Source organism: Mesorhizobium sp. BH1-1-5 (assembly GCF_020165615.1).
GTDB lineage: Bacteria > Pseudomonadota > Alphaproteobacteria > Rhizobiales > Rhizobiaceae > Mesorhizobium.
Genome location: NZ_JAIUIM010000029.1, coordinates 1 through 55,269 on the forward strand (window position 1 = coordinate 1; position 55,269 = coordinate 55,269).

The window sequence follows — 55,269 nt, forward strand, 5'->3', positions numbered from 1 at the left end:
GCTGGAACGGCGGGCCCCGATTCCCTTACTTCTTGTCGTAGAGCTTCAGGATCGGGTCGACGCTGGAGGCGTCGTAGAGGCCGAACGTGTGGATGTCGTAGCCGATCGGCTCGCCCGAAGCCGCCAGGCCAAGCAGCGCGACCGGCATGAAGCCCTGCGCCGAAGGATACTGCCAGGCGGCGGCGTTGACGAAGCCGTCCTTGACCGCTTGCGCCGTCTCCTTGGAATTGCCCCAGCCGACGACCGGGATCTTGCCGGCCGGAATGCCTGCGCCGTCGAACACCCGCTTGACGCTGGCCGCCACGGAATCGCCGAGCGCGATGATCGCCGGTGGATTGTTGGCGACCATATAGTCGGTCATCTTGGCGATGATGCCGGCCGGGTCGGTGCCGCAATCGACCACGTCATATTTGATGCCGAGCGGATCGAAGACGCTGGCGATGCCCTCGGTCTCGAGCTGCTGGTAGCTGGCGCCGGGAACCTCGACCGGCAGGAACACCTTGTCGCCCTGCTTCACCATCTTGTGGTCGACGAGATACTTCGCCCAGATGGCACCGGCTTCCTTGAGGTCGGCGCCGACATAGGCCTGGCGGCCGGTCGCCCGGTCGTCCGTGTTGAAGAACACGATCGGGATGCCGGCGGCCTTCGCCGCCTTCACTTCCTCGGTCCACAGCCCGGGCTGCGCCGAAGTGGTGGCGATGCCGTCCGGCTTGGCGGCCAGCGCCGAGTTGAAGGCCTCTTTCTGCGCCGCCATGTCGCCGCCGCTGAAGGAGATCTTGCAGGTGACCTTGAGCTGTTCGCAGGCCTTGGTCGCGCCGGCGTTCCAGTCGATCCAGAACGCGTCCGACGGGCCGCCATGCGACAACAGGTAGAACGTCTTCTGGCCATCCGCGGCCTGCGCGGCCGAGCCGAAGGCGACGCCGGCGAATACGGCCGCCGCGGCCGCCAGTTTCAATCCAAATTTCAACATCTCGTTTCCTCCACGTTGCTTCGTCCAAGCCGCGGGGGCCGTCCGAAAGACGGCGCCCGCATGACCTTTAGAGACCGTTGGCGCGGAACTTCCCGTCGAGGAATTTCTTGGCGCGCGGCACGTCGTCTTCCGACAGATGCTCGATGATCATCGCGATGTTCGGATGCTTCTCGGCCAGACGCTGGAGGTAGAGATCGTAGTTCAGCGAGCCGAGGCCCGGCGCCGGCAGCTCGATCTCGCCGACACCGCGGAAGGTGTGGCTTTCCATCGCGTCGGCGTCGCCGATATCGGCATGCTTTTCCGACTTGTCGTCGCCAGAACGCTTGACGTCCTTGGCGTGGGCAATCCGGATCTTGTCGGTCAGCGTGTCGAAGACCTGGTTCAGGATCTGGTCCATCCGGTCGATATTGTGGGTCTCGAAATAGTTGGTCGGGTCCATCAGCAGGCCGAGGCCAGGATGGTCAACCTGCGCGAACATCTTCACCGTCTCCTCGACCGAGCCGACGACGTTGTTGACATAGGTCTCGAGCAGGAACACCGCGCCGTGGTCGTAAGCCGTCTGGGCGAGGTCGGCGATCACCTTGCGGCACTCCTCAAAACCTTCCTCGGTCTTGTTCTTGGGGTGATGCACCCAGTCGGACTCGGTGTTGTAGGTGCCGGTCTCCGAGATCACGTAAGGCGAGCCGAAATGGCGCGCGTTGCGGATGATCTCCTTGAGATAGCCGACGCGCTTCTCGCGCTCCGCCTTGTCGGGATGGATGATGTTCGTATAGCCCGACACGCAGCAGATCGGCAGGTTGTGCTCGCGGAAGGTGTCGCGCACCTTCTTTGCCTTGTCCTTGGTGATCTGGCCGGCCGAGAGGTCGATGTCCTTGAAGTGCAGGTCGAGCTGCACCGTGTTGAAACCGAGACCGCGGATCTTCGTCGCCGTCTCCTCGAGGCCGTACGGGAAGTAGCCCGTGAAAATGCCTGCCTGCATCATGATGTGAGTTCCTCCTTGTAAGCGATTCAGTTGATTCAGTTTGTCGGGATTTCGGAGAGCCTGACCGTTCGGCCGGCCGCCATCGAGCGGTAGCCTGCCTCGACCAGCGCCATGGTCTTGACGTTGTCGGCGACGGAGAGCGCCGGCGGCGTGCCGGTCTTCACCGCGTGCTGGAGCTGCTCCATGACGCCGATGAAGGCATGCGGGAACCACATCGTCTCCCAGCTCGGGCTCACCCATTCGCCGCCGGTCGTCTCGGCCGAAGCGTAGGTCAGCGTCGAGGCCGCGCCCGTCGGCCAGCCGATCGTGCCCTTGGCGACGCCCTTGGTGCCGTCGACGCGCCAGTTGATGTGCTGATCGTCGTGATAACCGTCCTGCCGCGGGCCGGACCAGACGTCTTCGAGCGAGACCGCAAGCACGCCCGACGGGAAACGCAGCGTCGAGACGGTGATACCATCGGAATGGTCGAAATGGGTGCGCGGGTCCTTGCGCGTCAGCGTGGTGATCTCGTCCGGATCGCCGAACAGGAAGCGCAGCACGTCGAGGTGATGCACGCTCATATTGGCGAGCGTCAGCCGGTCGTAGCCCTGAAGGAAGGTCTGCCAGTGCGGGATCGCGTGCATGTCGATCTGCGCGAAGACGATGTCGCCGAGCACGCCGCTGTCGATGATCTGCTTCAAGACGCGCATCGACTGGTCGTAACGCATGTTCTGGTTGACCGAGAGGATCTTGCCGGACTTAGCCGCCTCGTCGCGCAGCTTGACGGCTTCCTCGACCGACAGCGCCAGCGGCTTTTGCGCCAGGATCGCCTTGATGTGCTTCTGTTTCAACGCGTGCCTGATCAGCGCCGGCTGCTGGTCCGGCGGAAAGGCGAGGTCGATGATGTCGACGTTCTGATCCTCGATCAGTTGTTCCGGCGTGTCGTGAACGGTCGGAATGCCCCAGCGGGTGGCGACCTTCTGAGCATTCGCCTTGGTGCGCGAGGCGATCGCCACCACCGGAAAGCCTGCTTCCTTGTAGGCCGCCAGATGGCACTCGGCCATGATCATGCCGGCGCCGACGCAACCGATCCTGTAGTCCCTGGTGCGAACCTTGACGTCCGGCTCGAAGCCTTTTTCTGCCATCTCTTCCTCCCGAAATTCAGTGCTTACGGCCGCCGTCAAAGCGCGCCCCCGTCCTGGCCGAAATAGTGCACTTTGGCCGGCTCGCAGGATATCGCCACCATAGCATCCGGCCTGATGTCAGGCTGACCGCGCAGCAGCGCCCTGAGTCGCGCCTGCCCGGCGGCTAAAGTCACCACGGTGTAGCCGCCGAGCGGCTCGACCTCGAACACCCGCGCCGGGCGGCCTTCCGCCGTCCCGTTGTCTGTCCAGGGCCGGACCTTGATGTCCTCCGGCCTGAGCCCGATCTCGATCGCCTCGGCCGGCGCCTCGGCATCGGCGATGCGGATCGTTCCTTCGGCGGCCTCGATCCCGCCCGTACCGCGCACCGACGGCAGGATGTTCATCATCGGCGAACCGAGCATGCGCGCCACATAGGCGCTTGCCGGCCGGTCGTAGATTTCGGCCGGCGCGCCGATCTGCCGGATGCGGCCGTTCTCCAGGATCGCAATGCGGTCGGCGACCGACATCGCCTCCTCCTGGTCATGCGTGACATAGATCAGCGTCTTGCCGAGCTCGCGCTGGATGCGTTTCAGCTCGACGCGCGTCTCCTCGCGCAGCCGCGCGTCAAGCGCCGAGATTGGATCGTCCATCAGATACGCTACCGGGTCGCGCACCAGGGCGCGCGCGATCGCCACGCGCTGCCGCTCCCCGCCGGAGAGCTGCGCCGGCGGCTTGTGCAGGATATGGCCGATATGCAGCTTGGCGGCGACGTCGGCCAGCCGCTTTTCGATCTCGGCTTCCGCGACCTTCCGCTCGACCAGCGGGAAGCGCACATTGTCGCGCGCGCTCATATGCGGAAACAGCGCCAGGTTCTGGAACACCATCGCGACGTTGCGCTCGGCCGGCGAGACGCTGTTGACCGGCTTGCCGCCGATCAGGATCTCGCCCTGATCCGGCGCTTCCAGCCCGAGCACCAGGCGCAGGATTGTCGACTTGCCGGACAGCGGCGGCCCGAAGAAGCAGAAGAACTCGTTGTCGTTGACGGTGAAGGAAGCATCGTCCACAGCAAGCGTGCTGCCGTAGCGTTTGGTGACATTGCGGAAAACGATATCGGCCATGGCTCAGCCCGCCTTCACTGCAAGACCGGTGGCGGCGTCGAAGACGCGCACCGACGAGGCTGGCGGCGCGACGACCGCTATCTGCCCGACCGATAATCCGACATCGTTCTCGAACACCGCCTTCACCGCGCTTTCGCCTTCGCCGAGATGGACGATGGTGCGCGCGCCAATCCGCTCGACGAAGCTTACCGGCATCGAGAGCCCGCGCTCGGCAAGCGTCACCTGCTCCGGCCGGAAACCGTAGAGGACGTCGCCGCGCGCAGCTCTCCCGGCCGGAGCGAGCTCATCCGGCAAGGGCGGTGTGACGCCGAGCGGTCCCAGATCCACGACCAGCCCGCGATCGCTTTCGGCGGGCCTGCCCTTGAGCAGGTTCATGCCTGGAGCGCCGATGAAGCGGGCGACGAAGACATTGGCTGGGTTGTTGTAGACCTCGAGCGGCGTGCCGACTTGCTGCAGCACGCCATGATCCATTACCGCGATGCGATCGGCCATGGTCATCGCTTCGAGCTGGTCGTGCGTGACATAGACCATCGTCTGCCTGAACTGGCGCTGCAGTTGCTTCAGCTCCGTGCGCATCACCGCGCGGAAGGCCGCGTCGACATTGGAGAGCGGCTCGTCGAGCAGGAAGATCGCTGGCTCCATGATCGCCGAGCGGCCGATCGCCACGCGCTGCAGGATGTTGACCGAAAGCCGGTCAGCCTTGCGGTCGAGCAGCGGCGAGAGCTGCAGCATCTCGGCGATGGCGCCAACGCGGCGGTCGATCTCGGCCTTGGCGGCGCCGCGCATCTTCGGTCCGTAGGCGAGGTTCTGGCGCACCGTCATATGGGTGAAGATGGCGTAGTTCTGGAACACGAAGCCGACGCCGCGCCGTCCCATCGGCACGCCGGCCATGTCGCGTTCGCCGAACAGGATTTTTCCACTGGTCGGCTCTTCCATGCCGGCGATCATGTTCATCGTCGTCGACTTGCCACAGCCCGAGGGTCCGAGCAGCGCCATGAACTCGCCATCGGCGATTTCGAGGTCCATCGTCTTCAGCGCGGCGAAGTCGCCGAAGCTCTTGGTGAGGTTCTTGAGGTGGATCGCGCTCATACCGGCACCTCTCGGCCCTTGGCCATGCGCTTCATGGCGTAGACCGCGACGATCGAAAGCACGATCAGGATGGCGAGAGCGATCGCCGCCACATAGCCCCAGATCAGGTCCTGAGTGGTGACCTTGTAGATGTAGACGGAGATCGTCTCGGTGGCGACGCCGGGGCCGCCGCCGGTCATGATGTAGAGCGTGTCGAAGATCTTGAAGTTCTCGATCACCCTTATCGCCAGGGCGATGATGATGATCGTTTTCATCTTCGGCAGCACGATGGTGGTGAAGCGCTGCCACGCATTGGCGCCGAGCAGCGTCGCCGCCTTCATCTGGTCTTCCGGCACGCCGACCAGGCCGGCAAGCAGGATGAGGAACATCAGCGGCGTCCATTGCCAGATGTCGGCGACCATCACCGCGATCAGCGCCAGGGTCGGATCGGAAAGCCAGGCGATCGTCACGGGGCCGCCGACGATCCTCGACAGGATATCGTTCACCGGTCCGCCTGACTGGAACAGCATAAAGAACATGTAGCCGGCGACCGCTGGCACGACCATCATCGGCATCAAGAGGATCGAGTAGAAGATGCGCTTGCCGGGAAAGTCGTCGGCGAACAGCGTCGCCAGTGCCAGGCCCAGCAGGAACTCCGCCGGCACGCAGACCAGCATGACGATCGCCGTGCGCTGCAGCGCGCTCCAGAAGCGCGTGTCTGCGGCAAGGTCTGTATAGTTGGCGAAACTGTTCCACATCTCCCAGGCGTTCCACCAGCCGATGCCCGACAGCGGCGACCAGTCGGTGACACTGATGTAGAGCTGCATCAAGAGCGGAAAGGCCGAGATAAACAGCACCAGGATCTGCGCCGGCAGGGTCAGGCGGAAGCCCAGCCGCGCGCCTTCATTAGGCGTGGCGGGCTTTGTCCGCGCCTCCATCTTGTCCTCCGCAATCGTCGCCGTCACCGCGCTCATTGCTTGAGCGCTCCGAAGGTCAACCCGCGCACCAGGTGACGCTGGATGGCAATGCCCATGATGACCGGCGGCACCGCCGCGATCAGGCCGAGCGCCGCCTTGGCGCCATAGAGCTGCCCGGTCATCGAGGACGACAGCGACGCCATGTAGACGGGGATCGTCACCCATTCGCGCGTGGTGAGCAGCAGCGCGATGAGATAGTCCGACCAGTTGAGGATGAACACGAAGAGCGCGGCGCTCGCCAGCGGCGCGCGCATCATCGGCAGCGTGATGCGGGTGAAGACGCGCAGCCGCGAGCAGCCCTCGACGAGCGCCGCCTCCTCGATCTCGCGCGGCAAGTCGTCGAAGAAGGTCTTCATCAGCCAGAAGGCGAAGGGCAGCGTGACGATACCGTAGATCAGCGCCAGCCCCCACCATGTGTCGTTGAGGTTGAGGAACGCCCACATGATCATCACCGGGATCATCACGGCCATCGGCGGAAACAGCCGGAGCTGGATCAGCGCCAGCGGCAGATTCTGGCCGGAGCCGAAGCGCGACAGGCCATAGGCCGCGGCGGTGCCCGCCGACATGGCGATCACGGTCCCGAACACCGCCGACAGCAGTGACGACAGGATCGGCTTCACCGCCGTGTGGTCGAGCGCGACGATGAGGTCGTTGGTCGAGTGGCCGAACACGAACTGGAAATTGGCAAGCGTCGGCTGCCTCGGCCACCATGTCAGGTCGGCGCCGGTCGCCGACCATTCGCCGATCGGCTTGAAGGCCATCGACACCATCCACAGGATCGGCACCAGCGTCACCGCCATCGCCGCGAGGATCGCGGCGTAGCGGAATATCTCGAAGGGAACGGAACGCTTCATCTGGCTGCTTTGCTGGTGACGTTAGGAAGGAGGGGAAGAGCTGACGCCCCTCCCCTCCGCTTCTGATCCAGGGAGACGGATCAGCTGATCGGGTCGAGAACGGTCGGCCAGGCCTCCTTGTTGGTCTTGATGGCTTCGTTGAGCTTGTCCTCGCCGATGCGGCGCGCGATCCTCTTCCACTCGCGCTCGGTGTCGGCCATCGCCTGCTCCGGCGTCTTGGCCTTGGTCAGCGAGGCCATGAGGTTCTCGTCGAGCGCGTTGTGGAAGGCCGTGGCGCCGGGATAGTTGATGGTCGGCACCGTGCGCGCCACGGTCTCGCGCACCACGTCCATGTGGTAGGCGTGATAGGTCTGGCGTACCAGCGGATCGGCGAAGTCCGACAGCCGGAACGGATCGAGATAGCCGCCGGGATTGGCACTCATCCAGGCATAGATGCGGGCCGAGCCGAGCCACTGCAGCAAGAGATAGGCGGCCTCCGGATTCTTCGACTGCGACGAGACCATGCCGGTCAGCGAGAACCAGAGCACCGAGCGGCTGATCAGCTTGCCGTCGATCTCGCGTCCCGGCGGCAGCATCGAGCCGATCTTGCCGGTGACGGCGGAATCCTTGTTGCCGGCATTGTCGAGGAATTTCGGCAGGTTGGAGAAGGCGCAGGTCATCGCCGCACCGCCCTTGGCGAAGTTGCCATACTGCTCCGGCCAGCCCCACGAGATGGCGTCCGGCGAATGATGCGCCAGCGACTCCACATATTCCTTGGTGGCGGCGACGCCTTGCTCGGAATTGATCAGCGGCTTGCCGTCGTCGCCGAACAGGAACTGGTTAGGCGATGCCATCGAGACATAGCGCTGGTACCAGTTGGTGTAGCCCCAACCCTGGTTGCGCAGGTCGGTCGAGCCGAACAGGCCCTTGTCCGGCCGCTGGAAGAAGGCAGCGACATCGCTGTGCTGCTTCCAGGTCTTCGGCGGGGCAAGGTCGTAGCCGTACTTGTCCTTGAAGGCCTTCTGCTCGGCGGCATCGCTGAACAGGTCGGTGCGGTAGACCCAGGTCTGGAAGTCGCCGTCGAGCGACACGCCATAGGTCGAGCCGCGATACTGGTTGAGCAGCGAAACGCCCTTGGCGCCGTTGACGTAGCCCTGCTTCGGGTCGTCCCATTCCGGCTTGTGCTTGGCGACGAAGTCGTCGAGCTTGGCGATGCCGCCGGTTTCGGCGAGATCGCCAAGGCGGTTCCATTCGGTCGAGTAGATGTCATAGGCCCCACCCTTGGTGGAGATGTCCTGCATCGTCTTGGTGAATTCCTGGCCGTTGGGGAGGCCGACGATCTCGATCTGGATGCCAGTTTCCTTCTCCCAGAGATCCTTGATCGACGGCGCACCGGCCGGGAAAGGCTTGGTCAGCTGACCGATCGAGCCATCGGACAGGCCAAGCACGATCTTCGCCGGCGCCTTGCCGGCCGCCTTCAGGGCCTTGGCCGCCTCTACCGCGCGCCCTTCCGGCGTGTCGGGTCCGTATTGATAGCGCTCCGCGCCATCGAAGCCGGTCGGCCCGCCGATCATGCCGGGCGCCAGCGCGTCCGCCGCGAAGGCGCGGCCGGGACGAATGAACTGCGGTGCAATACCAGTCGCGGCGACGAACACCGCGGCCTTTCCTCCGGACGCCAAAAGGCGGCGCCGCGACATGCGGATCAAATGAGACATCAAATTCCTCCCTCGGGGCCTGTTCCTCCATGGCCCGCGTGAGGGATATTGACGACAGCGCGTGAAGCCTGTCAACATCATAAATACTCAAAACACGTCATAAGATCGCAAATGAGGGAGATAATGCAGTCCACCATACCCGTCACCTCGCGCCTATTGCTTGGATTTGAGGGATTCTCGCCTCGATCCGACCGGCTTGGCCCGACCTTCGCCGCCTTATCTACCGCGCCGGCTTGCGCGCAAGCCAAGGGCGGTTACATCATTTCACATCAGAATCGCGGTCGCTGCTGAGGCGTTTTCCGGAACTGAGTGGAAGCTGCGTGATTTTGATGCTTGCGATGAGGTGCTCGACGTGCGGTCAACCCTGACAGACATAGCCCGCGAAGCCGGCGTTTCTCCGGCCACGGTCGACCGCGTGCTCAACAACCGGCCGGGCGGGCGGGCCCGCACGCGCGAGATCGTCATCGAGATGGCGCAGCGCCTGGGCTACATCGCGGAAACGCCCAACGGCGCGCCGCAGCGAGCCGTGCCGGGACAGGCGATAAGGCTCGACTTCGCGCTGCCGGCCGGCACCAACTCCTTCATCAAGCTGCTGCATCGCCACATCGAGGCGCAGGCGCTGACGCGGCCCGATCTCGACGTCCGCGTCACGACCATCGAAGGCTTCAACCCGGACCGCCTCGCCCGCCTGCTGCAGGACCTGCACGGCCAGACGCAAGGCGTCGGCGTCATCGCGCTCGACCATCCGACGGTACGCGAGGCGATCCGCTCGCTCTCGGCCAGCGACGTCAAGGTCGTCACCATTGCCTCCGACATCCTGCATGTGCCGAGGGTCGCCTATATCGGCATCGACAACCGCGCCGCCGGGCGGCTGGCCGGCTATCTTCTCAACCGCTTCATGGGCACCGGACGTCCGGGCAAGGTCGCGCTGTTCGCCGGCTCGCTCGCCTATCGCGGCCATGAGGAACGCGAGATGGGCTTCCGCCATATCGTCGCCGAAGAATCTCCCAACCTCGAGATCGTCGAGATGCGCGAAATGCTCGACGACCGCGAAAAGGCCTATTCGGAGGCCTCCGCCTTGCTCGAGCGCCACCCCGACCTTGCCGCGATCTACAATGTCGGCGCCGGCAACACCGGCATCGCCCGCGCGCTGAAGGAGCGCGGACGGGCGAAGGAGATCATCTTCCTCGGCCATGAGGTGACCGACGGCACCAAGGAGCTTCTCCTCGACGGCACGCTCGATGCGGTGATCGACCAGAACCCGCGGGTCGAGGCCAGGGAGGCGCTCAACATCCTGTCGCACTCGGTCAGAGGGTTGCCCTACGAGCTCCACCAGCCGCGGCTGCAGGTTATCTTCCGCGAGAGCATCCCGGAGATATGAGCCGTCTCGGCCTGGCTTCGAGGATTGACAGTCTCAGGCCGCGATCAGCACCGTGCTGTCCGGCGACCAGCTGAGCACGACGGGCTGACCTTCTGCCAAACGCTCTGCGCCGGTGTTCTGGACGATCACCTTCAGCGTCTGGCCGTCACGGTCGACGAAATAGGTGCTGTTGTTGCCGGCGAAGATGCGTCTGGAGACCTGCCCCTTGAGCGTATTCGCATTGCCCGCATCAGGCTTTGCCGCGCCGGTCGAGATCCGGATGCGCTCCGGCCGCACCGCGCAACTCGCCTTGGCGCCCGCTGGCACCGATGCGCCTGTCGAGGCTGCGATCGTCGTGCCGTCCGGCAGCCTGATCCCGGAGCCGGTCGCATCGCCGCGAAAGATGTTGGCGTCGCCGAGGAAGGTCGCGGCGAACTCGCTTTGCGGCCGGTCATAGATCTCCTCCGGCGGCCCCTCCTGCACCAGCCTGCCGTCGCGCAATATGCCGATGCGGTCGCTCATCGTCAGCGCCTCTTCCTGGTCGTGCGTGACGAAGATGGTGGTGATGCCGATCTCACGCTGGATGCGTTTCAGCTCGATCTGCATGTCGACGCGCAACGCCTTGTCCAGCGCGCCGAGCGGCTCGTCGAGCAAAAGCACGCGCGGCTTGGTGACGATGGCGCGCGCCAGCGCCACGCGCTGGCGCTGGCCGCCCGAGAGCTGGTGCGGCTTGCGGGCGCCAAGCTTGCCGAGTTGCACCAGGTCGAGCGCGCGCTGCACCTCCGTTGCGATCGTCGCCTTCGGCTCGCCGCGCACGGAAAGCCCGAAGGCGACATTGTCGGCAGCACTCATATTGGGAAACAGCGCATAGTTCTGGAACACCATGCCGATGCGCCGCTTCTCGACCGGCACGCGCTCGACGCTTTCGCCGCCGATGGCGATACGGCCGGCGTCGGGAAAATCAAAGCCGGCGATCTGCCTGAGCAGCGTGGTCTTGCCGCTGCCCGAGGGCCCGAGCAGCGCATAGAAGCCGCCATCGGCAAAATCGATCGACACATCGTCCAACGCCTTGTGCGCGCCAAAACTGCGGGAGACGTTCGTGACCTGGACGCCAGCCATTATTTCTCTCCGCCGAATTTGAAGAAGCGCGCCGTGAGCAGCATCAGCGCCATCGACACGACAATGATGATCGTCGAGACCGCGTTGATCTCCGGGGTAAAACCCTTGCGGATCGCGGCGTAGATTTCGACCGGCAGCGTCGTCTGGCCGGGCGTCGACAGGAAGTAGGAGACGACGAACTGGTCGAACGACACGGCAAACGCGAACAGCCCGCCGGCGATCACGCCGGGCATGATCCAGGGCAAGGTCACACGCATGGTCACCTGCCATTGGTTGGCGCCCAGCGAGCGCGCCGCCTCTTCAAGCTCCGGTGCGAAGGTCTGCAGCCGGGCGGAGACGACGACGATGACATAAGGCAGCGCCAGCGCGACATGGCCGAGCAGGATGGCGACAAGCCCGCGTCCGATGCCGACGCCGAAGAAGAAGATCAGCATCGCCGTGCCGGTGATCAGCCACGGAATGGCGATCGGCGGGAAGAGCAGCGCCTGCAGCACCTTCTTGCCGCGGAACTCGTAGCGGTAGAACGCGAGCGAAGCCATCGAGCCCAGCACGGTCGAGATCAAAGTGGTGATGACGGCGATCTCGATGCTGTTCCAGGTCGCCGCGATCAGCTGGTCGTTCTGCCAGAGCGAGGCGTACCAGTCCGTCGTCCACTCGAACGGCAATTGGTAGAAGGGCGAGGCGTTGAAGGACATCGCCGCCATGATGATGATCGGCAGGTAGAGGAAGCCGAGCAAAAGCACGATGTAGAAGCCCCCGAGCCATTCGAGGATACGCGTCGTTGCCATCACGCAGCCCTCCGCAGGACAGGCGCGGCCAGCGCCAGGATGATCAGCACGACGGCGAGCAGGATGAAGGAGAGCGCGGCGCCCAGCGGCCAGTTGAACACGGCGACGAACTGGTCCTCGATGACGGTACCGTAAAAAGTGCCGGTGCGGCCGCCGAGGATGCGCGGCTCCATGAACGAGCCGACCACCGGCACGAAGATGAGCGCTGAGCCCGCGATCAGGCCCGGCATCGACAGCGGGATGATCACCCGCCACAGCACCTGCCGCCGCGACGCGCCGAGCGAGCGGCCGGCCTCGATCAGCGAGTCGTCGATGGCCTGCAGCGTGAGATAGCAAGTCAGCACCATGTAGGGCACATAGGAATGCACCAGGCCGATGATGACGGCCGGATAGGAATACATGAGATCGATGTTGATCTTGAACGGCAGCACCGCGTTGAGCGCCGTGTCGAGGATGCCGCCTTCGCGCAGCACCATCGCCCAGGAGAAGATCCGCACCAGCCCGTTCGACCAGAACGGCAGGATGACGAGCAGGAAGATCGCCTCGCGGCTGCGCCCTTTGAGCACCTTGGCCAGCACATAGGCCGCAGGATAGCCGATGACGATGCACCACAGCGTCACTTCGAGGCCAAGCCGCAGCGAGGCGAACAGAAGCGTCGAATAAAGGCTTTGCGAAAAGAAGGCCGCGTAGTTGCCGAGTGTGAACGACCACTCTTTGCCTGCCAGCGGCAGGTCGGTCATGAAGGAGAAGAACACCATGGCCGACAGCGGCAGGAAGATCGCCACCGTCAGCCACAGATAGGCGGGAAGGAGGAGCGGCAGGGCAGGCCTCAGTCCGCGGCGTGAACCGATCGCAAGCAGGTCAGCCATTTGCCTCTCTCCGCCCCGAAGCAGCCTGATTACTTCACGTTGACCTTCAGCTCTTGCCACAGCGCCAGGTATTTTTCGCGCTGCTCATCGGTGATCGGCGCCTGGAACTGGATGCGCTTGGCGACATCGGGGCTGCCCATGACCTTGCGGTTGAAGGCATCCTCCGGCAGCGCGTCGACCGCCTTGGTGTTGGCCGAGACCGGCGCGCCGACCTTGGTGACCCATTCGACGTAGAATTTCGGGTCGATCATGTAGTTGATGAAGGCCTCGGCGCCGGCGACGTTCTTGGAGCCGACGGGAATAGAGAAGGCGTCGAGCCAGGCGACCGAGCCTTCCTGCGGGATGACCAGCGAGACCGGCAGCTTGAAATGCGTCTTGGCGCGGTCGGCCGAGCCGCTCCAATAGGTGCCGATGTCGATCTGGTTGGAGGCGACCATCTGGTTCCAGTCGTTTTCCGAGCTCCAGAAGGTCTTGATCTGCGGCATCAGCGAGGTGAGCTTCGCCTTGACCGCGTCCATATCTTTGATGTCGTTGATGTTCTGCCCCGACGCCAGCGCGCCGAACTGCACCGCCTCGACGGCGTCGTCGCGGATGATGACGCGGCCCTTATGCGCCGGATCCCACATCTCGGCGATGCTCGTCGGCGGCTTGTCGAAGGATTTGTCGTTGATGGCCAGAGCCGTCAGACCCCACACCCACGGCACGCCATAGACCTTGCCGTCATGGTTCAGCATCGGCGAGCTGGCCTTATCCTTGGCGATGTCGGCATAGTTGGAGAGCTTGGACGTATCGATCGGCTGGATCAGCTTGCCGGCCATCGCCTGGTCGTTGAAGGCGGCATTGATCATGACGACGTCGTAGAGGCCGGGATTGGTGCGGATCTTGGTCAGCATCTCCTGTTCGGAGTTGAAGAAGTCGTTGACCACCTTGAAGCCGGTCGCCTTCTCGAAATTGGCGACCGCCCACGGCTCGTCGGCGCCATAGCCCTTCCAGTTGAGCACATGCACTTCCTCGGCGGCCTGGGCGGCGAGCGTGAATGCTGAAACGAAGACGGCGGTCGCCGCCAGAAAAGCGGTCAGTCTGGGCATGCGCATGTTTTCTTTCCTCTCATTGTTCGCCCGGTTGATGGGCTTGTTAAGTTGCAGTCGCTTCCTCCCAGTCATGCGCGATCGCTGCTTGATCGCGATGGCTCAGGAATTCCTGGATCTCTGTGTCCGTCGGTGCCGAAGACCCGCCATGGCGGGTGACGGAAAGGGCCGCTGCCGCATTGGCGTAGCGGGCCGCTTCGCAAGGCGACAGGCCACGTGACAGCGCACTCACGAAAGCGCCGATATGCGTGTCGCCGGCGCCATTGGTATCGACCGCCTCCACCTTGAAACCGGGCACCGCGCGGGTGCCGCCGTCGGCCATGCGCACCAGGCAGCCATGCGCGCCGGCGCGAATGACGACACCCGCCGCCTTCGGGCAGTGCTGTTCAAGCAATCGAACGGCGACGGTCTGGGCATCGCCGGCAATCTCGGCGGCCTCATTGGTGTTGCAGCTCAGCCAGGTCGTACGCGCCAGCACCCTGTCCAGGATCGGCCGTGGAATATCGGCGATCACCGGAGTCGGATCGAAAACGAAAGCAATGCCGGCCGGCAGCGCCTCGATCCAGTCGGTGAGCACGTCGCGGCTGCCGGGATAGCTCAGCGTATAGCCCGAGGTGAAAACCCAATCGCCCGCAACGGCTTGGACGGGCGCCATCATGTCCGCCGTGAGCCGGCTCTCGGCGCCCGGCCACGAGACGAAGGTGCGTTCGGCGTCGCCGCTGATCATGGCGACACAATTGCCGCTGTCCATCGAGGGCGACGGTGGCGTCAGCGTTTCGATACCTTCGGCGGCGAAGGCTGCGCGCAGGAAGTCTCCGTCCGGTCCGGTGCCAAGCTGGCCGCCGAACACCACTTTCATGCCGGTGCGGCTTGCCGCGACCATCATGTTGAAGCCGCCGCCGGCGACCCGGGCGTAAGCTGACGCGGTCTTTTCCGTGCCGGCCGCCGGCAAGGCATCGATGCGGTAGACATAGTCGACCACCGCGCTGCCGACATGGACGAGCCGCCCGCTCACGCCGCGTCCTCCTTGCCTGGGCCGGTCTTGGAGCCGCGTGCCGCGACCAGATCCCCGGCCAGCGAGCGGACATCCGCTATGTCGATGCCATGCAGTTGGGCGATGCGATCCTGCGGCAGCTTCGACAGCCCGGCGCATGCGCCCGCCATGCCGGCGGCGATCGCCCCGATCGTATCCGTGTCGCCACCGAGATTGGCCGCGATGACGGCCGCCCGCCATGCGTCGCCTTGCGCGACCTCCAGCACCGCGAAGGCCGCCGGCACCGATTCCTGGCTGGCGACGCCGGTGCCGATCAGGTCGACGACCAGCTTGATTGCCTCCTTCTCCGCCTTGCCGCGAACAAGCGCCTGCGCCCAGACAATGCGCGCGGCGATGTCGCCGCCGGTGACCCAATGGCCGAGCGCGGCACCTAGCCGTGCCGCTGCGACCGCATGGCCGGCAGCGGCGCGCCAGTCGCCGCCCGAGACGCCGAGACTGACGGCAGCTGCGACGGCGGATGCGGATGCGATGGCGATCGAGGTGTTGTGCGTGGCCCGGCAGGTCTGCGCCACCTTGGCGACCAGCGCGTCGAGCGGCTCCGGCGGCATCATGATGCCGACGGGCGCAATCCGCATTGCCGCGCCATTGGTGTCGCCGCTGCGCCCCGCCTCCTCCGCCGGCACGCCGCTGTTGATGGCGTCGATGGCGCGCTTGGTCGATGGTCCAAGCAGGTCGTAGCTGCCGCGCGCCTTGACGTCCCGCTCCCAGTCGAGCAGCGCGTTGACCCAGCGCGCATGGTCGAAACGCTCGCCGGACTCGACGAGGATGCGGCCAAGCAGCAGCGCCTGCTCGGTGTCGTCGGTGATCGCGCCGGCCGGCAGCCCTTTCGACACCGGGTGATCGGCGGCAGGCGCAACGAAATCCTCGACATGGCCGTAGAGCTCGGCGATGCGGGCCGGCGACAGAAGCTGCGTCGGCATGCCGAGCGCATCGCCAAGCGCCCCGCCAATCAGCGCGCCCATTGCCCGATCCATCGAGGCAGCGTCCGCCATGCTCAGAACTCCAGGTGAAGCGCGAAATGCGCGGGGTTGAGCAGGCTGGTAACGAATTCGATGGCGCGCCCGTCGGCGGCGCGCGTCAGGCGGCGTGTGCGCAGGAACGGCGTGCCCGGCGCGCAGGCGAGGATCGCGGCGTCGGCGGCGCTCAGCATCTCGATGTCGACCCATTCCTCGCCGTGGTCGGGAACAAGCCCTGCCCCGCGCAGCGTCTGGTGCAGCGTGCCTTCGCGTAGCCCGCGCAGCGGTATGTCCTCCAATTCGGGCGACAGCGGCAGGCGGCTGCGTTCGATCGAGATGGCGTGGCCGTCGTCGGCATTGGTGCGGGCGCGGTCGACGGCGATGAAGGACGGGCTCTCGACCCCGAGCCTCGCCGCCAGTTCGGCGTCCTCGATGATCTCCAGCCGCAACGTGCGGGTCTCGGCATTGGCGCCGGCATTGGCAAGCGCGCGTGACCAGCCGATCGCGTCATCGACCGGCATGCCGTCGAAAGTGACGAAGGAGCCGATGCCGACCTTGGTGGTGATCAGTCCGCGGCTCGACAGTTCTTCGAGCCCCTTGCGGACCGTGTTGCGGCTGACGGAGAAGCGCTGGACGAGCTCGTTCTCGCTCTGCAGGCGGTCGCCGAAGCCAAGCAGGCCGGAGCGTATCTCATGCTCCAGAACCGTCGCTATCTGCTCGGGCTTGCCCGTGCCGGGTGAGAGCTGCATCGTGCGACGGGCCATATCGATACCTGTTCAATGAACCTGTATAATCCTGTTCATTAACGTATCTGAAATGAAGCGTCAACGGGCTTCGGCCCGCCAATCGGCGGGCCGTCAAACGAAGAAGAACTCCTCGACGCGCTGCTTGGCCTGTCGCAGCACCGGCAGGATGTCGCGCTCCATCGCCTCGACCGAGAAACGCGCCGACTGGGTCGAGACGTTGATGGCCGCGACGGTGCGGCCGGCGTGATCGACGATCGGCACCGCGATCGAGCGTAGGCCGAGCTCCAGCTCCTCGTCGACGATGGCAAAGCCCTCCGCTCTTGCCTTGTCGACGGCCTTGCCGAGCGCGGCGCGGCCGGTGATCGTCTTCGGCGTTCGCCGCTCGATCGCAACTTCGGCAAGGAAGGTCTTCAAGTCATCCGCCGACAGGCCGGAAAGCAGCGCCCGCCCCATCGACGTGCAATAGGCCGGCAGCCGCGTGCCGACATCGAGCGCGACGCTTAAGATTCGCCGTCCGGGGATGCGCGCGACATAGACGACATCCTCGCCCGACAGCACCGCCGCATTGCAGGCCTCGTCGAATTTGCTGGCCACCTCGCGCATGATCGGTGCCGCGAAGGTCCAGAGCGACGCGCCGCCGAGCCAAGTCCTTGCGACGGTCAAAAGGCGCGGCGACAGCGAAAACAGCCGGCCGGACTGCGACGCGTAGCCCGTGGCGACCAATGTCAGCAGAAAACGCCGGGCCCCCGCTCGCGTGAGATCCGCCTCCTCGGCCATCTCGGTCAGCGTCATGCCGGCCGGATGGCGCGCAAGGATCTCCATCACCGCCAGGCCGCGCTCCAGCGAGCCGACATGGTCGCGTGAAATGGATTCCTCTTCCACGGACATCTCCGGGCTGGCGTTGACTCAATGCAACGATTGGAGCTAAAAGTATCCCATATAAAACATATGTTCGCAATACGAACTTCTCGCAATCGACGGAGCCTTGAGATGGTCAAGTTCCTGCCGCTGAAAGAGGCGGTCGCGGAAAATCTGCATGACGGCGACACGGTCGCTTTCGAGGGCTTCACGCATCTGATCCCGACCGCCGCCGCGCATGAGGCGATCCGCCAGGGCTTTCGCGACCTGACGCTGATCCGCATGACGCCCGACCTGATCTACGACCAGATGATCGGCATGGGCATGGCGAAGAAGGTCGTCTTCTCCTATGTCGGCAATCCGGGCGTCGGCCTGCTCAGGCGCGCCCGCGATGCCATCGAGAACGGCTTTCCACGCGCCATCGAAGTCGAAGAGCACAGCCATGCCGGCATGGCCAACGCCTATGAGGCGGGCGCCGCCGGCCTGCCTTGCGCGGTGTTTCGCGGCTATCGAGGCGCAGGTCTTGCCGCGGTCAATCCCAACATCAGATCCGTCACCTGCCCCTTTACCGGCGAGGCGCTGGCCGCTGTTCCCTCGATCCGGCCGGACGTCACCTTCATCCACGCGCAAAAGGCCGACCGGAAGGGCAATGTGCTGGTCGAGGGCATCATCGGCATCCAGAAGGAGGCCGTTCTTGCCGCAAAGCGCGCCGTGGTGACGGTGGAGGAAGTGGTCGACAATTTCGACGACCTCCATCCCAACCTCACCGTGCTGCCGAACTGGACGATCACGGCGATTTCGGTCGTGCCAGGCGGCTCGCACCCCTCCTACACGCATGGCTACTACGAGCGCGACAATGCCGCCTATCTCGAATGGGACGAGATCGCCGCCGACCGCGAGCGCTTCCAGGCATGGATCCGAAAGAACGTCATCGAAAGCAGCGCGGACGACTTTGCCGGCCGGGTCGAGCATCTGAGGAAAGCCGCATGAGCGACAAGACCGATCTGGGCTTCACACCCAACGAGATGATGACGATCGCCGCCAGCCGCGCGCTGAAGAGCGACGATGTCTGCTTCGTCGGCATCGGCGCGCCGTCGGCCGCCTGCAACGTCGCGCGGCTGACGCATGCGCCGGATATCACCTTGATCTATGAGAGCGGCACCATCGGCACCGCGCCGGACGTGCTGCCGCTGTCGATCGGCGACGGCGAATTGTGCGAGACGGCGGTCACCACCGTCGCGGTGCCGGAGATGTTCCGCTACTGGCTGCAAGGCGGCCGCATCTCGATCGGCTTCCTGGGCGCCGCCCAGCTCGACAAGTTCGGCAACATCAACACCACCGTCATCGGCGACTATGCGCATCCCAAGACCCGCCTGCCCGGCGGCGGCGGCGCGCCGGAGATCGCCACCTCGTCGAGACAGGTCTACATCACCATGGCGCAGTCGAAGCGCGGCATGGTCGAGAAGATCGACTTCTTCACCTCCTTCGGCCATGGCGACGGCGGCGATCACCGCCAGCGCCTCGGCATCGACACCGCCGGCCCGACGCTTTTGATCACCGACCTCGCCATCTGGAAGCCCGACCCGGCGACTAAGGAATTCACCGTCGTTTCGCTGCATCCGGGCGTCAGCCGCGAGCAGGTGCAGGACACCTGTGGCTGGACGGTCAAGTTCGCGCAGGCCCTTGACGAGACGCCGGCGCCGACGGAACTCGAGCTGAAGACATTGCGCGACCTGCAGGCCCGCACCAAGGCAGCGCATCAAGGGACCGCCAAAGGGAAAGCTGCCTAGATGACTGAAGCCTTCATCTGCGACTACATCCGCACGCCGATCGGCCGCTTTGGCGGTGCGCTGTCCTCCGTCCGCGCCGACGATCTGGGCGCCATCCCGTTGCGAGCGCTCGTGGAGCGCAACAAGAGCGTCGATTGGGCCGCGATAGACGACGTCGTCTATGGCTGCGCCAATCAGGCGGGCGAGGACAACCGCAACGTGGCGCGCATGGCGCTGCTGCTGGCCGGCCTGCCGCAGGATATCCCCGGCTCGACCGTCAATCGCCTCTGCGGCTCGGGCATGGACGCCGCCACCATCGCCGCGCGCGCCATCAAGGCCGGCGAGGCCGAGCTGATGATTGCCGGCGGCGTCGAATCGATGAGCCGCGCTCCCTTCGTCATGCCGAAGGCCGACGCCGCCTTCTCGCGCAACGCCGAAATCTACGACACCACCATTGGCTGGCGTTTCGTCAACCCGCTGATGAAGAAACAATATGGCGTCGATTCCATGCCGGAGACCGGCGAGAACGTCGCCGAGGATTTTTCCGTCTCCCGAGCCGACCAGGACGCCTTCGCGGTACGCAGCCAGGACAAGGCGGTGGCCGCGCAAGAGAGTGGCCGGCTGGCGAAGGAGATCACGCCGGTGACCATCCCGCAGAGGAAGGGTGACGCGATCGTCGTCGCGAAGGACGAACACCCCCGCGCCGGCACCACTACAGAGGCTCTGGCCAAACTGCCGACGCCGTTCCGCCAGGGTGGTACGGTGACCGCCGGCAACGCTTCCGGCGTCAATGACGGCGCTGCCGCCCTCATCATCGCCTCGGAAGCGGCGGCGAGGAAGCATGGGCTGACGCCGATCGCCCGTATCCTCGGCGGTGCCGTCGCCGGTGTGGCGCCGCGTATCATGGGCATCGGCCCGGCGCCGGCCACCGAGAAGCTTTGCGCCCGCCTCGGCCTGACGCCGGAACAGTTCGATGTCATCGAACTGAACGAAGCCTTCGCCTCCCAGGGCATTGCTGTGCTCCGCCAACTCGGAATTTCCGAGAAGGCGGAGCATGTAAACCCCAATGGCGGCGCCATCGCGCTCGGTCATCCGCTCGGCATGTCGGGCGCGCGCATCACCGGCACGGCGGCGCTCGAGTTGCGCGAGCGCGGCGGCAAGCTGGCTTTGGCCACCATGTGCATCGGCGTCGGCCAGGGCATCGCCATCGCGCTTGAGCGGGTCTGACAGCCCAGGCAGATCAGTAGGGCAAGCCGACGTAGTTTTCCGCGAGAGCGGTCGATGCGGCCTTGGAATGGACGAGATAGTCGAGCTCGGCTTCCTGGATGCGTTGGCCGAACTCGCCTGTCTCCGGAAAACGGTGCAGCATCGTCGTCATCCACCAGGAAAAGCGCACCGCTTTCCACACACGCGCCAGCGCCTTGGACGAATAGGCGTCGAGCCCTGCTTCTGATTTCCCGTCATAGAATTCGCGAAGCCCGGCAAAGAGATAGCGCACGTCGCTGGCAGCGAGGTTGAGGCCCTTGGCGCCGGTCGGCGGCACGATATGGGCGGCGTCGCCGACCAGGAACAGCCGGTTAAAGCGCATCGGTTCGGCGACGAAGGAGCGCAGCGGCGCAATCGACTTCTCGAAGGACGGCCCGGTGGTGACGGCGGCCGCTATCCGCGGCGGCAGTCGGCGGCGCAACTCGTCCCAGAAGCGCTCGTCGGACCAGGCCTCGACGCGTTCGTCGGCGGGAACCTGCACATAGTAGCGGCTGCGCTGCGGCGAGCGCATCGAGCAAAGCGCGAAGCCGCGCTCGTGATTGGCGTAGACCAGCTCGTGGTCGGCCGGCGGCACCTCGGCCAGCACGCCCAGCCAGCCGAACGGATACTGCCGCTCGAACGTCTTCAGCGCGTCCTCCGGCGCCGAGCGGCGGCTGACGCCGTGGTAGCCGTCGCAGCCGGCGATGAAGTCGCAGTCGATACGATGCGTGAGCCCGTCCTTGTCGTAGGTGACGAAAGGCGACGCGCCGCCGAAATCATGCAGCGCGACATTCGACGTTTCGAAGAAAGTCACCAAGCCCGCCGCTTCGCGCTTCTGCATCAGATCCAGCGTCACTTCGGTCTGGCCATAGACGGTGACATGCTTGCCGCCTGTAAGCGCCGTCATGTCGATGCGATGCGCGCGGCCGTCGAAGGCGAGCGAGATGCCTTCATGCGGCAGGCCCTGGGCACGCAGCCTGTCCGCCGCGCCCGCTTCGCCGAGAAGATCGACCGTGCCCTGTTCGAGCACGCCGGCGCGCACGCGTCCAAGCACATGCTCGCGGCTGGATCGCTCGAGGATGGTCGTCTCGACGCCGATCGTGGCAAGCAATTGGCCAAGCAGCAGTCCGGATGGTCCGGACCCAATGATGACGACCTGCGTGCGCATCATCAATGACCGAGGCTCTCGATCTGCGCGGTCAACTCGGCGGCAAGCCGCAGCGCGGCCGCCGTCGCCACGACCATCTGCGGCAGGATGAGCCATTCCAGCGTCCAGGCCGCGCCCGAACGTTCCTGCTCATGCACCAGCGCCTGGTGCATGCCGGAGAGTTGGACGGCATTGAAGCGCGCCAGCGCCACCAGCGCTTCCGCCTTCACGGGATTCTGCTTATGCGGCATCGCCGACGAGCCGCCACCGCCGGACAGTTTGATGTCGGCGCCGACCAGCGCCATCAGCGCAACGTCCTGCCCGAACTTGCCGAGGCTGCCGGTCACCAGCGACAGCCAGCCGGCGAATTCGGCAAGCCCGTCGCGCTGGCTGTGCCATTGCGTCGCGTCGCCAAGACCGAGCTTCGCGGCAAGCGCTGCGCGCACGGTGGCAGCCTTGTCGCCGAGCTTTTCCAGTGTGCCGGCGGCACCGCCGAACTGCACCACCAGCAGCCGTCCGGAAAGCTCCTTCAAGCGTTCCTGGTGACGTTCGAGCGGCGCTCGCCACGCGGCGATCCGATCCCGCGCGGTTACTGGAATTGCCGGCCGCATGCGCGTCATCGCCATGAGCTCGCGGTTGCCGAACTCCAGCTCGAGGCCGGTGAGGCGAACGACGTTCTCGCCAAGCAGCAGCCCGATATGGTCGACGACCTGCCGCAGACGCAGCACCAGCGAGGTGTCGATGACGTCCTGGCTCGTAGCGCCGAAATGCACATATGCGTCGTGCGGCGCGCCGACGGCAGCTTTGACCTGCCGAACCAGCTCCGGCACCACGACACCGTCCGTGGCGACGCCAGCGCGCAGCTTCGCAGTGTCCGGCCGGAACGTCGCCAGCGCTTTGACGATCGCCGCCTCCGCCTCATGACGGATGACGCCGCATTCGGCTTGCGCCTCGGCCAGTGCCTGCTCGAAATCGAGCAGCGCGGCAATGTCGGCTTCGACGGAAAAATGCCTGGCCGCCTCCTCGTCGCCGAGCAGGCCGGCAAGCAGTGGATGATCGAAGGGCGAAACGGTCATAGCGGCCACGGTCAGCTGTCGAAGAAGACCGTCTCCTTTTCGCCCTGCAAATGGACGTCGAAGACGTAAGTATCGCCCTGGCGCTCCGCGATCAGCGTCGGCACGCGCAGGCGATGCTCGATGCGGCCGAGGATCGGATCCTCGGCATTGGCCTTTTCCTCGTCCGAAAGATAGAGCCGCGTGTGGAGGCCGACATTGATGCCGCGCGCCACGATCCACAGCGTGATATGCGGCGCCATCAGCCGCCCGTCGCGGAACGGCACGCGGCCAGGCTTGATCGTCCGGAACAGGCAGACGCCCGTTTCCATGTCGGTCGGCTGCCGGCCCCAACCCTGGAAGTTGGGATCGGCCGCGCCGCGCATTTCAGCCGGCGAATTGTAGAGCCCGTTGGCGTCCGCCTGCCAGATCTCGATCAGCGCATCCTTGAGCGGCGTGCCGGTGCCGTCGAGCACGCGGATGCGGAGATCGATGCGCTTCCCCTTGGTCTCACCGTTGAGCATCGCCGAGCCAAGGTCGCTCGCATAGACGCCGCCGATGCCGCAGAAATTGGGCGTCAGCCCGATATGCACATAGGGGCCGGCGGTCTGCGAAGGGCTTTCCTTCAGCCGGTCGAGCGACTGCGCCATCAATTGCCCTCCGGCCTGTTCTCGAACAGCGTCGAGCGCCGCCCGCGCAGCACGATGTCGAACTTGTAGGCAAGCGCGTCCATCGGGATCGTCGACTGCATGTCGAGCGCCGCGATCAGCGCCTCGACCGCCGCCTTGCTCGAAATGCCGCCGACGATCGGGCAGCGCCAGATCAGCGGATCGCCTTCGAAATACATCTGCGTGATCAGCCGCTGCGCGAAGCCGTGGCCGAACACGGAAAAATGGATATGCGCCGGGCGCCAATCGTTCGGGCCGTTCGGCCACGGATACGGCCCGGGCCTGACGGTGCGAAAGGCGTAGCTCCCATCCTCGCCGGTGATGGTGCGGCCGCAGCCACCGAAATTCGGATCGAGCGGGGCGAGATAACCGTCTTTCTTGTGGCGGTAGCGTCCGCCGGCATTGGCCTGCCAGAATTCGAGCAGCACGCCCGGTACGCCCCTGCCGCGCTCGTCGAGCACGCGTCCATGCACGATAATGCGCTCGCCGATGGCGCTCTCGCCGGCTTTGGCGAAATTGTGGATCAGGTCGTTGTCGAGCTCGCCGAGCATCGCGTGTCCGAACACCGGGCCGGTCAGTTCCGACAACGTGTTGTCGAACGACAAAAGCGCTTTCTGCGGCGAGCGCAGCACCGAGCTCTTGTAGTTCGGCGTGAAGGCCGGCGGATGCCACTGGCGGTCGCGCTGGAAGAAGGCGCCGGTCTCCGGCGAGCGGTTGGAGTCTCGCTCAGCCATGGGCCGTCTTTGCTCCGTCCATCTGCGCGAACACTTCCTTGGCGATCTTGAAGGCGCGGTTGGCGGCCGGCACGCCGGCATAGATCGCCACATGCAGGAACGCTTCGCAAATGTCGTCACGCGAGGCGCCCGTATTGGCGGTGGCGCGCACATGCATGGCCACTTCCTCGTCATGGCCAAGTGCTGCAAGCAGCGCCAGCGTCACGATCGAGCGCTCGCGCTTCGACCAGCCAGGCCGCGCCCAGACCGTTCCCCAGGCGGCTTCGGTGATCAGCTGCTGGAACGGCCGGTCGAAATCGGTCGCGGCGTCTTCGGCACGGTCGACATGCGGGCTGCCGAGCACGGAACGGCGGACCTCGATACCGGTCCGGTAGCGGTTCTTCGTGACATCATCCATGAGCAGGCTTTCCCTCAGGCAACGAGGCGACGAAATCGCGGATCAAAGTGACGAGCGCTTCGGGCTGCTCGACGCACGGGATATGCGCGCAATTGCGGATCACTTCGAAACGTGCGCCGGGAATCAGTCCGGCCAGCGAGCGGACGAGATCCGGCGGCGTCGAACCGTCCTGGTCGCCGACGACGCAAAGCGTCGGCACCGCGATACGCCGCGCGCTGTCGGTGAAATCGGCATCGCGCAGCGCCATGCAGGTACCGATGTAGCCAGGCAGTGCCTGCCTGGTGAGCATGTTGCGGCAGCCGGCCAGATCCGGCGCGCGCTTGGCATAGAAGTCCGGCGTAAACCACACTTTCATGATGCCGTCGGCGATCACCTCGATGCCGTGGCGCTCGACGGCCGCGATGCGCGTGTTCCAGCTCTCGGCGGTGCCGATCTTATGCGCCGTGTCGCTCAGGATCAGCGCCTCCACGCATCTGGGGTGGCGGGTATAGAGCCGCTGCGCAATCATGCCGCCGACGGACAGCCCGAAGAGCACGACCTTGTCGAAGCCGAGATGATCGATGAGGGCGACCAGATCGTCGACATGGTCGTCGATGGAGCGCACGCCGCCGCCGATATCTGACAGCCCATGGCCGCGCTTGTCATAGACGAGCATCGGCATTTCACCGGTAAGCCGCGCGACGACGTCGTCCCAGATCCGGAAATCGGTGCCCAGCGAATTGATGAAGATGATCGGGCGCGACGTGCCGGGCGCTTGTATGTAGCGGTGGTGCAGCGTGACGCCGCCGATGCTGACGAATGGCACGATTTCGATCCTCCAAAGCCACATTGCACGAGCCGTTTGGTTCGGTAAAATGATATTTTGCGGCGTTTCATTAACTCTGAGGTTATCGAACCATGGCCGAAAGCCGGATCCGCTTCCGCCATCTGCAGGCCTTTCTCGAAGTCGCCCGGCAAGGCAGCGTCGCGCGCGCGGCCGACTTCCTGCATGTCAGCGCGCCGGCTGTGACCAAGACCTTGCGTGAGTTGGAAGAAGCACTCGGCGTCGCGGTGGTCGAGCGCGACGGGCGCGGCATCCGTGTCACGCGCCTCGGCGAAATCTTTCTTGGGCATGCCGGCTCGGCGATCTCCGCATTGAAGCGCGGCGTCGATTCCGTGCGCCAGGACGGCGCCCTCAATCGCGACCCGATCCGCATCGGCGCGCTGCCGACCGTATCGGCGCGGGTGATGCCGCTCGCCATGAACCTGTTCCTCGAGGAGAACACCGGCGCCGCGCTCAAGATCGTGACTGGCGAGAACGCGGTGCTGCTCGAGCAACTGCGGGTCGGCGCGCTAGACCTCGTCGTCGGTCGCCTCGCGGCGCCGGAGCACATGACCGGCTTTTTCTTCGAGCACCTCTATTCTGAACAGGTGCTGTTCGTCGTGCGGGCCGGGCATCCCTTAGCGGAGCCCGGGGCAGACATTTTCACGCGGCTCGACGAGTTCCCCGTCCTGATGCCGACGCGGGAATCCGTCATCCGGCCTTTCGTCGACCGGCTTTTCATAACCAACGGCATGACCGCGCCGGCGACGGAAATCGAAACGGTTTCCGATTCCTTCGGCCGCTCCTTCATGCGCCAGAGCAACGCGGTATGGATCATCTCGGCCGGCGTCGTCGCCAACGAGATCGCCAGCGGCGCCTTCGTCGCCCTGCCCGTGGACACTGAAGAGACCAAAGGGCCGGTGGGCTTGACCATGCGCACCGACACCGCGCCCTCGCCCGCCTTCACCATCCTCCTGCAGACGATCCGCGAAGCGGCGCGGCATCACGCCTGACGATCAGCCTATCGGTTCGGTATCCACTAACTCAGGGGTTAATGAAACACCGTAAAATATCATTTTACCGAACCAAACCGCTAGTGCAATGTGGCTGCGGAGGATCAAAAGCCGGGCCGTCCGGCTGCAAACGGAAGACCCGTTTGCAGCCGTTTCGAACGGCTACAGAGGGAGGAGCAGATGTCTCGCATTATCGGCAGCAAGCCCGGCATTTCGGGCATTTCACGGCGCCAGTTCATTGCCACTTCGGTGGCCGGCGGCGCGGCGCTGGCATTCGGCCGCGGCAAGGCCTTCGCGCAAGCCGCCGACACGCTCAAGGTCGGCTTCGTCAGCCCGCGTACCGGCCCGCTCGCCGGCTTCGGCGAGACCGACGGCTACGTGCTCGACCTCGCCCGTAAGGCTCTGGCCAACGGCATCGAGCTCGGCGGCAAGAAATACAGCGTCGAGATTGTCGACCAGGACACCCAGTCGGATCCGTCCCGCGCCGGCCAGCTTGCCAAGGACCTGATCAACAATCAGTCCATCGACCTGATGCTCGCGGTGTCCACGCCGGAGGTCATCAATCCGGTGGCCGACGCCTGCGAGGCGGCCGGCGTGCCTTGCCTCTCCACCGTAATGCCCTGGGAGGCCTGGTATTTCGGCCGAGGCGCCAAGCCGGGCCAGCCCTCGCCGTTCAAATGGACCTATCATTTCGGCTTCGGCGTCGAGGAATTCTTCAAGGCCTATATCTCGCAGTGGAACCTGATCGAGACCAACAAGAAGGTCGGCGTCATGTATCCCAACGACGCCGACGGCAACGCCATCCGCGCCCATCTGGCGCCGCTTCTGGCCAAGCAGGGTTTCACCATCGTCGATCCCGGCGCCTACGAGACTGGCACCACCGACTATTCCTCGCAGATCGCGCTGTTCAAGCAGGAGGGCGTCGAGATCTTCAACTCCTTCCCGATCCCGCCCGACTTCGCCGCCTTCTGGCGCCAGGCCGCGCAGCAAGGCCTGACCCGACAGATCAAGATCGCCCAGGTCGCCAAGACCGGCCTGTTCCCGTCCGACATCGAGGCGCTCGGCGATCTCGGCATGAAGATTTCGAGCGCCGCCTATTGGCACAAGGCCTTCCCCTACAAGTCGTCGCTGACCGGCGTCTCGGGCACAGAGCTTGCCGATGGCTATGAGGCAGCGAGCGGCAAGCAGTGGACGCAGCAGCTCGGCGCCTCGATGTCGTTGCTCGATGCCGGCTTCGCGGCCCTTAAGACAAGCGCCAACGCCAAGGACAAAGCGGCGGTCGCCAAGGCGCTGAGCACGCTCAAGACCGAGACCATGGGCGGCAAGGTCGACTTCACCAGCGGCCCCGTCCCCAATGTCTCGCCCGGTCCGATCATCGGCACACAATGGGTCGCCGCCAAGGAAGGCTCGAAATTCCCGCTCGACTATGTCGTGACCGAGAACGCCACCGACCCGAACGTGCCGGTCGAGGCCAAGCTGCAGCCTTACAACGGCTGATCCATCGGGGACCGCATCGTGAACGCCATGCCCAACGGTGCGATCCTCAGCGCCGCCGGCATCCACAAGCGCTTCGGCGCGCTTGTGGTGCTCGACGACATCGACTTCGCCATGGGCGCCGACGAGGCGGTCGGCATCGTCGGCCCGAACGGCGCCGGCAAGACCACGCTGCTCAGCGTGCTCTCCGGCGCCTATCCGCCGAGCGCCGGAACGATCGCCTTCAAGGGTGGCGACGTGACGGCGCTGCCGGCCACGCAACGCTGCCGGCTGGGGCTGGTCCACACCCATCAGGTGCCGAAACCCTTTGGCGGCATGACCGCTTTCGAGAATGTCTTCGTCGCCGCCTCGCATGGCGCCGGGCTCAGCCGCGACGAGGCCTATGAGGAAGCGCTTGGATCGCTGAAGCTGTGCGGCATGCTTGGCGTCGCCAACCGGCGCGCCGAAACGCTCGGCCTGCTCGATCGCAAGCGGCTAGAGCTGGCGCGCGCGCTCGCCGCAAAACCGACGCTGCTTCTGCTCGACGAGATCGGCGGCGGCCTGACCGATGGCGAGGCCGGCGAGCTCGTCGAGACCATCCGCGAATTGCGCCGCCGCAAGATCGGCATCGTCTGGATCGAGCACATCGTCCATGTCCTGCTGCAGGTGGCCGAGCGCCTGATCTGCATGGATGCCGGCAAGATCATCGCCGACGGCGAGCCGCAGGCGGTGATGGCCGACCCGCAGGTGATCAGCGCCTATCTCGGTGGAGGCCCGAAATGAGCCTGCTGTCGGTCGAGGACCTCGTCGTCCGCCATGGCCTGCTGCAGGCCGTGCGCGGCATCAGCTTCGACGTCGCGCGCGGCGAGACGCTGGCGCTGATCGGTGCCAACGGCGCCGGCAAGACGACCTTGCTGCGCGCAACCGCCGGCGCGCATCAGGCAGCCTCGGGCCGCGTGGTCTTCGACGGCGCCGACCTTTCCGGCGTGCCTTCGCATGAACGCGTCCGCAAGGGCGTCGCCCTGGTGCCCGAGGGCCGGCGGCTCTTCGTGCAGATGACGGTCGAGGAGAACCTCCTGCTCGGCCGCAGCGCCGGCCGTCTCGGCGACTGGAGTGTGGAGAAGGTGCTCGAAACCTTCCCCAACCTCAAGCCGCGCCGCCATGCCAAGGCCGGACATCTTTCGGGCGGCGAGCAGCAGGCGACGGCAATCGGCCGCGCGCTGATGAGCAACCCGGACCTCCTCCTGCTCGACGAAGTCTCGCTCGGCCTGTCGCCGCTGATCGTCGATCGCGTCTATGCCTCGCTGCAGGGGCTGATCGGCTCCGGCACGACGATCATCCTGGTCGAACAGGATCTCAACCGCGCGCTCTCCGTGTCCAACAAGGTCATCTGCATGCTGGAGGGCCGGATTGCGCTCGCCGGCGACAGCAAGACCGTCTCCCGCGACGAGGTGACAAAAGCCTATTTCGGCCTGCACCGGAAGGCCGCGGGAGGTGTGCCGGCATGATGAACCAGATCGTCCAGGGCATCCTGCTCGGCGGCTATTACGCGCTGATTGCCTGCGGCCTCTCCTTCATGTTCTCGGTGATGCGCATCATCAATCTGGCGCATGGCAGCCTCGCCGTGCTGTCGGCCTTCGCGCTGTGGCTGCTCGCCTCGCGCTTCCACATCCCGCCCTTTTACGGCCTCGCAATCGTGCTGCCGCTGATGGCGGTGATCGGCTGGGCCTTGCAGCGCTTCCTGCTCGAGCGCAGCGCGCGCGGCGGCGCGCTGCTGCCGATCCTCACCACGTTCGGCCTTGCGATCGTCATCGACAATATGCTGTTCGAACAGTTCGGCGCCGACACGCGCTCGCTGGCGCCTTTCATCGGCAGCCTGTCCTACGATTCCTGGGAATGGCCGGGCAGCATCTATGTCGGCAAGCTCGCCGTGATCATCTTCGTCGCCGCCGTCGTCCTGCTCGGCGGGCTGCAGCTGTTCCTCACCCGCACCGGCCTCGGCCGCTCGATCCGCGCCACGTCGGAAGACCCTGATACAGCGGGGCTGGTCGGCGTTGATGCGCGCCGCGCCAACGCTATCGCCGCGGCGATCGCCATGGTCACGGTCGGTCTCGCCGGCGCCTTCCTCGGCATGCGCGCCACCTTCGATCCCTATGCCGGCGCGACACAACTTCTGCTCGCCTTCGAGGCGGCCGTCATCGGCGGCGCCGGCTCGCTCTGGGGCACACTGATCGGCGGCATCGTCCTGGCGCTCGCCCAGACGCTCGGCGCCAAGATACACCCGCAAGGTTTCCTCATCGGCGGCCATGTCGCTTTTCTGGTCGTTTTGTTCATCCGGCTCTACACCTCCGGCCTCGGCCTGCGCGGCCTGCTGCGTCTCTCCACGGGGAAGGCGTCATGAGCGCCGCCTCCCCCACTATCGAGCGCGGCACCGCCGCCTCGCGCATCGCCGGTGTTGGCGTTTTGGCCATCATCCTGCTGCTCGCCGTCTCGCCGCAATTCCTCTCGGCCGGCGCCGTCGACCGCATGACGACGCTGTTCATCTATGTGATCCTCGCCGCGATGTGGAACGCGCTTGCCGGCTTCGGCGGGCTGGTGTCGGTCGGTCAGCAGGTGTTCTTCGGCCTCGGCGCCTATTTCGCCATCCGGCTCGCCAATGCCGGGCTCAATCCATTCGTCTCGCTGTTCGTCTCGGCGGTGATCGTCGGCGCGGTCTCCTGGCCGATCTCGCTGTTCATGCTTCGCCTGAAGAATGGCGAGTTCGCCATCGGCATGTGGGTGATTGCCGCGCTTACGCACCTTCTCGTCAATCTCGACCGGCTGATCCAGGGTGAGACAGGCACGTCGCTGATCTCGCTCAACGTCTACGACGCGTCGACACGCAGGCTGACGATCTACTGGTTGGCGCTGGCCTCGATGACGGCGCTGCTCGCCATCCTGTTCGGCCTGCTGCGCGGCAGCACGGGCGCCGCGATCCGCGCCATCCGCGACAATGAGGACGCCGCGGCCTCCGTCGGCGTGCGTGTCACCGGCACCAAACGGCTGCTCTTCGTGCTCGCCGCCTTCGGCATCGGCGTCGCCGGCGCGCTGTGGCTGGCAACCTCCATCACCTTCCAGCCGAAGACTTATTTCAACGTGCAGTGGACCGCCTACATGATCTTCATGGTGCTGGTCGGCGGCATCGGCACTTTCGAGGGCGCCATCCTTGGTGCGCTGCTCTTCTTCCTCATCGAGACCTGGTTCGGCGGCACCGGCGTCTGGTACCTGATCGGGCTTGGCGCCACGGCGCTCGTCTTCTCGTTGCTCCTGCCACGCGGCCTGTGGGGCACGTTGGAAGAGCGCTTCGGCTGGCGGCTGCTGTCGGTCGGCTACCGCGTCAAGCTTCCCCCCGGCCCGTCAAATCCGACTGGCGAGATTGCCTCGCCGCTGCAGACCACCAATTCTCGGGAGAAGGCATGAGCATCCTGTTCGGCAAGACGATCCTCATCACCGGCGTCGCCTCGGGCATCGGCGCGCGCACCGCGGAACTGGCGGGCCAGCTCGGCGCCGACGTCATCGGCGTCGACCTGCGCGAGCCTGTCGGGCATCAAGGCGTCTTCGTCCAGGCCGACATCTCGTCCAAAGCCGGCGTCGACGACCTCGTCGCGCGGCTGCCGCAGCGTATGGACGCGCTCTGCAACGTCGCCGGCCTCTCCGGCAATACGGGCGCCGCGCCGACGCTCGCCGTCAATTTCTACGGCCTGCGCGCGCTCTCGGAAGCGCTGGCGCCAAAACTTCGCGAAGGCGGCGCCATCGTCAACGTCGCCTCGATCGCCGGCTTCGGCTGGCGCGCCAATCTCAACCGCGCCGCCTCAATGGTCAGCGTCGAGGGCTTTCCCGATATCGCCAGGGTGATTGCCGACCATGCGGTGAAGAACGAGGAAGGCTATCCGGTCTCGAAGGAGCTTTTGCTTCTGTGGACATTTCGCGCCGCGCATCAGGAACTGTTCAAGAGCCGCGGCATCCGCGTCAACGCGGTCAGCCCCGGCCCGGTGGAAACGCCGATCCTGAGGCAGTTCCGCGCGGTCCTCGGCGACGCCAAGGTCGACAGCGATATTGCCCGCGTCGGCCGCGCCGGGACGTCGGGCGACATCGCGCCGGTCGTGCTGTTCCTGTGCTCGGATGGCGCGCGCTGGATCAACGGCGCCAACGTGCCGGTCGACGGCGGCCTGGAAGCATCTATAAACGCCGACGTGCTCGGCTTCTGAGACAATCTGCGACGCTCGATCGGGCGCAAAGGAGAGAGACCAATGGACATCGGACTTCTGATCGATGGCGACGAGCGGGCAGCGACCGGCAAGGCCTCCTACGAACGCCTGGACCCGTTCACCGGCAAGCTCGCGACGCGCGCCGCCGCCGCAAGCATCGCCGACGCCAACGCGGCCGCCGACGCGGCAGCCGCTGCTTTCGACGCCTGGTCGAAGACCGGACCCGGCGAGCGCCGTACCCTGCTTTCCAAGGCAGCCGACCTGATGGCCTCCAAGGTCGGCGAGTTCACCAAGCTGATGATGGAAGAGACCGGCGCCACAGGCCCCTGGGCCGGCTTCAACGTCATGCTCGCCTCCAACATGCTGCGCGAGGCGGCTGCGATGACCACGCAGATTTCCGGCGAGGTCATTCCGTCCGACAAGCCCGGCACGTTCGCCATGGCGATCCGCCAGCCGGCTGGTGTGTGCCTCGGCATCGCGCCGTGGAACGCGCCGGTCATCCTCGGTACCCGCGCGCTGGCGATGCCGCTCGCCTGCGGCAACACGGTGGTGTTGAAGGCCTCCGAAATGTGCCCCGGCACGCATCGCCTGATCGGCCAGGTGCTGGTCGAGGCCGGCCTGCCCAAGGGTGTCGTGAATGTCGTCACCAATGACCCGAAGGACGCGGCGGCAATCGTCGAGGCGCTGATCGCGCATCCGGCGGTGAAGCGCATCAACTTCACCGGATCGACCAAGGTCGGCCGCATCATCGCCGAGCTCTCCGGCCGCCACCTCAAGCCCGCCTTGCTCGAGCTCGGCGGCAAGGCGCCACTGGTGGTGCTGGACGACGCCGACATCGACGCCGCGGTCAATGCCGCTGTTTTCGGCGCCTTCATGCATCAGGGCCAGATCTGCATGTCGACCGAACGCCTGATCGTTGACGAGAAGATCGCCGACGAGTTCGTGGCCAAGCTCGCGGCGCGTGCCTCAAAACTTCCGGCCGGCGATCCGCGCGGCCATGTCGTGCTCGGCTCTCTGATCAGCAGCCAGGCCGCCGACAAGATGGAGGAGCTGATCGCCGACGCGACCGCGAAAGGTGCAAAGCTTGTGGCTGGCGGCAAGCGCAGCGGCACGGTCGTTGAAGCCACGCTCCTCGATCACGTGACGCCGGCGATGCGCGTCTACGCGGAAGAATCCTTCGGCCCGGTGAAGCCGGTCATTCGCGTGAAAGGCGAGGACGAAGCGGTGCGCGTTGCCAATGACACCGAATACGGCCTGTCCTCCTCTGTCTTCAGCCGTGACATCCGCCGCGCCATGGCTGTCGCCGCGCGCATCCAGGCCGGCATCTGCCATATCAACGGGCCGACGGTCGGCGATGAGGCGCAAATGCCGTTCGGAGGCGTCAAGGGCTCGGGCTATGGCCGCTTCGGCGGCAAGGCCTCGATTGCCGAATTCACCGACCTGCGCTGGGTGACGATCGAGGATCCCGATCAGCACTACCCGTTTTGACGGAGCTCCCTGGTTTCAGGCAGTCGTCAGCACCCGGAACAGCTTGTCGAGCAGCGTCACCAGCTGCTGCTGCTCGTCTCGCGTCAGGTCGACGAACATTTCCTTGTTGAGGGTCCAGGCGAACTCCATGATTTCGGCGTAGAGCCTGTCGCCCTCCGGCGTCAGCGCGAGATCATTGACGCGGCGGTCCTCGCTGCTCACCGACTTCTCCAGCAGCCCGCGCTCGATCAGCCCGCTGACATAGCGGCTGAGTTGCCCCTCGTCCTGTTGCGTGGCCCGCGCCACGGCGCGCACCGAGGGCCGGCCGAGATATTTCACCACGGCCAGCGTGCGCCACTCGCCAAGCGTGATGCCATAGGTGCTGATGAGCACGTTCTGCGCCTGCCGGTCATTGACCCGCGTCAGCAGGGCCAGCCGGTAGGAGAACATGTCACGGATATCATTCGGCCTCTCCCAGGGGGGCGGCGTCGGATTGAGTGCATCGTCGTAAGGCGTCGGTTTATTGATTGACATTGTCAGGCAATTCCTTGATAGTGTCAGACAATTGGGTGCCACGAAACGAGCACCACGGCAAGCGACAGGTTGGAGGAGAAGAAAATGTCGAAAGCCTTGAGACGCCGGCTCGGGCGCGGCCTCGCCGCGGCCCTGGTCACAGGACTGGCCGCCTTTGCCTGCGCCACCGGCGCAATGGCGGAAAACACCAAGCTGCGCTTTGCCTATCTGCTTGCCGATTCCGACCTGCCGATCTTCGTCGCCCAGAAGAAGGGCGCCTTCCAGGCCGCGGGCCTCGATGTCGAGCTCACCGAAGTGCAGGGCGGGCCGGCGGTCGTCGCCGCGATCGCTTCGGGCTCGGCGGACGTCGGCTATGCCGCGCCGGTGCCGCCGATCAACGCACGCCTCAACGGCGTGATGGTCAAGATGGTCATGGCGCTCGGCCATGAGGTCGATCCCGACAAGAAATTCCTGTGGCTGGTCGCCTCGAAGGCATCCGGCGCCAGGGACCTGGGCGGCCTCAAGGGCAAGAAGATCGCGTTCAACGCCAATGGGTCGCTGTGTGAATTGGCCTGGCGCGATCATCTCGCCCAGGCCGGCATGAGCATGGACGACGTCCAGGTCGTCATCCTTCCCTTCCCGCAGCAGGAAGCCGCCCTCGAGCAGGGCGCCATCGACGCCACCTGCACCGTCAATCCCTTCTTCGCCTCGATGTCGAGGAATGCCGAGGTCGGCGCCCAGGTCGTGGCGTCGGGCGTGCTTGCCGACGAGAGCAAGCCGATCCTCAACGACGTGATCTTTGCCGGCGACGACTACATCGCCGCCAATGCGCAAAGCCTGAAGACCTTCGGCAAGGTGATCTTCGACGCCCGCAAGGAGCTGCTCGCCAACCGCGCCGAGCTCGAGGCCGCCGCCGTCGAGTTTCTCGGGCTGACGCCCGAGGCCGCCAAGGATTTCAACCTGCCGATCGTACGACCCGAGGTGAGCATCGGCGAGGCCGACGTGCAGCCGCTGCTCGACGCCATGAAGCGCGCCGGCATGTTGACGCAGGACATTGCCGCCGGCGACATGGTCGCCAACATGGCGCCGTGACATCATCATCGGCAGGGCTGCCCAGGCCTGCCGGGAGGAAGCGATGGACATCGTGTTGAAAGTCGATGGGCTCACCAAGTCCTATGGCCGCGGCGCCGACGCCGTCCGGGTCCTCGGCGGCATCTCGTTCGAGGTCGAGCAAGGCGAGTTCGTCTCGGTGGTCGGCCCATCCGGCTGCGGCAAGACCACGCTTCTCTTCGCCATCGCCGGCCTGCATTCGCTGAGCTCCGGATCGGTGCGCCTGAAAGGCCAACCGGTGACCGCGCCGCCCAAGGGCGTGGCGGTCGTCTTCCAGGATTATTCGCGCTCGCTGTTTCCCTGGAAGAACAGCCGCGACAACGTCGCCTTCGGCATGGCCCGCATCGGCGACCGATCGGCGGCCGACAAACGCGCCAAGGCCGAGGCGATGCTGGAGGCCGTCGGCCTTGGCGGCTTCGGCGACAAATATCCCTGGCAGCTTTCCGGCGGCATGCAGCAGCGCGTCGCCATCGCGCGCGCCCTTGCTTCCGAAAGCGAGCTGCTTTTGCTCGACGAACCGCTGGCCGCCGTCGACGCGCAGACGCGATCCGACATGCAGGACCTCCTGCTCGACATCGCCATCCGCTTCCGCCAGACCTGCCTGCTCGTCACCCACGATGTCGACGAAGCCGTCTATATGGCTGACCGCGTCGTGGTGCTGACCAGGCGGCCGACCACGGTCGACCACGAGATCAGGATCGGCCTCGGCAAGAAGCGCGACCAGATCGCGACCCGCGAGAACCCGGTCTTCCTCAAGGCCCGCCATGACGTGATGACCTCGATCCGCAATTTTCGCGCCGGCGCGCCGGCGGACGCCCTGGCATGAGCGCAGCGTCCCTGACATCCTTCGGGGCCTTGCACCGGCTGAACGCGATCGTTTCCTTTCTCCTCATCGCGGCCGCCTGGCAGCTGGTTGCGGTGTCGGGCGCCGTTCCCGCCAAATACTTTCCCGACATTCCAGCGATCGCTTCCGCCTTCTGGTCCATGCTGACGTCGGGCGAATTGCCCGGCGCAGAGTTGAGGACGCTGACACGTGCCCTGACGGGGCTGGCGGGAGCATCGATCCTCGGTGTCGGACTGGCGGTGTTGAGCGATCTCTCACCGGTCTTCCGCCGCGGCTTTGCCCCGGTCGCCGCGCTGATCCAGCCGATCCCGCCGGCCGCCCTGGTGCCGATGGCGGTCTTCATGCTTGGCCTCGGCCCGAGCCTCTACGCCTTCATCATCATTCTGGTCACGGTCTGGCCGCCCTATTTCAACGGCGTCGCGGCACTTGCCGGCGTCCCCGGCGAGCAGATCCGCAGCGGCCAGATGATGGCGCTGGGACGATGGCAAATGCTGTGGCAGATCAAGCTGCCGGCAGCCCTCCCGGAGATCTTCGCCGGCATCCGCTACGCCTCGACGATCAGCCTCATCGCCGTGGTCGTCGCCGAAATGCTCGCCGGCCATGACGGGCTCGGCTTTCTCCTGATCCGCAAGGCCTTTGCCATCCGCATTCCGGAAGTCTACGCACTGATGTTCGTCTGCGCGCTGAACGGCATCCTGATGAACGCGTTGATCGGCCTTCTGCGCTGGCAGCTTACCGGCTGGCACATGCGCATGACGGAGCAGCCGGCATGAAGGCCGGGCTCGGCAAGGGCGCAGCGTCGGGGCTGATCGTGCCTGTGGCGATCCTGCTCGCCTGGCAGGCGCTCGCCTGGCGCGCCGGCACGCCGCTCTTTCCCGGCCCGTGGCAGGTGGCGCTTTCCATCTGGAAGCTCTGGCCGGTGATCGTCGGCCAGATCGGCTACACACTGATGCGGGCATTCGCAGGCTTCGTGGTGGCAGCGGTCCTGATGATCCCGCTCGGTATCCTGCTCGGACGCTTGAAGACGGTCGGCCGGCTGGTCGAGCCGATGATGGACATGCTCGCCACCTTGCCGCCGCCTGCCGTGGTGCCGATCGTCATGCTGTTCGCCGGCACCGGCGACATCGCCAAGATCGTCATCATCGCCTATGCGGCGGCCGTGCCGTTGATCATGAACACTTATGAGGCATCGAAGGGCCTGCATGTGATGGCGAACCAGGTGGCGCGGTCGCTGCGGCTGACGCGCCTCGAGACCATGCTGCACATCGACCTGCCGGCCTCGCTGCCGATGATCGCCACGGGCCTGAGGCTGGCAATCGCCTCGGCGCTGCTGGTCAGCGTCACCTCCGAAATGCTCCTGGCCACCAACGGCATCGGCGTCTTCATCCAGCGCCAGCAGGAAAACTTCCAGATCGCCGGCGGCCTCGCCGCCATCGCCTTCATCTCGGTCATCGGGCTGATCATCAACAACCTCGTCTTCCAGTTGGAAAAGCGCTGGTTGTTCTGGCATTACCGCTCGTCCGAGAGCCATTCAGACGGATAGCAATGATTTCAAAGCGCAACGTCCTTTTCATCATGTGCGACCAGCTGCGGTTCGACTATCTCAGCTGCGCGGGGCACAAGACCCTGAAGACGCCGAATATCGACCGGCTCGCCAGCCGCGGCGTGCGCTTCACCAACGCCTATGTGCAGTCGACGGTATGCGGCCCCTCGCGCATGAGCGCCTATACCGGCCGTTATGTCCGCTCGCACGGCTCGACGCATAATGGCGTGCCGCTCAGGGTCGGCGAGCCGACGCTGGGCGATCATCTGCGCGAGGTCGGCGTGCGCGCCGCGCTGATCGGCAAGACGCATATGACCGCGGACGAGGAAGGCATGGAGCGCCTTGGCATCGCCAAAGACTCCGTCATCGGCGTGCGCGTCGCCGAATGCGGCTTCGAGCCGTTCGAGCGTGACGACGGCCTGCACCCCTCGACCAGCTACGACCCCGATCCGGCCTACGACACCTATCTGCGCGAGCACGGCTTCGACGCCGAGAACCCCTGGGAGCATTGGGCGAATTCCGGCGAGGGCGAGAACGGCGAGAATCTCAACGGCTGGCTGCTCGTCCACGCCGACAAGGCGGCGCGCATCCCGGAGGAGCATTCAGAGACGCCCTACATGACGCGACGCGCCATGCGCTTCATCGAGGAGGCCGAGGCCAAGGGCGAAGCCTGGTGCGCGCATCTTTCCTACATCAAGCCGCACTGGCCCTATATCGTGCCGGCGCCCTATCACGACATGTATGGCAGCGCCGACATCCAGCCTCCGATCCGCAGCGAAGCGGAGCGCATCTCGCCAAACCCGATCTTCGAGGCCTTCCAGCAGGAGCGCTACTCGAGGAATTTATCGCGCGACGAAGTCCGCGAGACAGTCATCCCCTGCTACATGGGTCTCATCAAGCAGATCGACGACCAGCTCGGCCATCTGTTCGACTTCATGGAGAAGCGCGGCCTGTTCGAGAACACGCTGGTCGTGTTCACCTCGGACCATGGCGACTATCTCGGCGACCATTGGCTTGGCGAGAAATACCTCTTCCACGACGTGGCAGTGAAGGTGCCGATGATCGTCTACGATCCGCGCCCCGAAGCCGACGCCACGCGCGGAACGGCTTCCGCTGCGCTGGTCGAGATGATCGATCTCGCGCCAACCTTCCTCGACTATTTCGGCGGCAACGCCAAGCCGCATATCCTCGAGGGCCGCTCGCTGCTGCCGCTTACATCCGGCGAACGCAAAAACCTGCGCAACCATGCCGTCAGCGAGTACGACTACAGCGGCGATGCCGCGCGGCTGAAACTCGCCATGCCGGTCTCGGACTGCAAGCTCTACATGATCACCGACGGCCGCTTCAAACTCGTCCATGGCGAAGGCGTGGAGCCGATGTTCTTCGACCTCGAAAACGATCCGGGCGAGTTGCGCGACCTCGGCCGCGAGCCGTCGGCGGCCGCCGGCATCGAAAGGCTGCGCAAAGCGCTGATGCGCTGGCTGGCGCTGCCCAACAACCGCATCACCGTTCCCGACGAATGGCTGACCGAGATCGACGACAAGATCGGGCACTTCGATCCGATCGTCGGCTCGGGCGTGCTCATCGGCTATTGGGACGAGGCCGAGCTTGCCGAACAGCAGGAGGCGCGCCGCCAATGGCTGGCGCGCCGGGACAGCAAGTAGCTTCTTAACCGAGCGTCAGCCCGGCCTTCCTCGCCTCCTCGCGCAGGAACGGCAGGCCGACCTCGATCACGTCGCGCGGGTCCTCGGCCACGGGGCGCCACACTGCCAGCCCGCCGGCAATGTCGACATCGACATGGTTCATGCTTTCCAGCGTGATCGGGCCCTGATAGCCGATGTCGGCGATCGCCTTCATGCAGGCGGCCCAGTTCAGCATGCCGCGCCCCGGCACGCCGCGATTGGCTTCAGACACATGCACATAGCCGAGATAGGGCGCCGCCGCCTCGAAACCGGACGCGAAACTCTCCTCCTCGATATGCATGTGGTAGGTGTCGAGATGGATGAAGATGTTGTCGGCGCCGACGCGCTCGATGATGCGCGCCGCATCGATGCCGCGATTGATCAGATGAGTCTCGTAACGATTGCAGGGTTCGATGCCGAGCTTGAGGCTGCGCGACTTCGCCGACTTCGCCGCGCGTTCGAGGAAGCGGCACATGCCGTCGATCTCTCGATGTGTCGGCGCCCGCCCGGTGGTCTTGCCGATCGTGCCGTAGGTGACGCCGCCAAGCGCCTCGGCGCCCACCTCGTTGCAGACCTTGAAGGCGGGCTGCAGGAAATCGAGCGCCTCGTCCGGCCGCTCGACCACGTCGAGCGCGCGCGGCAGGCCGAGCGACGGGATAAGCTGGACACCGTAGTGATTGGCAAAGCCGCGCGTGCGCTTGGTGTCGATCTCCTCGGGGCGCAGCAGCGGGATCTCCATCAGGCCGATGCCGAGCTCCTTCAGCCGGTCCATCTGCGGCTCGATGCGGGCAAGGTCCCAGACCGGAGCGATGGCGAAAGTGTGCAGTCCGAAGGTGTTCATGTCAGCCTCGTTCTTCATGCGCCGCCGCTGCGGCCGTATCGCCGCCGCCGACAATGCGGCTGACGACTTCGTTCATATTGGTGTTGGCGGTGACGAGATCGGCATCCGCCCTGCCGTGACGTAGCACGACGATGCGGTCGGTGACCGACAGCACGTCGTTCAGCCGGTGCGAGATCAGGATGACGGCGATACCTTCCGACCTGAGCCGTCGGATGAGGTCGAGCACGCTCTGCACCTCGCGCACCGCAAGCGCCGCCGTCGGCTCGTCCATGATGACGAGCTTCGGGTTGAAGGTCAGCGCACGGGCGATCGCGACTGTCTGCTGCTGGCCGCCGGAGAACGAACCGACCGACCGGTTTATCGACGGCAGGTGCGCGCCCAGCCGCTCGATCATCCTGGCGGCCTGGCGGTCCATCTCGCCTTTGTCGACGAAGCCGGGGAACAGGCCGAACAGCCGCTTCGTCGGCTCGCGTCCGAGGAAGATGTTGGAGGCCACGTCCTGCTGCTTGGCCAAAGACAGATCCTGGTAGATCATCTCGATGCCAAGGCGCCGACGTTGGCCGGGATCCAGTGCCAGGATGTCCTTGCCGTCGAATTCGATCGAGCCGGTGTCGGCCCGGTAGATGCCGGTGATGGTCTTCATCAGCGTCGACTTGCCGGCGCCATTGTCGCCGACCAGCCCCACCACCTCGCCGGCCGCGACAGACAGATCGACGCCATGCAAAACGTCGACCGCGCCGAAGCTTTTGCGAATGCCACGAAGCGAAAGCAAGGTCATACGCGCGACTCCTTCCGCACCTGGTACTGGTCGATAAAGACCGCGAGGATCAGCACCGCGCCGATTGCCATCTGCTGGTAGTAGGACTGCACCGCAAGCAGCGTCAGCCCGTTCTGCAGGACGCCCATGATCAGCGCGCCGATCATCGTGCCGAGGATCGAGGCGCGGCCGCCGAACAGGTTGGTGCCGCCGATGATCGCCGCCGTGATGGCGGTGAGCTCGTAGTTGATGCCGGCGGTCGGATCGCCGGCGTTGACCCGGGCGGTAAAGAGCAGGCCCGCGAGCCCGGCCAACGCGCCGGAGAGCGTGTAGATAATACGGCGGTGATGCTCGACGCGGATGCCGGCCGCGCGCGCCGCACCCTCGCTGTCGCCCAGCGCCAGCGTGTGGCGGCCGAAGCGCGTATAGGCAAGCACCGCATGCGCGACGATCGCGGTGACCACGAGTATGATGACCGGCATCGGAATGCCGAATGGCCTGCCCTGGCCGATATAGACGATCTCAGGCGGCAGGCCGTAGATCGCCCTGCCCTGCGAGATGACCAGCGCCAACCCGCGCGCCAGGCCCAGCATGCCGAGCGTGACGATGAAGGCCGGCACGAAGGCGCGGGTGACCAGCTGCCCGTTGATGTTGCCGGCGATCCCACCGGCCAGGATGCAGGCGATCACCGCCAGCACTGACGGCCAACCGAGATTGACCGCGACGAAGGCGCCGGCCACGCCGGCAAGGCCCATCACCGAACCGAGCGACAGATCGAGCCCGCCCGAGCCGATGACGAAAGTTGCGGCTATCGCCAGCACGCCGATCGTCGAGGTCGCGAGCAGGATGTTGAGGAAATTGCTGAGCGACAGGAAATAGGGCGACAGGAGCGCCATCGCCGTGCTCAGCGCCAGAAGCACCACCAGCGACTCCAGCCTGATGTGGAGCCTTTCGACGGATGCGCGCTGCACCCGAGCCCAGAAGCCGGGCTGCGTCGTTTCGGAAGCCATTTTTCCACCCTTCGGGTAGGGGAATAGGGGAGTAAGGCAGTAGGGGAGTAGGGAAGGCAAGGAAGGTGGGGGAGACCGGTTGGAGAAGCGCAAACCATCATTTCTCCCTACTCCCCTACTGCCTTACTCCCCTACTCCCTTCCTTCCTCACTTCACATATTGCAGCATCGGTTCCTTGCCGGCATCGATCACGTCCTTGGTAAGCACCAAAGTCGGCACGGCGATGCTGTCCTCGACCTTCTCGCCGGCCAGCGCCTTCTTGACGTTCTCGACCGCCTGCTTGCCGACCAGATAGGGAAGCTGCGCCACCGAGGCGTTGAGGCGGCCTTCCTTGATCGACTTCACTGCGTCCGAATTGCCGTCGACGCCGATGATCGTCACTTGCGGACCTTTGCCGGCCGCGTAGACCGATTCCACCGCGCCGAGCGCCATGCCGTCATTGGCGCAGAAGATGGCGACGAGATCTGGATGCGCGGTCAGCGTATCGGTGGCGATCGAGGCGGCCTTGCCGCGGTCCCAGTCGCCGGGCAGCGAGGCGACGATTTCGAGCCCCGGCGCCAGTTCCTTCAGCTTGTCGGCGAAGCCCTTGGCGCGCTTCTCGCCGGTGATGTTGCCCGAAAGGCCCTCGATCACCAGCACCGGACCCTTGGCGTCCTTGCCGAGCTTGGTGGCGAGATATTCCGCGCCCTGCGCGCCGGCGGCGATGTTGTCGGAGCCGATATGGAAGGTCACCTTGACGCCTTCCTTGTCGAGCACCGCCTGGTCGAGATTGTTGTCGAGGTCGACGATCTTGATGCCGGCGTCCTGCGCCGACTTCAGGCATGGCAGGAGGTTGGTCGAATTGATGGCGGCGGTGATCATCGCCACCGGCTTGCGCTCGAGCATGGTGTTGCACAGGTTGAGCTGCGGCTCGGCCGCCTGGTCGCTCTCTGCCGCCTGCTGGAAATACTTGACGCCAGCTTCTTTGGCGCCGTCCGCGACGCCCTGCGCCATCGCGCCCCAGAACGGATTGGCCAGCGTCTTCATCAGCACGCCATATTCGCCGTCCTCGGCCTTGGCGGCGCCGACGGCGGAAAACGCGAGCGCGACGCCTACAGCCAAGGTAAATCGATTTATCTTCAGGAAATGCGATATCATTCGATCCTCCGTTTGATCCTTGGCGCCGGATGCCTCGGCCAGGGCCGGCGCTAGCTTTCGTTCACGACAATGGGGGCTGTTGTCGGTCTCCTCCCCCGGAATGCGGGCCGCTGCCTGGCGAGCCAACGGATTCCCGCATCAGCACCTGGCAGGGCTCGAGCCGCGCCGTGGGTGGTCCCACGGCGCCCTCGACCCTGCGAAACAAGAGGTTCATCGCCTCGCTGGCGATGTGGCGCACCGGTTGCACCACGGCCGCGATCGCCGGCCATGTCACCTGCATCCATTCGGCATCGTCGAAGCCGACCAGCGAGATGTCGTTCGGGCAATGCCAGCCACGCCGGCGAAACTCCGACAGCGCGACGAGCGTGCCCTTCAAAAGCAGCGAATAGACGGCGGTCGGCCGCTCGCCCCTGGCAAAGTAATCGCGCAGCGAAGCCCTGAGCGGCTCGACGCTGACTTCCGAAGTGATGACGTCGATGCGCGCTGATGGATCGAGCGCCAGCGCCTGGGCGCGAAAGCCCTCCAGGCGGGCGCGCACTGTCGCCGCCTGCTCGGCAAGGCCGATGACCAGGATATGGCTGTGCCCCTTGCCGACCAGCATCCGCGCCACCTCGGCGCTGGCGGCCGCGCTGTCGGCCGATACCGTATCGAAAGCGTCGTCCGAGAGCACGCGGTCGATCAGCACGCCGGTCATGCCGTTGGCTTTCATGAAGGCAGCGGCCGGCCCGTGCTCGTTGCGCACCGGCGCCAGCACCACGCCCGCAACGCGCCAGTCATGCATGCGGGCGAGGATCTCCTTCTCGCGCGCTTCGGATTCACGGCTCGAGGCGGCGACAAGTGTGTAGCCGCGCTGCTCGGCAAGGCCTTCCAGCTCGGTGACCATCTGCCCGAAGAACTCGCTTTCGAATTCCGGCATGATGGCGCCGATGATGCGGCGCTTTGCCCTGCGCATGTCGGAGGCAAGGGGATCGACGCGGTAGCCCAGACGCTCGACGGCATCGAGGACGCGCTGCGCGTTTTCAGGCTTCACGGTTGTGACGCCGGCCAGCACCTTTGAGACGGTGGCCGCGGACACGCCGGCATGGCTTGCCACGTCGTGTATCGACGGACGCCGCTGTCGGGCTTCCTGTTGCGTCATTGACCTCCTCCCGAGGACTGGCAGCCGCGTGCTGCCTCACTAATGGAACGGTAAATCGATTTTTCGTAGTTGTAAATCGTTTCATCGGGAGTAAGACTTGAATATGTGATTGACGCGATCCAATCGCGCCCGGGAGGAACGACATGTCCGACAAAACCTTGCCGCTGGTGATCAGCGTGCCTGAACCGCGCACGCTGGACCTGATCTTCACGCCGCCGCAGCTGGCGCGCCTGCGAAAAGAGTATCGCATCGTCGAGACGACGCCGGAAGGCGTCGCCGCCCTACCCGCCGAGACACTGGCCGAGGCGCGCTACATCGTCGGCCAGCCGCCGATTTCAGCCGAAACGCTGGAGAAGCTGAAGGCGCTGCGCTGCGTCTTCAACGTCGAGACCAACCTCCTCAACAACATGCCTTATGAGACATTGTTCGCGCGCGGCATCCATGTCGTCACGACCGGCCTTGTCTTTGCCGAACCGGTGGCGGAACTCGGGCTTGCCATGGCGCTGAACCTAGCGCGCAACATCGTCGATGCCGACCTCGCCTTCCGCCAAGGCAAGGAATTGTGGGGCGGCGACGGCAACCAGTCCGCACGGCTTCTCTCCGGCGCCGATGTCGGCATTATCGGCTTCGGCGATCTCGGCCGCGCGCTCAACCGGTTGCTGGCCGGCTTTCGCACCCGCACCAAGGTCTATGATCCGTGGCTGCCGCCGTCGATCCTGATCGACAACGGCGTCGAGCCGTCCTCGCTGAACGAGGTGCTGTCGCAAAGCGATTTCGTCTTCGTGGTCGCTTCGGTCACCAGCGAGAACCAGGGTTTTCTCGGCGCAGACTCCTTTGACAAGATGCGCAAGGGCGCCGCCTTCATCCTGCTCAGCCGCGCCGGCGTCGTCGATTTTCCGGCGTTGATGGCGGCCGTGAAGAGTGGCCACATCGTTGCCGCCAGCGACGTTTTCCCGGAGGAGCCGCTCGCGCCGGACCATCCCGTCCGCGCCCTCCCCGGCTTCCTGCGTTCGGCGCATCGCGCCGGCGCGCTCGACCTCGCCTTCAAGCGGATGGGCGACATGGTGCTGGAGGATATGGACCTTATCGATCGCGGGCTGCCGCCGCTGCGCTCCAAGCGGGCGGAGCGTGAGACGGTGTCGCGCATGCGCTCCAAGCCGGTCGACAGGAACTGAGGACAGCTATTCGTCATAAGGGTCGATGAGCTTGCCGGTAGCGACGTCGCGACGTTCGCGGCGGATGACGGTTGCCCGTAACTCCCAGTCCGGCATATGGCGATCAAAATCCAAAGAGTCGGCAAGCGATAGCTTATCGGCGAGTTCGACATGACCGAAGCGATCGCTGCGGACGATCTTGCCCTTGGCCGCTTCGGACAAGTCGAACACCTGGACCTTCCAAGTATAGTCATCGCCCCAGATGCAGCCGGCAACAAAACCTGTCGGCAGCGACAGCCAAGGGCCAATTGTCCAACCGTAGCTGCGATCGTCGTCTTCGGGCATGGTGAACTTCTCCGCCCGGGCTTCAAACGACCAATTTTCTTTCTCCTCCCCTGTGGCTCGCACCGTATATTTGATCTTCCGGTAGCGAGGCACGTAGAGTTCAATCGGACAGAAGTCATTGGGAGCCGGCTCCTCGCCGCCTAAATCCTTGCAGTCGGGCAGGCTCATGACGCGGGTTGCCGTGTAGTCGCTGGAATAGAGCGCATACCATGCGCCATCTAGCTCGAACGGCTCGAAAGTTTCTGCTCCGAAGCTCGGATAGTTGCGTTCATACCTGCCGATGTCCGCGTCGCCATCGAAGACATTGATCATTACCGATTGCCAGGCACCCGATCGACCTGACGTCTCGACCACCTCAGCGCGGAACCGCCTTGCACCCAAACCCGCTTTCATGCCGCACTCTATACAGGCAAAAATGGCTCATCTTCCAGAGCCTGCCGGTCGGGACTGCGGCGAACCCAGCCGAAGCGCGTCGCGCGCGATTTGCCAGGCGGTCTCCACATGCCGCCGGGCCGCCGCCTCGGCCGCCTCCGGCTTGCGCGAGCGGATCGCATCCATGATCGCGTGCATTTCGGCGATCGCCGGCTCGCGGCGGTTCTGCGACAGGATCGTCATCGAACGCAGCTGGTTGATGCGGACATTGAGACCGGTGACGATCTCCCAGGCGATGCGCTTGTCGGCGGCCTCGAACAGCACCTCGTAGAAGCTCGCCGTCGCCCGCATCACCTCGGCCGGCACGCCAGACGCCCACGCCTCGAGCAGCTTTGTCAGCGCCGCATCGAGCAAGGCGATCTGATCGTCGGTGGCCGAGGTGGCGCAGGCCCTCGCCGCGATGCCTTCCAGCAGCGCGCGCAGCTCGTAGATCTCGTCGGTCCGGCCGAGATCGGGCTTCGCTACGGCCGGCCCATGCCCGGGTATCATCTGCACCAGGCCTTCGGTCTCAAGCTGCCGCAATACCTCGCGCACGACCGAACGGCTGACCCCGAGCTGATCGCATAGCGGCCGCTCGACCAGCCTTTCGCCGGGCTGGAAATGGAAATCCATGATCGCCTCGCGCATGCGCTCCAGCGCCAGCGTCCTCAACGTCTTGGCGGAGCGGTCGATACGAAGCGTGTCGTCAGCCATTTTTCCCTGAATCCCTGGCCTCGTCACAAAAACAGATTCCATGACCGGTTGACAAGGCACATGGCACTCCATAGCATGGTATACCATAAGACGATACAGAAATCGATGCGGTCGCGAGCGGCTTCATCCCGAGGAATTCCATGCAGCCGGCCATTCGCAAGATCGTGACCTATACTGAGAACACGCTGATCGAAGGCGGCAGGGCAGCGCCCAGGCCATTGCGCCTAATCGGCGTCGCCGCGGTGCTCACCAACCCATGGGCCGGCCGCGGCTTCATCGAGGATCTCTCTCCCGAAATCCGCGCCTTCGCGCCGGTGCTTGGCGAAACGCTGACCAACGAGATCATCGGTATCGCGGGCTCCGGCGAAGCCATCGAAGGCTATGGCAAGGCGGCCATCTGCGGCACGTCGGGCGAGGTCGAGCATGCGTCGGCGCTGATCCACACGCTGCATTTCGGCAACCATTATCGCCGCGCCGTCGGCGCCAAGACCTACCTCGCCTTCACCAATCTGCGCGGCGGTCCGAACACCCCGATCATGATCCCGTTGATGGACAAGAACGACGAAGGCCGCCGCTCGCATTACCTGACCGTGCATTTCCAGATCGGCGACGCCCCTGCGCCCGACGAGCTGGTGGTGGCGCTCGGCGCTTCGATCGGCGGCCGCCCGCATCACCGCATCGGCGACCGCTACCAGGATCTGAAGGAGCTCGGAGACCTGCATGGCTGACGCCACGATGATCCGCAGCAAGGCTCCCGACGGCACCGGGTTCATCCGCGCCGGTTCGGGCGCGCCGGTCCTACTCATCCACGGCGTCGGCATGGACGCCGCGATCTGGCAGCCGCAGATCGCCGCCATGCAGGACCGCTTCGACGTCATCGCCATTGACATGCTCGGCCACGGCGCTTCGCCTTTGCCTCCGGAGGACGCCGACCTCTCCGACTTCGCCGGTCAGGCGATCCGCCTGCTTGATCATCTTGGCCTGGATCGCGTCGCCCTCATCGGCCACTCGATGGGTGCGCTGGTTGCGCAGGAAATCGCGCTTCGCGCGCCCGCTCGCGTCGGCGCCCTCGTATGCCTCAACGCCGTCTTCCGGCGTCCGCCCGAGCTCGCGCAAGCGGTACGCGAACGGGCGGCGGCGCTCGGAGGCCCTGGCGATCCGGCGGCCATCGCCGCGACGATCGCACGCTGGTTCGGCAATCCGATTCCGCCGGCTCTTTCGGATGCGGCCGCGACGGCCCGCGCGGCGCTCGAAAGCGTCGACGCCGAGGGCTATGCCCGCACCTATCGCCTCTTTGCCAGCGCCGATACCGCGCACGCCGATCGCCTGGCTTATCTGACCGTACCCGCGCTGTTCATGACCGGCTCGGAAGATCGCAACTCGACCCCCGCCATGTCGGCGGCGATGGCGCGGCTCGCGCCGTCTGGACAATGTGTCGTGCTGAGCGGCGAAAAGCACATGATGACAATCGCTTCGCCGCAAAAGGTGACTCGGCGCATCACGGACTTTCTCGACCAGTCGAAGGCTTCGGCAAGCGCCGAGGCCGGTCCCCCATTCGACGCCATGGAGTTCCGGCGCGCGCTGGGCTCCTTCCTGACCGGCGTCACCATCGTCACCACGATCGACGAGACCGGCGATGCGCGCGGCTTCACCGCCAACTCCTTCACCTCGGTCTCGCTCGATCCGCCGCTGGTGCTGGTCTGCATCGCCAAGAAGGCGCTGGGGCATCAGGCCTTCTCGACCTCGAGAGGCTTCGCCATCAACATCCTGGCGGAAGCCCAGAAAGCGGCGTCCGGCATCTTCGCCTCAAAGGCCGCCGACAAGTTCGCCTCCGTGGCTTGGCAGTCCGGACAGACCGGCAATCCGCTGATCGACGGGTCGGTCGCGGTGTTCGATTGCGGCATGGAGCAACTGGTCGATGCCGGCGACCATTCGATCCTCATCGGCCGTGTCCATGACTTCAGCCACAATGGAGCGCAGCCACTCGGCTACTGCCGCGGCGCCTATGTCACGCCGGGTCTGAGCCAGGAGGCACTCGCGGCGGCAGCCCCGCCCGGCACCGAGGTCGGCGCGATCCTTGAGAACGAAGGTCGCGTGCTCTTCTTCGAAACCGCCGAGGGGTCCTACCAATTGCCGGCCGGCCGGGGCCTCGGTGCCGCGAGCGATGCCAGCAGCCTCAGGGGGAAACTCGCCGCCAGGGCGATCGAGGCCGATCTCGGCTTCCTCTACGCGGTTTGGGACGACGCGATGGATGCCGCGCGCACCCACGTCTATTATCGCGGGACGGTGGATGCCCCTGTCTCCGGCGACGGCCAGATCCGCTTTGTCGAGATCGAACGCATCGCCGAACTGAAGATCGCCGACCCGGCAGTGCGTTCGATGCTCACCCGCTACGCGCGCGAGCGCGCCGAGGACACGTTCGGCGTCTATGTCGGCAACGAGGTCGAAGGCGAGGTTCGGCCGCTCGCCAGGCCAGCGCCGTCGTCGCCAATCCATTCCGGCCCAATCCATTCCGGCCAGCGGTGATAGATCGATGAAGTTTTCGCTTTTCGTCCATATGGAGCGCTCGGATCTCGCCAAGCCGCATTCCGAATTGGTGGCGGAACTGGAAGAACTCGTGCTGCTGGCGGAAGCGGCAGGTTTCGAGACCGCCTGGATCGGCGAGCATCACGGGATGGAATTCACCATCTCGCCGAACCCGTTCATCAACATCGCCTATCTCGCCGCGAAGACGAAAACCATCCGGCTCGGCACCGGCACGATCATCGCGCCCTTCTGGCATCCGATCAAACTCGCCGGCGAAGCGGCGATGGCCGATGTCATCACCGGCGGCAGGCTGGACCTGGGCATCGCGCGCGGCGCCTACAGCTATGAGTATCAGCGTGTCTTTCCGGGGCTTGATGCCTGGGGCGCCGGCCAGCGCATGCGCGAGATCATCCCGGCCATCCGTGGCCTCTGGGACGGCGACTACGAGCACACTGGCGAATTCTGGCAATTCCCGCCGACCACATCCTCGCCGAAGCCTTCGCAAAAACCCTACCCGCCGATCTGGGTGGCCGCGCGCGATCCGAACTCGCACGATTTCGCGGTCGCCAACAAATGCCAGGTGCAGGTGACGCCGCTTGCCTCCGGCGATGGCGAAGTGGCGAGCCTGATGGAGCGCTTCAACGCCGCCTGCCAGGCCCATCCGGACATCGCGCGGCCGGAAATCATGCTCTTGATGCACACCTTCGTCGCAGAGGACGCCGCCGACGCCGAACGGCTGACGCAGGACCTGTCGCAATTCTACTGCCAGTTCGGCGCCTGGTTCCAGAACAAGAAGCCTGTGCGCCAGGGCGTGCTTGAGCCACTGACCGAGAACGAGATCGCGGCGATGCCGCAATACGCGCCCGACAAGATCCGGCAGAACCTCGTCATCGGCGAGGCCGACGAGGTGATCGCCAGGCTGAAGACCTACGAGGCGCAGGGCTACGACCAGTACTCGATCTGGATCGACAGCGGTCTCTCGCATGAGCGCAAGAAGAAATCGCTGCAGCTGTTCATCGATAAGGTGATGCCGGCCTTCCAGGAGGCAGGGTCGCGATGAGCAGCACCGCCTTCAGAAACTACATAGACGGCCAGTTCACTGAGCCCACTTCCACCTTCGACAGTATCGATCCGTCGACAGGCTTGCCCTGGGCGGCGATGCCGGCCGCGTCCATTGCCGATACCGACCGCGCCGTGGAGGCCGCGCACCGGGCGCTGCGTTCCGGCCCCTGGGCCGCGATGACCGCGACCGCGCGCGGAAAACTGCTGGTGAAGCTTGGCGATCTCGTCGCCGCCAATGCCGGCCGGCTGGCCGAACTGGAAACGCGCGACACCGGCAAGATCATCCGCGAGACGCGCGCGCAGATCGCCTATGTCGGCGACTATTACCGCTATTATGGCGGGCTGGCCGACAAGCATGAAGGCGCCTTCATCCCGATCGACAAGACCGACATGGAAGTGACGGTGAGGCCCGAGCCGATCGGCGTCGTCGCCGCCGTCGTGCCGTGGAACTCGCAGCTCTTCCTGTCGGCGGTCAAGCTCGGTCCGGCGCTGGCCGCCGGCTGCACCGTCGTGCTCAAGGCTTCCGAGGATGGCCCGGCGCCGCTGCTCGCTTTCGCCGAGTTGGTTAGCGAAGCCGGCTTTCCAGCCGGCAGCGTCAACATCATTACCGGCTTCGGCCATGATTGCGGGCATCGCCTGACCAGCCATCCGCTGGTCGCCCGCGTCGCCTTCACCGGCGGTCCGGCGACCGCCCGGCGCATCGTCGCCAACACGGCCGAGAACCTCGCCTACACGACGCTCGAGCTCGGCGGCAAAAGCCCGGTCGTCGTCTTCGCCGACGCCGATCTCGACAGCGCCGCCAACGCCGTCGTCGCCGGCATCTTCGCGGCGACCGGCCAGAGCTGCGTCGCCGGCTCGCGGCTTTTGGTCGAGCGTTCGGTCAAGGACGATTTCCTTGCGCGGCTGAAACGCAAGGCCGAGGCCATCGTCATCGGCGACCCGCAGGACCCGGCGACCGAGATGGGCCCGCTGGCGACGGCGCGCCAGCGCGAAAGGATCGAGGCGATCGTCGCGCAAAGCCTGGCGACGGGTGGGCGGCTGGTCACCGGCGGCGCGCGGCCTAAGGACAAGGCAAACGGATACTACTACGCGCCGACGATCATCGAGGCGCGGGATCAGACGCTCGCCTGCGTGCGCGAAGAGCTGTTCGGACCGGTGCTGAGCGCAATCGCCTTCGGCAGCGAGGCCGAGGCGCTGGCTTTGGCTAACGACACGCAATTCGGGCTCGCTTCCGGTGTCTTCACCTCGAATCTCGCCAAGGCGCATCGCATGGCGCGCGGCATCCATGCGGGCGTCGTCTGGGTCAACACCTACCGCGCCGTCTCGCCGCTGGTTCCCTTCGGCGGCTATGGCCTTTCCGGTCTCGGCCGCGAAGGCGGCCTCGATGCGATCCGCGACTACACGCGCTCGAAATCGGTGTGGATCCGCACCTCGGACGACCCGATCCCCGATCCCTTCATCATGCGCTGACACGGCGTGGCGAAGGTTGGACTGACAAGAACAAGAAGCGGAACAACCAATCAGAGGAGAATGACATGAAACTGATTTTCGCCGGCATCCTTGCCGGGTTGATGGCGACCACCGCCGCCAAGGCCGACGAGATGGTGTTCACCAGCTGGGGTGGAACGACGCAGGAGGCCCAGACAAAATCCTGGGCCGAGCCGTTCTCCGCCTCGTCGGGCATCAAGGTGCTGCAGGACGGTCCGACCGATTACGGCAAGCTGAAAGCCATGGTCGACGCCAAGAACGTCACCTGGGACGTCGTCGACGTCGAGATGGACTTCGCCATCAAAGCGGCCAAGGACGGCCTGCTCGAGCCGATCGACTTCGCCGTCGTGCCGAAGGACGATCTCGACCCGCGCTTCTCGAACGAGAATGCCGTCGGCAGCTTCTATTATTCCTTCGTGCTCGCCTGGAACAAAAGCGCCGTCTCCGGCGAGCCGGCAAGCTGGGCCGACATGTTCGACACCAAGAAATTTCCCGGAAAGCGCACCTTCTACAAATGGTCGGCGCCGGGTGTGATCGAGATCGCGCTGCTCGCCGACGGCGTGCCGGCCGACAAGCTCTATCCGCTCGATCTCGACCGCGCCTTCAAGAAGCTCGACACCATCAAGTCCGACATCGTCTGGTGGGGTGGCGGTGCGGAGTCGCAGCAGCTGATCGCTTCCGGCGAGGCCGCCTTCGGCCAGCTCTGGAACGGCCGCGTCTTCGCGCTGGAGAAGGACGGCGCCGATGTCGGCGTCTCCTGGAACCAGAACTTGACCGCCGCCGACGTGCTTGTCGTGCCGAAGGGCGCCAAGAACAAGGACGCCGCCATGAAATTCCTCGCCGCGGCGACCAGCCCGACCGGCCAGGCGAAATTCGCCGAAGCGAGCGGCTACGCGCCGATCAACACCAAGGCCAAGGCCGAGATGCCCGCCGACGTGGTCAAGGGCCTACCCGATGCCCATGTCGACGGTCAGATCAATCTCGACCTGAACTACTGGGCCGAGCATCGCGACGAGATCGCCACGCGCTGGTACGCCTGGCAGGCGAAGTGACGCCCTTTCTTTCATGACAAAACTCGGGACGGCGCTGGCCGTCCCGATCCGCAATCCGGGATACCGCCATGTCGGTGGAAGCACAGCAAGGAACCGCAACCCCGCGAATACCGGCAGGCCTCGGCGGCCTGCTCCCGGCGTTGATCCTGATCGGACTGTTTTTCGTCGTGCCGGTGCTGGCGCTGTTGCTGCGCAGCGTCACCGACCCCGCTCCGGGCCTGCAGAATTATGCGGCACTGCTGGGCGACGGCACATATGCGCGGGTGTTCTTCAACACTTTTCTGGTCGCCGCCGTCGTCACCATCGTCACCGTGCTCGTCGCCTTCCCGGTCGCCTGGATGCTGGCGATCATGCCGCCCGCACTGGCCTCGATCCTGTTCGGCAGCATCATCCTGTCGATGTGGACGAACCTGTTGACCCGCACCTATGCCTGGATGGTGCTCCTGCAGCGCACCGGCGTCATCAACCGGGCGCTGATGGGCGCCGGCATCATCGACCAGCCGCTGCCACTCATCAACAACCTCACCGGCGTCACCATCGGCATGGTCTACATCATGCTGCCCTTCATGATCCTGCCGCTGGTCGGCACCTTGTGCGCGATCGATCCGATGACCTTGCGCGCCGCCGCGCTCTGTGGTGCCAGCCCGCTGGCAGCATTCCGCCGCATCCTTTTGCCGCTCTCGCTGCCCGGCATCGCCGCCGGCGGGTTGATGGTCTTCGTCATGTCGCTCGGTTATTTCGTCACGCCCGCCTTGCTCGGCGGCACGTCGAACATGATGCTCGCCGAAATGATCGCGCAGATGATCCAGTCGCTGCTCAACTGGGGTCTGGGCAGCGCAGCCGCCTTCATCCTGCTCGTCGTCACCATGGCGCTCTATGCGCTGCAGCTGCGCCTTGTCGGCGCCAGACGCACGCCGGGAGGCGCCTGAGATGCTGCTCGACTATGACCGCCTTGGCTGGCTGAAGGCAGCACTGCTCGCCTTCACCGCACTGGTCGCCGCCTTCCTGCTGCTGCCCGTGGTCTTCATCGTGCTGCTCTCCTTCGGCTCGTCGCGCTGGCTGGCCTTCCCGCCGCCCGGCTGGACGCTGAAATGGTACCAAGAACTGTTTGCCGATCCGTCCTGGATTGAGGCCGCGCTGACCAGCGCCCGCATCGCCACGATGACGGCGATCCTCGCCGTCACCATCGGCCTGCTCGCTTCCTTCGCGCTGGTGCGCGGCCAGTTCCGAGGCCGCGAGATCCTGCGCGGACTGCTGCTCACGCCGATGGTGCTGCCGGTGGTCGTCTTCGCCATCGCCATTTACGCCTTTTTCTTGAGACTTGGCCTCGGCGGCACCACGATCGGTTTCGTCGTCGCTCACACCGTGCTTGCGCTGCCCTTCGCCATCATCCCGATCGCCACCGCGCTCGAAGGCTTCGACAAGTCGATCGAGGATGCGGCCATCGTCTGCGGCGCGAGCCCGCTCCAGGCCAAGCTTCGCATCACTCTGCCGTCGATCCGCATCGGCATCTTCTCCGCCGCGATCTTTTCCTTCCTGGCCTCCTGGGACGAGGTGGTGGTGGCGATCTTCATGGCGAGCCCCACCTTGCAGACCTTGCCCGTCAAGATCTGGGGCAGCCTCCGCTCGGACCTCACGCCTGTGATCGCCGCCGCCTCCAGCCTGCTGGTCGCGCTCACGCTGGCCCTGATGATCGTGACGGCACTCTTGCGCCGAAAGCTCCAGACATGACCCAGCCCTTTCTCTCGATCCGCAAATTGCGCAAGGCGTTCGGCGCCTTCACCGCCGTTCACGATGTGACGCTGGATATTCCGAAGGGCGAGTTCCTGACCTTCCTCGGACCGTCCGGCTCGGGTAAATCGACCACGCTCTACGCCATCGCCGGCTTCCAGGACCCGACGTCGGGCGATGTCTTGCTGCAGGACAAATCGCTGCTGTCGGTGCCCTCGCACAAGCGCAACATCGGCATGGTCTTCCAGCGCTACACGCTGTTCCCGCATCTGAGCGTCGCCGAAAACATCGCCTTCCCGCTCCGCGTTCGCCGCCGGCCCGAGGCCGATGTCAAGCGTAAGGTCGCCGACATGCTCGCCCTGGTGCGGCTGGAGAACTTCGCCGAGCGTCTGCCCGCCGCGCTCTCGGGCGGCCAGCAGCAGCGCGTCGCGCTTGCCCGGGCGCTTGCCTACGATCCACCGATCCTTCTGATGGACGAGCCGCTCTCGGCGCTCGACAAGAAGCTGCGCGAGGAGATTCAGGCCGAGATCCGCCGCATCCATCGCGAGACCGGCGTCACCATCCTTTACGTCACGCATGACCAGGAAGAAGCG

General features: G+C 65.2%; 56 protein-coding genes (1 of these 56 only partly in view). 26 read left to right on the top strand and 30 right to left on the bottom strand.

Annotated features, from left to right (window positions below):
- Window positions 1–25: 25 nt before the first annotated feature.
- The 8 genes from LB572_RS28525 to LB572_RS28560 form a co-directional block, all read right to left on the bottom strand.
- Window positions 26–970, bottom strand: a complete 945-nt coding sequence (locus LB572_RS28525; RefSeq protein WP_224670103.1) for a substrate-binding domain-containing protein — start codon at window positions 968–970, stop codon at window positions 26–28.
- 67 nt (window positions 971–1,037) lie between these two features.
- The gene (locus LB572_RS28530; protein WP_140802497.1) at window positions 1,038–1,952 is read right to left on the bottom strand and encodes a sugar phosphate isomerase/epimerase family protein; all 915 of its coding nucleotides are present in this window, start codon (window positions 1,950–1,952) and stop codon (window positions 1,038–1,040) included.
- Between the two features lie 35 nt (window positions 1,953–1,987).
- Complete coding sequence (locus LB572_RS28535; protein WP_224670104.1) at window positions 1,988–3,076, bottom strand: Gfo/Idh/MocA family protein; 1,089 nt, start codon at window positions 3,074–3,076, stop codon at window positions 1,988–1,990.
- 35 nt (window positions 3,077–3,111) lie between these two features.
- The gene (locus tag LB572_RS28540) at window positions 3,112–4,173 is read right to left on the bottom strand and encodes an ABC transporter ATP-binding protein (RefSeq protein ID WP_224670105.1); all 1,062 of its coding nucleotides are present in this window, start codon (window positions 4,171–4,173) and stop codon (window positions 3,112–3,114) included.
- 3 nt (window positions 4,174–4,176) lie between these two features.
- The gene (locus LB572_RS28545; RefSeq protein ID WP_224670106.1) at window positions 4,177–5,262 is read right to left on the bottom strand and encodes an ABC transporter ATP-binding protein; all 1,086 of its coding nucleotides are present in this window, start codon (window positions 5,260–5,262) and stop codon (window positions 4,177–4,179) included.
- The gene (locus LB572_RS28550) at window positions 5,259–6,215 is read right to left on the bottom strand and encodes a carbohydrate ABC transporter permease (RefSeq protein WP_140802501.1); all 957 of its coding nucleotides are present in this window, start codon (window positions 6,213–6,215) and stop codon (window positions 5,259–5,261) included. Before LB572_RS28550 ends, LB572_RS28545 begins: the two co-directional genes overlap by 4 nt.
- Window positions 6,212–7,072: a carbohydrate ABC transporter permease gene (locus LB572_RS28555; protein WP_140802502.1), complete on the bottom strand. Its 861-nt coding sequence runs from the start codon at window positions 7,070–7,072 to the stop codon at window positions 6,212–6,214. The genes LB572_RS28550 and LB572_RS28555 overlap by 4 nt, the downstream gene beginning before the upstream one ends.
- Before the next feature lie 80 nt (window positions 7,073–7,152).
- Complete coding sequence (locus LB572_RS28560; RefSeq protein WP_140802503.1) at window positions 7,153–8,766, bottom strand: extracellular solute-binding protein; 1,614 nt, start codon at window positions 8,764–8,766, stop codon at window positions 7,153–7,155.
- Window positions 8,767–9,118: 352 nt separating this feature from the next.
- Between LB572_RS28560 and LB572_RS28565 the strand changes: the two genes are divergently transcribed.
- Entirely contained in the window at window positions 9,119–10,147 is a 1,029-nt protein-coding gene (locus tag LB572_RS28565) for a LacI family DNA-binding transcriptional regulator (RefSeq protein WP_224670107.1), read from the top strand.
- 33 nt (window positions 10,148–10,180) lie between these two features.
- Here the strand turns inward: LB572_RS28565 and LB572_RS28570 are convergent, their stop codons facing one another.
- From LB572_RS28570 to LB572_RS28605, 8 genes are all read right to left on the bottom strand, one after another.
- Window positions 10,181–11,245, bottom strand: coding sequence for an ABC transporter ATP-binding protein (locus LB572_RS28570; protein WP_224670108.1), 1,065 nt, complete (start codon window positions 11,243–11,245; stop codon window positions 10,181–10,183).
- Complete coding sequence (locus LB572_RS28575; protein WP_224670109.1) at window positions 11,245–12,033, bottom strand: ABC transporter permease; 789 nt, start codon at window positions 12,031–12,033, stop codon at window positions 11,245–11,247. The genes LB572_RS28570 and LB572_RS28575 overlap by 1 nt, the downstream gene beginning before the upstream one ends.
- Window positions 12,033–12,902 (bottom strand): ABC transporter permease, encoded by an 870-nt coding sequence (locus tag LB572_RS28580; RefSeq protein ID WP_140802507.1) that lies wholly within the window; start codon window positions 12,900–12,902, stop codon window positions 12,033–12,035. The genes LB572_RS28575 and LB572_RS28580 overlap by 1 nt, the downstream gene beginning before the upstream one ends.
- Window positions 12,903–12,931: 29 nt before the next feature.
- Window positions 12,932–13,996: an ABC transporter substrate-binding protein gene (locus LB572_RS28585; protein ID WP_140802508.1), complete on the bottom strand. Its 1,065-nt coding sequence runs from the start codon at window positions 13,994–13,996 to the stop codon at window positions 12,932–12,934.
- A gap of 40 nt (window positions 13,997–14,036) precedes the next feature.
- Window positions 14,037–15,005 carry a PfkB family carbohydrate kinase gene (locus LB572_RS28590; protein WP_224670110.1) on the bottom strand — a complete coding sequence of 323 codons (969 nt, stop codon included), beginning with the start codon at window positions 15,003–15,005 and terminating at the stop codon, window positions 14,037–14,039.
- The gene (locus LB572_RS28595; protein ID WP_140802510.1) at window positions 15,002–16,036 is read right to left on the bottom strand and encodes an ADP-ribosylglycohydrolase family protein; all 1,035 of its coding nucleotides are present in this window, start codon (window positions 16,034–16,036) and stop codon (window positions 15,002–15,004) included. Before LB572_RS28595 ends, LB572_RS28590 begins: the two co-directional genes overlap by 4 nt.
- 2 nt (window positions 16,037–16,038) lie before the next feature.
- The gene (locus tag LB572_RS28600; RefSeq protein ID WP_224670111.1) at window positions 16,039–16,764 is read right to left on the bottom strand and encodes a GntR family transcriptional regulator; all 726 of its coding nucleotides are present in this window, start codon (window positions 16,762–16,764) and stop codon (window positions 16,039–16,041) included.
- Between the two features lie 93 nt (window positions 16,765–16,857).
- Window positions 16,858–17,628: an IclR family transcriptional regulator C-terminal domain-containing protein gene (locus LB572_RS28605; RefSeq protein WP_224670112.1), complete on the bottom strand. Its 771-nt coding sequence runs from the start codon at window positions 17,626–17,628 to the stop codon at window positions 16,858–16,860.
- Between the two features lie 108 nt (window positions 17,629–17,736).
- Between LB572_RS28605 and LB572_RS28610 the strand changes: the two genes are divergently transcribed.
- The 3 genes from LB572_RS28610 to pcaF are packed head-to-tail and all read left to right on the top strand — an operon-like array spanning window position 17,737 to window position 20,600.
- Window positions 17,737–18,594, top strand: coding sequence for a CoA transferase subunit A (locus LB572_RS28610; RefSeq protein WP_224670113.1), 858 nt, complete (start codon window positions 17,737–17,739; stop codon window positions 18,592–18,594).
- Window positions 18,591–19,394, top strand: coding sequence for a CoA-transferase subunit beta (locus LB572_RS28615; RefSeq protein WP_140802514.1), 804 nt, complete (start codon window positions 18,591–18,593; stop codon window positions 19,392–19,394). Before LB572_RS28610 ends, LB572_RS28615 begins: the two co-directional genes overlap by 4 nt.
- The gene (gene pcaF / locus LB572_RS28620; protein WP_224670114.1) at window positions 19,395–20,600 is read left to right on the top strand and encodes a 3-oxoadipyl-CoA thiolase; all 1,206 of its coding nucleotides are present in this window, start codon (window positions 19,395–19,397) and stop codon (window positions 20,598–20,600) included.
- Between the two features lie 13 nt (window positions 20,601–20,613).
- Here the strand turns inward: pcaF and pobA are convergent, their stop codons facing one another.
- From pobA to pcaD, 6 genes are read right to left on the bottom strand one after another with little or no spacing between them, the layout of a single operon-like run.
- Window positions 20,614–21,786 (bottom strand): 4-hydroxybenzoate 3-monooxygenase, encoded by a 1,173-nt coding sequence (gene pobA / locus LB572_RS28625; RefSeq protein WP_224670159.1) that lies wholly within the window; start codon window positions 21,784–21,786, stop codon window positions 20,614–20,616.
- A gap of 2 nt (window positions 21,787–21,788) precedes the next feature.
- Complete coding sequence (locus LB572_RS28630) at window positions 21,789–22,841, bottom strand: 3-carboxy-cis,cis-muconate cycloisomerase (RefSeq protein WP_224670160.1); 1,053 nt, start codon at window positions 22,839–22,841, stop codon at window positions 21,789–21,791.
- A gap of 11 nt (window positions 22,842–22,852) precedes the next feature.
- On the bottom strand, window positions 22,853–23,467 hold the full coding sequence (pcaG, locus tag LB572_RS28635) for a protocatechuate 3,4-dioxygenase subunit alpha (protein ID WP_224670115.1): 615 nt from the start codon (window positions 23,465–23,467) through the stop codon (window positions 22,853–22,855).
- Window positions 23,467–24,219, bottom strand: coding sequence for a protocatechuate 3,4-dioxygenase subunit beta (gene pcaH / locus LB572_RS28640; RefSeq protein ID WP_224670116.1), 753 nt, complete (start codon window positions 24,217–24,219; stop codon window positions 23,467–23,469). The genes pcaG and pcaH overlap by 1 nt, the downstream gene beginning before the upstream one ends.
- On the bottom strand, window positions 24,212–24,616 hold the full coding sequence (gene pcaC / locus LB572_RS28645) for a 4-carboxymuconolactone decarboxylase (protein WP_224670117.1): 405 nt from the start codon (window positions 24,614–24,616) through the stop codon (window positions 24,212–24,214). The genes pcaH and pcaC overlap by 8 nt, the downstream gene beginning before the upstream one ends.
- Entirely contained in the window at window positions 24,609–25,421 is an 813-nt protein-coding gene (pcaD, locus tag LB572_RS28650; protein ID WP_224670118.1) for a 3-oxoadipate enol-lactonase, read from the bottom strand. The genes pcaC and pcaD overlap by 8 nt, the downstream gene beginning before the upstream one ends.
- A gap of 92 nt (window positions 25,422–25,513) precedes the next feature.
- On the opposite strand from pcaD, the gene pcaQ reads away from it, so the two are divergent.
- The 8 genes from pcaQ to LB572_RS28690 all read left to right on the top strand — a co-directional run bounded on the left by pcaQ (window position 25,514) and on the right by LB572_RS28690 (window position 33,639).
- The gene (gene pcaQ / locus LB572_RS28655) at window positions 25,514–26,431 is read left to right on the top strand and encodes a pca operon transcription factor PcaQ (protein WP_140802520.1); all 918 of its coding nucleotides are present in this window, start codon (window positions 25,514–25,516) and stop codon (window positions 26,429–26,431) included.
- Between the two features lie 180 nt (window positions 26,432–26,611).
- Entirely contained in the window at window positions 26,612–27,928 is a 1,317-nt protein-coding gene (locus LB572_RS28660; protein WP_224670119.1) for an ABC transporter substrate-binding protein, read from the top strand.
- Between the two features lie 27 nt (window positions 27,929–27,955).
- A complete protein-coding gene (locus LB572_RS28665; RefSeq protein ID WP_224670161.1) occupies window positions 27,956–28,687 on the top strand; it encodes an ABC transporter ATP-binding protein in 732 nt (243 codons plus the stop codon).
- The gene (locus LB572_RS28670) at window positions 28,684–29,412 is read left to right on the top strand and encodes an ABC transporter ATP-binding protein (RefSeq protein ID WP_224670120.1); all 729 of its coding nucleotides are present in this window, start codon (window positions 28,684–28,686) and stop codon (window positions 29,410–29,412) included. The genes LB572_RS28665 and LB572_RS28670 overlap by 4 nt, the downstream gene beginning before the upstream one ends.
- Window positions 29,409–30,305: a branched-chain amino acid ABC transporter permease gene (locus tag LB572_RS28675; protein ID WP_224670121.1), complete on the top strand. Its 897-nt coding sequence runs from the start codon at window positions 29,409–29,411 to the stop codon at window positions 30,303–30,305. Before LB572_RS28670 ends, LB572_RS28675 begins: the two co-directional genes overlap by 4 nt.
- A complete protein-coding gene (locus LB572_RS28680; protein ID WP_140802524.1) occupies window positions 30,302–31,363 on the top strand; it encodes a branched-chain amino acid ABC transporter permease in 1,062 nt (353 codons plus the stop codon). The genes LB572_RS28675 and LB572_RS28680 overlap by 4 nt, the downstream gene beginning before the upstream one ends.
- Window positions 31,364–31,365: 2 nt before the next feature.
- A complete protein-coding gene (locus tag LB572_RS28685) occupies window positions 31,366–32,151 on the top strand; it encodes a coniferyl-alcohol dehydrogenase (protein WP_140802575.1) in 786 nt (261 codons plus the stop codon).
- A 42-nt stretch (window positions 32,152–32,193) separates the two neighbouring features.
- The gene (locus LB572_RS28690; protein WP_224670122.1) at window positions 32,194–33,639 is read left to right on the top strand and encodes an aldehyde dehydrogenase; all 1,446 of its coding nucleotides are present in this window, start codon (window positions 32,194–32,196) and stop codon (window positions 33,637–33,639) included.
- 15 nt (window positions 33,640–33,654) lie between these two features.
- Here LB572_RS28690 and LB572_RS28695 read toward each other — a convergent pair whose 3' ends face one another.
- Window positions 33,655–34,152, bottom strand: coding sequence for a MarR family winged helix-turn-helix transcriptional regulator (locus LB572_RS28695; protein ID WP_224670123.1), 498 nt, complete (start codon window positions 34,150–34,152; stop codon window positions 33,655–33,657).
- Window positions 34,153–34,236: 84 nt separating this feature from the next.
- Here LB572_RS28695 and LB572_RS28700 point away from each other — a divergent pair, with 84 nt between their 5' ends.
- The 5 genes from LB572_RS28700 to LB572_RS28720 are packed head-to-tail and all read left to right on the top strand — an operon-like array spanning window position 34,237 to window position 39,292.
- Window positions 34,237–35,223 (top strand): ABC transporter substrate-binding protein, encoded by a 987-nt coding sequence (locus LB572_RS28700; RefSeq protein ID WP_224670124.1) that lies wholly within the window; start codon window positions 34,237–34,239, stop codon window positions 35,221–35,223.
- Between the two features lie 43 nt (window positions 35,224–35,266).
- Window positions 35,267–36,067: an ABC transporter ATP-binding protein gene (locus LB572_RS28705; RefSeq protein ID WP_224670125.1), complete on the top strand. Its 801-nt coding sequence runs from the start codon at window positions 35,267–35,269 to the stop codon at window positions 36,065–36,067.
- Window positions 36,064–36,858, top strand: a complete 795-nt coding sequence (locus tag LB572_RS28710) for an ABC transporter permease (RefSeq protein ID WP_224670126.1) — start codon at window positions 36,064–36,066, stop codon at window positions 36,856–36,858. Before LB572_RS28705 ends, LB572_RS28710 begins: the two co-directional genes overlap by 4 nt.
- Complete coding sequence (locus LB572_RS28715) at window positions 36,855–37,628, top strand: ABC transporter permease (protein ID WP_140802530.1); 774 nt, start codon at window positions 36,855–36,857, stop codon at window positions 37,626–37,628. Before LB572_RS28710 ends, LB572_RS28715 begins: the two co-directional genes overlap by 4 nt.
- Before the next feature lie 2 nt (window positions 37,629–37,630).
- Window positions 37,631–39,292: an alkaline phosphatase family protein gene (locus LB572_RS28720; RefSeq protein ID WP_224670127.1), complete on the top strand. Its 1,662-nt coding sequence runs from the start codon at window positions 37,631–37,633 to the stop codon at window positions 39,290–39,292.
- A gap of 4 nt (window positions 39,293–39,296) precedes the next feature.
- Here the strand turns inward: LB572_RS28720 and LB572_RS28725 are convergent, their stop codons facing one another.
- The 5 genes from LB572_RS28725 to LB572_RS28745 all read right to left on the bottom strand — a co-directional run bounded on the left by LB572_RS28725 (window position 39,297) and on the right by LB572_RS28745 (window position 44,193).
- Window positions 39,297–40,151, bottom strand: coding sequence for a sugar phosphate isomerase/epimerase family protein (locus tag LB572_RS28725; protein WP_224670128.1), 855 nt, complete (start codon window positions 40,149–40,151; stop codon window positions 39,297–39,299).
- 1 nt (window position 40,152) lies between these two features.
- Window positions 40,153–40,929: an ATP-binding cassette domain-containing protein gene (locus tag LB572_RS28730; protein ID WP_140802533.1), complete on the bottom strand. Its 777-nt coding sequence runs from the start codon at window positions 40,927–40,929 to the stop codon at window positions 40,153–40,155.
- Window positions 40,926–41,918, bottom strand: coding sequence for an ABC transporter permease (locus tag LB572_RS28735; protein WP_140802534.1), 993 nt, complete (start codon window positions 41,916–41,918; stop codon window positions 40,926–40,928). Before LB572_RS28735 ends, LB572_RS28730 begins: the two co-directional genes overlap by 4 nt.
- A 147-nt stretch (window positions 41,919–42,065) precedes the next feature.
- Window positions 42,066–43,055 (bottom strand): substrate-binding domain-containing protein, encoded by a 990-nt coding sequence (locus LB572_RS28740; protein WP_224670129.1) that lies wholly within the window; start codon window positions 43,053–43,055, stop codon window positions 42,066–42,068.
- Window positions 43,056–43,116: 61 nt separating this feature from the next.
- Entirely contained in the window at window positions 43,117–44,193 is a 1,077-nt protein-coding gene (locus LB572_RS28745; protein WP_140802536.1) for a LacI family DNA-binding transcriptional regulator, read from the bottom strand.
- A gap of 143 nt (window positions 44,194–44,336) precedes the next feature.
- On the opposite strand from LB572_RS28745, the gene LB572_RS28750 reads away from it, so the two are divergent.
- Window positions 44,337–45,368 carry a hydroxyacid dehydrogenase gene (locus LB572_RS28750; RefSeq protein ID WP_224670130.1) on the top strand — a complete coding sequence of 344 codons (1,032 nt, stop codon included), beginning with the start codon at window positions 44,337–44,339 and terminating at the stop codon, window positions 45,366–45,368.
- Between the two features lie 6 nt (window positions 45,369–45,374).
- Here LB572_RS28750 and LB572_RS28755 read toward each other — a convergent pair whose 3' ends face one another.
- Both LB572_RS28755 and LB572_RS28760 read right to left on the bottom strand, forming a co-directional pair.
- Window positions 45,375–46,004: a hypothetical protein gene (locus LB572_RS28755; RefSeq protein ID WP_224670131.1), complete on the bottom strand. Its 630-nt coding sequence runs from the start codon at window positions 46,002–46,004 to the stop codon at window positions 45,375–45,377.
- Between the two features lie 108 nt (window positions 46,005–46,112).
- Entirely contained in the window at window positions 46,113–46,817 is a 705-nt protein-coding gene (locus tag LB572_RS28760; RefSeq protein ID WP_224670132.1) for a GntR family transcriptional regulator, read from the bottom strand.
- Window positions 46,818–46,957: 140 nt separating this feature from the next.
- Between LB572_RS28760 and LB572_RS28765 the strand changes: the two genes are divergently transcribed.
- The 8 genes from LB572_RS28765 to LB572_RS28805 all read left to right on the top strand — a co-directional run.
- On the top strand, window positions 46,958–47,545 hold the full coding sequence (locus tag LB572_RS28765) for an amino acid synthesis family protein (RefSeq protein WP_224670133.1): 588 nt from the start codon (window positions 46,958–46,960) through the stop codon (window positions 47,543–47,545).
- Window positions 47,538–49,343, top strand: coding sequence for an alpha/beta fold hydrolase (locus tag LB572_RS34645; RefSeq protein WP_318014081.1), 1,806 nt, complete (start codon window positions 47,538–47,540; stop codon window positions 49,341–49,343). The genes LB572_RS28765 and LB572_RS34645 overlap by 8 nt, the downstream gene beginning before the upstream one ends.
- 7 nt (window positions 49,344–49,350) lie before the next feature.
- The gene (locus LB572_RS28780; protein WP_224670134.1) at window positions 49,351–50,403 is read left to right on the top strand and encodes an LLM class flavin-dependent oxidoreductase; all 1,053 of its coding nucleotides are present in this window, start codon (window positions 49,351–49,353) and stop codon (window positions 50,401–50,403) included.
- The gene (locus tag LB572_RS28785) at window positions 50,400–51,875 is read left to right on the top strand and encodes an aldehyde dehydrogenase (protein WP_224670135.1); all 1,476 of its coding nucleotides are present in this window, start codon (window positions 50,400–50,402) and stop codon (window positions 51,873–51,875) included. Before LB572_RS28780 ends, LB572_RS28785 begins: the two co-directional genes overlap by 4 nt.
- Window positions 51,876–51,940: 65 nt before the next feature.
- A complete protein-coding gene (locus LB572_RS28790) occupies window positions 51,941–52,945 on the top strand; it encodes an ABC transporter substrate-binding protein (protein ID WP_224670136.1) in 1,005 nt (334 codons plus the stop codon).
- 68 nt (window positions 52,946–53,013) lie between these two features.
- Window positions 53,014–53,874, top strand: coding sequence for an ABC transporter permease (locus LB572_RS28795; protein ID WP_224670137.1), 861 nt, complete (start codon window positions 53,014–53,016; stop codon window positions 53,872–53,874).
- Window position 53,875: 1 nt separating this feature from the next.
- On the top strand, window positions 53,876–54,676 hold the full coding sequence (locus tag LB572_RS28800; RefSeq protein WP_224670138.1) for an ABC transporter permease: 801 nt from the start codon (window positions 53,876–53,878) through the stop codon (window positions 54,674–54,676).
- A protein-coding gene (locus LB572_RS28805; protein WP_224670139.1) for an ABC transporter ATP-binding protein crosses the window boundary here: on the top strand, window positions 54,673–55,269 show its 5' portion. 480 nt of this gene lie beyond the right edge of the window; the window shows 597 of its 1,077 coding nt (coding positions 1–597); its start codon is at window positions 54,673–54,675; its stop codon lies off the right edge, out of view. Before LB572_RS28800 ends, LB572_RS28805 begins: the two co-directional genes overlap by 4 nt.

What these genes read in the sequence shown, in the direction of transcription:
- LB572_RS28525 (WP_224670103.1), bottom strand. Translation starts at nt 970, where the DNA reads ATGTTGAAATTTGGATTGAAACTGGCGGCCGCGGCGGCCGTATTCGCC.
- LB572_RS28530 (WP_140802497.1), bottom strand. Translation starts at nt 1,952, where the DNA reads ATGATGCAGGCAGGCATTTTCACGGGCTACTTCCCGTACGGCCTCGAG.
- LB572_RS28535 (WP_224670104.1), bottom strand. Translation starts at nt 3,076, where the DNA reads ATGGCAGAAAAAGGCTTCGAGCCGGACGTCAAGGTTCGCACCAGGGAC.
- LB572_RS28540 (WP_224670105.1), bottom strand. Translation starts at nt 4,173, where the DNA reads ATGGCCGATATCGTTTTCCGCAATGTCACCAAACGCTACGGCAGCACG.
- LB572_RS28545 (WP_224670106.1), bottom strand. Translation starts at nt 5,262, where the DNA reads ATGAGCGCGATCCACCTCAAGAACCTCACCAAGAGCTTCGGCGACTTC.
- LB572_RS28550 (WP_140802501.1), bottom strand. Translation starts at nt 6,215, where the DNA reads ATGAGCGCGGTGACGGCGACGATTGCGGAGGACAAGATGGAGGCGCGG.
- LB572_RS28555 (WP_140802502.1), bottom strand. Translation starts at nt 7,072, where the DNA reads ATGAAGCGTTCCGTTCCCTTCGAGATATTCCGCTACGCCGCGATCCTC.
- LB572_RS28560 (WP_140802503.1), bottom strand. Translation starts at nt 8,766, where the DNA reads ATGTCTCATTTGATCCGCATGTCGCGGCGCCGCCTTTTGGCGTCCGGA.
- LB572_RS28570 (WP_224670108.1), bottom strand. Translation starts at nt 11,245, where the DNA reads ATGGCTGGCGTCCAGGTCACGAACGTCTCCCGCAGTTTTGGCGCGCAC.
- LB572_RS28575 (WP_224670109.1), bottom strand. Translation starts at nt 12,033, where the DNA reads ATGGCAACGACGCGTATCCTCGAATGGCTCGGGGGCTTCTACATCGTG.
- LB572_RS28580 (WP_140802507.1), bottom strand. Translation starts at nt 12,902, where the DNA reads ATGGCTGACCTGCTTGCGATCGGTTCACGCCGCGGACTGAGGCCTGCC.
- LB572_RS28585 (WP_140802508.1), bottom strand. Translation starts at nt 13,996, where the DNA reads ATGCGCATGCCCAGACTGACCGCTTTTCTGGCGGCGACCGCCGTCTTC.
- LB572_RS28595 (WP_140802510.1), bottom strand. Translation starts at nt 16,036, where the DNA reads ATGGCGGACGCTGCCTCGATGGATCGGGCAATGGGCGCGCTGATTGGC.
- LB572_RS28600 (WP_224670111.1), bottom strand. Translation starts at nt 16,764, where the DNA reads ATGGCCCGTCGCACGATGCAGCTCTCACCCGGCACGGGCAAGCCCGAG.
- LB572_RS28610 (WP_224670113.1), top strand. Translation starts at nt 17,737, where the DNA reads ATGGTCAAGTTCCTGCCGCTGAAAGAGGCGGTCGCGGAAAATCTGCAT.
- LB572_RS28615 (WP_140802514.1), top strand. Translation starts at nt 18,591, where the DNA reads ATGAGCGACAAGACCGATCTGGGCTTCACACCCAACGAGATGATGACG.
- pcaF (WP_224670114.1), top strand. Translation starts at nt 19,395, where the DNA reads ATGACTGAAGCCTTCATCTGCGACTACATCCGCACGCCGATCGGCCGC.
- pobA (WP_224670159.1), bottom strand. Translation starts at nt 21,786, where the DNA reads ATGCGCACGCAGGTCGTCATCATTGGGTCCGGACCATCCGGACTGCTG.
- LB572_RS28630 (WP_224670160.1), bottom strand. Translation starts at nt 22,841, where the DNA reads ATGACCGTTTCGCCCTTCGATCATCCACTGCTTGCCGGCCTGCTCGGC.
- pcaG (WP_224670115.1), bottom strand. Translation starts at nt 23,467, where the DNA reads ATGGCGCAGTCGCTCGACCGGCTGAAGGAAAGCCCTTCGCAGACCGCC.
- pcaH (WP_224670116.1), bottom strand. Translation starts at nt 24,219, where the DNA reads ATGGCTGAGCGAGACTCCAACCGCTCGCCGGAGACCGGCGCCTTCTTC.
- pcaC (WP_224670117.1), bottom strand. Translation starts at nt 24,616, where the DNA reads ATGGATGATGTCACGAAGAACCGCTACCGGACCGGTATCGAGGTCCGC.
- pcaQ (WP_140802520.1), top strand. Translation starts at nt 25,514, where the DNA reads ATGGCCGAAAGCCGGATCCGCTTCCGCCATCTGCAGGCCTTTCTCGAA.
- LB572_RS28660 (WP_224670119.1), top strand. Translation starts at nt 26,612, where the DNA reads ATGTCTCGCATTATCGGCAGCAAGCCCGGCATTTCGGGCATTTCACGG.
- LB572_RS28665 (WP_224670161.1), top strand. Translation starts at nt 27,956, where the DNA reads ATGCCCAACGGTGCGATCCTCAGCGCCGCCGGCATCCACAAGCGCTTC.
- LB572_RS28670 (WP_224670120.1), top strand. Translation starts at nt 28,684, where the DNA reads ATGAGCCTGCTGTCGGTCGAGGACCTCGTCGTCCGCCATGGCCTGCTG.
- LB572_RS28675 (WP_224670121.1), top strand. Translation starts at nt 29,409, where the DNA reads ATGATGAACCAGATCGTCCAGGGCATCCTGCTCGGCGGCTATTACGCG.
- LB572_RS28680 (WP_140802524.1), top strand. Translation starts at nt 30,302, where the DNA reads ATGAGCGCCGCCTCCCCCACTATCGAGCGCGGCACCGCCGCCTCGCGC.
- LB572_RS28690 (WP_224670122.1), top strand. Translation starts at nt 32,194, where the DNA reads ATGGACATCGGACTTCTGATCGATGGCGACGAGCGGGCAGCGACCGGC.
- LB572_RS28695 (WP_224670123.1), bottom strand. Translation starts at nt 34,152, where the DNA reads ATGTCAATCAATAAACCGACGCCTTACGACGATGCACTCAATCCGACG.
- LB572_RS28700 (WP_224670124.1), top strand. Translation starts at nt 34,237, where the DNA reads ATGTCGAAAGCCTTGAGACGCCGGCTCGGGCGCGGCCTCGCCGCGGCC.
- LB572_RS28705 (WP_224670125.1), top strand. Translation starts at nt 35,267, where the DNA reads ATGGACATCGTGTTGAAAGTCGATGGGCTCACCAAGTCCTATGGCCGC.
- LB572_RS28710 (WP_224670126.1), top strand. Translation starts at nt 36,064, where the DNA reads ATGAGCGCAGCGTCCCTGACATCCTTCGGGGCCTTGCACCGGCTGAAC.
- LB572_RS28715 (WP_140802530.1), top strand. Translation starts at nt 36,855, where the DNA reads ATGAAGGCCGGGCTCGGCAAGGGCGCAGCGTCGGGGCTGATCGTGCCT.
- LB572_RS28720 (WP_224670127.1), top strand. Translation starts at nt 37,631, where the DNA reads ATGATTTCAAAGCGCAACGTCCTTTTCATCATGTGCGACCAGCTGCGG.
- LB572_RS28725 (WP_224670128.1), bottom strand. Translation starts at nt 40,151, where the DNA reads ATGAACACCTTCGGACTGCACACTTTCGCCATCGCTCCGGTCTGGGAC.
- LB572_RS28730 (WP_140802533.1), bottom strand. Translation starts at nt 40,929, where the DNA reads ATGACCTTGCTTTCGCTTCGTGGCATTCGCAAAAGCTTCGGCGCGGTC.
- LB572_RS28735 (WP_140802534.1), bottom strand. Translation starts at nt 41,918, where the DNA reads ATGGCTTCCGAAACGACGCAGCCCGGCTTCTGGGCTCGGGTGCAGCGC.
- LB572_RS28740 (WP_224670129.1), bottom strand. Translation starts at nt 43,055, where the DNA reads ATGATATCGCATTTCCTGAAGATAAATCGATTTACCTTGGCTGTAGGC.
- LB572_RS28745 (WP_140802536.1), bottom strand. Translation starts at nt 44,193, where the DNA reads ATGACGCAACAGGAAGCCCGACAGCGGCGTCCGTCGATACACGACGTG.
- LB572_RS28750 (WP_224670130.1), top strand. Translation starts at nt 44,337, where the DNA reads ATGTCCGACAAAACCTTGCCGCTGGTGATCAGCGTGCCTGAACCGCGC.
- LB572_RS28755 (WP_224670131.1), bottom strand. Translation starts at nt 46,004, where the DNA reads ATGATCAATGTCTTCGATGGCGACGCGGACATCGGCAGGTATGAACGC.
- LB572_RS28760 (WP_224670132.1), bottom strand. Translation starts at nt 46,817, where the DNA reads ATGGCTGACGACACGCTTCGTATCGACCGCTCCGCCAAGACGTTGAGG.
- LB572_RS28765 (WP_224670133.1), top strand. Translation starts at nt 46,958, where the DNA reads ATGCAGCCGGCCATTCGCAAGATCGTGACCTATACTGAGAACACGCTG.
- LB572_RS34645 (WP_318014081.1), top strand. Translation starts at nt 47,538, where the DNA reads ATGGCTGACGCCACGATGATCCGCAGCAAGGCTCCCGACGGCACCGGG.
- LB572_RS28780 (WP_224670134.1), top strand. Translation starts at nt 49,351, where the DNA reads ATGAAGTTTTCGCTTTTCGTCCATATGGAGCGCTCGGATCTCGCCAAG.
- LB572_RS28785 (WP_224670135.1), top strand. Translation starts at nt 50,400, where the DNA reads ATGAGCAGCACCGCCTTCAGAAACTACATAGACGGCCAGTTCACTGAG.
- LB572_RS28790 (WP_224670136.1), top strand. Translation starts at nt 51,941, where the DNA reads ATGAAACTGATTTTCGCCGGCATCCTTGCCGGGTTGATGGCGACCACC.
- LB572_RS28795 (WP_224670137.1), top strand. Translation starts at nt 53,014, where the DNA reads ATGTCGGTGGAAGCACAGCAAGGAACCGCAACCCCGCGAATACCGGCA.
- LB572_RS28800 (WP_224670138.1), top strand. Translation starts at nt 53,876, where the DNA reads ATGCTGCTCGACTATGACCGCCTTGGCTGGCTGAAGGCAGCACTGCTC.